The organism is Floridaenema aerugineum BLCC-F46 (assembly GCF_041929345.1).
Taxonomy (GTDB): Bacteria; Cyanobacteriota; Cyanobacteriia; order Cyanobacteriales; family Aerosakkonemataceae; genus Floridanema; species Floridanema aerugineum.
Genome location: NZ_JBHFNQ010000017.1, coordinates 1 through 45421, shown reverse-complemented (window position 1 = coordinate 45421; position 45421 = coordinate 1). Strand labels below are relative to the sequence as shown.

At 41.2% G+C, this 45421-nt stretch carries 36 protein-coding genes, 1 tRNA gene and 2 CRISPR repeat arrays; of the genes, 18 read left to right on the top strand and 19 right to left on the bottom strand.

The annotated features are described in order from the left end of the window. The first annotated feature begins 269 nt into the window (after positions 1-269). Both ACE1CC_RS02310 and ACE1CC_RS02305 read left to right on the top strand, forming a co-directional pair. Positions 270-2450: a CHASE2 domain-containing protein gene (locus tag ACE1CC_RS02310; RefSeq protein WP_413268859.1), complete on the top strand. Its 2181-nt coding sequence runs from the start codon at positions 270-272 to the stop codon at positions 2448-2450. Positions 2451-2688: 238 nt separating this feature from the next. Further along, a complete protein-coding gene (locus ACE1CC_RS02305) occupies positions 2689-2904 on the top strand; it encodes a hypothetical protein (RefSeq protein ID WP_413268858.1) in 216 nt (71 codons plus the stop codon). Between the two features lie 41 nt (positions 2905-2945). Here ACE1CC_RS02305 and mltA read toward each other — a convergent pair whose 3' ends face one another. Both mltA and nadB read right to left on the bottom strand, forming a co-directional pair. After that, positions 2946-4214 (bottom strand): murein transglycosylase A, encoded by a 1269-nt coding sequence (gene mltA / locus ACE1CC_RS02300; RefSeq protein ID WP_413268857.1) that lies wholly within the window; start codon positions 4212-4214, stop codon positions 2946-2948. Between the two features lie 108 nt (positions 4215-4322). Then, entirely contained in the window at positions 4323-5999 is a 1677-nt protein-coding gene (nadB, locus tag ACE1CC_RS02295) for an L-aspartate oxidase (protein ID WP_413268856.1), read from the bottom strand. Between the two features lie 193 nt (positions 6000-6192). On the opposite strand from nadB, the gene ACE1CC_RS02290 reads away from it, so the two are divergent. Continuing rightward, on the top strand, positions 6193-7008 hold the full coding sequence (locus ACE1CC_RS02290) for a carbon-nitrogen hydrolase family protein (protein ID WP_413268861.1): 816 nt from the start codon (positions 6193-6195) through the stop codon (positions 7006-7008). Positions 7009-7176: 168 nt separating this feature from the next. Continuing rightward, a complete protein-coding gene (locus ACE1CC_RS02285) occupies positions 7177-8406 on the top strand; it encodes an AI-2E family transporter (protein ID WP_413268855.1) in 1230 nt (409 codons plus the stop codon). A 146-nt stretch (positions 8407-8552) separates the two neighbouring features. On the opposite strand, the gene fba is transcribed toward ACE1CC_RS02285, so the two are convergent. The 3 genes from fba to ACE1CC_RS02270 all read right to left on the bottom strand — a co-directional run bounded on the left by fba (position 8553) and on the right by ACE1CC_RS02270 (position 10884). Then, positions 8553-9632 (bottom strand): class II fructose-bisphosphate aldolase, encoded by a 1080-nt coding sequence (gene fba, locus ACE1CC_RS02280; RefSeq protein WP_413268854.1) that lies wholly within the window; start codon positions 9630-9632, stop codon positions 8553-8555. Between the two features lie 216 nt (positions 9633-9848). Further along, positions 9849-9920: transfer RNA gene (locus tag ACE1CC_RS02275), tRNA-Lys, on the bottom strand. A gap of 91 nt (positions 9921-10011) precedes the next feature. Then, positions 10012-10884, bottom strand: coding sequence for an aldose epimerase family protein (locus tag ACE1CC_RS02270; RefSeq protein WP_413268853.1), 873 nt, complete (start codon positions 10882-10884; stop codon positions 10012-10014). A 372-nt stretch (positions 10885-11256) separates the two neighbouring features. Between ACE1CC_RS02270 and ACE1CC_RS02265 the strand changes: the two genes are divergently transcribed. After that, positions 11257-11514, top strand: a complete 258-nt coding sequence (locus ACE1CC_RS02265; protein ID WP_413268852.1) for a hypothetical protein — start codon at positions 11257-11259, stop codon at positions 11512-11514. Between the two features lie 826 nt (positions 11515-12340). Next, a complete protein-coding gene (locus ACE1CC_RS02260) occupies positions 12341-12652 on the top strand; it encodes a DUF6679 family protein (RefSeq protein WP_193982428.1) in 312 nt (103 codons plus the stop codon). A gap of 106 nt (positions 12653-12758) precedes the next feature. Here ACE1CC_RS02260 and ACE1CC_RS02255 read toward each other — a convergent pair whose 3' ends face one another. Beyond that, positions 12759-14393, bottom strand: coding sequence for an MBL fold metallo-hydrolase (locus ACE1CC_RS02255; RefSeq protein ID WP_413268860.1), 1635 nt, complete (start codon positions 14391-14393; stop codon positions 12759-12761). Positions 14394-15115: 722 nt separating this feature from the next. Between ACE1CC_RS02255 and mgtE the strand changes: the two genes are divergently transcribed. Next, positions 15116-16474 carry a magnesium transporter gene (gene mgtE, locus ACE1CC_RS02250; protein ID WP_413268851.1) on the top strand — a complete coding sequence of 453 codons (1359 nt, stop codon included), beginning with the start codon at positions 15116-15118 and terminating at the stop codon, positions 16472-16474. A gap of 50 nt (positions 16475-16524) precedes the next feature. Here mgtE and ACE1CC_RS02245 read toward each other — a convergent pair whose 3' ends face one another. Next, entirely contained in the window at positions 16525-17262 is a 738-nt protein-coding gene (locus ACE1CC_RS02245) for a hypothetical protein (protein WP_413268850.1), read from the bottom strand. Further along, positions 17246-21271: a hybrid sensor histidine kinase/response regulator gene (locus ACE1CC_RS02240; protein WP_413268849.1), complete on the bottom strand. Its 4026-nt coding sequence runs from the start codon at positions 21269-21271 to the stop codon at positions 17246-17248. Before ACE1CC_RS02240 ends, ACE1CC_RS02245 begins: the two co-directional genes overlap by 17 nt. Before the next feature lie 271 nt (positions 21272-21542). Between ACE1CC_RS02240 and ACE1CC_RS02235 the strand changes: the two genes are divergently transcribed. Beyond that, positions 21543-22550, top strand: coding sequence for an aspartate carbamoyltransferase catalytic subunit (locus ACE1CC_RS02235; RefSeq protein ID WP_413268848.1), 1008 nt, complete (start codon positions 21543-21545; stop codon positions 22548-22550). Between the two features lie 89 nt (positions 22551-22639). After that, entirely contained in the window at positions 22640-23137 is a 498-nt protein-coding gene (locus ACE1CC_RS02230) for a molybdenum cofactor biosynthesis protein MoaE (protein WP_413268847.1), read from the top strand. Positions 23138-23580: 443 nt separating this feature from the next. Here the strand turns inward: ACE1CC_RS02230 and psb34 are convergent, their stop codons facing one another. Then, complete coding sequence (gene psb34 / locus ACE1CC_RS02225) at positions 23581-23748, bottom strand: photosystem II assembly protein Psb34 (RefSeq protein WP_413268846.1); 168 nt, start codon at positions 23746-23748, stop codon at positions 23581-23583. 134 nt (positions 23749-23882) lie between these two features. Between psb34 and ACE1CC_RS02220 the strand changes: the two genes are divergently transcribed. Next, positions 23883-24128, top strand: coding sequence for a hypothetical protein (locus ACE1CC_RS02220; RefSeq protein ID WP_413268845.1), 246 nt, complete (start codon positions 23883-23885; stop codon positions 24126-24128). 137 nt (positions 24129-24265) lie between these two features. Here the strand turns inward: ACE1CC_RS02220 and ACE1CC_RS02215 are convergent, their stop codons facing one another. The 3 genes from ACE1CC_RS02215 to ACE1CC_RS02205 all read right to left on the bottom strand — a co-directional run bounded on the left by ACE1CC_RS02215 (position 24266) and on the right by ACE1CC_RS02205 (position 28543). Then, complete coding sequence (locus ACE1CC_RS02215; protein ID WP_413268844.1) at positions 24266-25951, bottom strand: RAMP superfamily protein; 1686 nt, start codon at positions 25949-25951, stop codon at positions 24266-24268. A 170-nt stretch (positions 25952-26121) separates the two neighbouring features. After that, a CRISPR array of direct repeats spans positions 26122-26883; the repeat unit is 36 nt; unit sequence GTTTCCAACAAATCCGATTTGACCCAATCGGTAGGG. Positions 26884-27320: 437 nt separating this feature from the next. Further along, entirely contained in the window at positions 27321-27716 is a 396-nt protein-coding gene (locus tag ACE1CC_RS02210) for a hypothetical protein (RefSeq protein WP_413268843.1), read from the bottom strand. Between the two features lie 2 nt (positions 27717-27718). Next, positions 27719-28543 carry an RAMP superfamily CRISPR-associated protein gene (locus ACE1CC_RS02205; protein WP_413268842.1) on the bottom strand — a complete coding sequence of 275 codons (825 nt, stop codon included), beginning with the start codon at positions 28541-28543 and terminating at the stop codon, positions 27719-27721. A gap of 144 nt (positions 28544-28687) precedes the next feature. On the opposite strand from ACE1CC_RS02205, the gene ACE1CC_RS02200 reads away from it, so the two are divergent. Next, positions 28688-28888: a hypothetical protein gene (locus ACE1CC_RS02200; protein ID WP_413268841.1), complete on the top strand. Its 201-nt coding sequence runs from the start codon at positions 28688-28690 to the stop codon at positions 28886-28888. Positions 28889-28970: 82 nt separating this feature from the next. On the opposite strand, the gene ACE1CC_RS02195 is transcribed toward ACE1CC_RS02200, so the two are convergent. After that, positions 28971-29996 carry a type III-B CRISPR module-associated Cmr3 family protein gene (locus ACE1CC_RS02195; RefSeq protein WP_413268840.1) on the bottom strand — a complete coding sequence of 342 codons (1026 nt, stop codon included), beginning with the start codon at positions 29994-29996 and terminating at the stop codon, positions 28971-28973. Continuing rightward, positions 29987-31522, bottom strand: a complete 1536-nt coding sequence (locus ACE1CC_RS02190) for a Cas10/Cmr2 second palm domain-containing protein (RefSeq protein WP_413268839.1) — start codon at positions 31520-31522, stop codon at positions 29987-29989. The genes ACE1CC_RS02195 and ACE1CC_RS02190 overlap by 10 nt, the downstream gene beginning before the upstream one ends. Positions 31523-31869: 347 nt before the next feature. Continuing rightward, positions 31870-32429: a CRISPR direct-repeat array (repeat unit 36 nt; unit sequence CTCCCGGCAACAGGGTCAAGTTGCTTTGTTGGAAAC). Positions 32430-32601: 172 nt separating this feature from the next. Here ACE1CC_RS02190 and ACE1CC_RS02185 point away from each other — a divergent pair. The 3 genes from ACE1CC_RS02185 to csx2 all read left to right on the top strand — a co-directional run bounded on the left by ACE1CC_RS02185 (position 32602) and on the right by csx2 (position 36370). Next, positions 32602-33822, top strand: coding sequence for an RNA-guided endonuclease InsQ/TnpB family protein (locus ACE1CC_RS02185; RefSeq protein ID WP_413268838.1), 1221 nt, complete (start codon positions 32602-32604; stop codon positions 33820-33822). Between the two features lie 103 nt (positions 33823-33925). Next, the gene (locus tag ACE1CC_RS02180; RefSeq protein ID WP_413268837.1) at positions 33926-34450 is read left to right on the top strand and encodes a hypothetical protein; all 525 of its coding nucleotides are present in this window, start codon (positions 33926-33928) and stop codon (positions 34448-34450) included. Positions 34451-35110: 660 nt separating this feature from the next. Next, positions 35111-36370, top strand: coding sequence for a TIGR02221 family CRISPR-associated protein (gene csx2, locus ACE1CC_RS02175; RefSeq protein ID WP_413268836.1), 1260 nt, complete (start codon positions 35111-35113; stop codon positions 36368-36370). A 185-nt stretch (positions 36371-36555) separates the two neighbouring features. On the opposite strand, the gene ACE1CC_RS02170 is transcribed toward csx2, so the two are convergent. Continuing rightward, entirely contained in the window at positions 36556-36831 is a 276-nt protein-coding gene (locus ACE1CC_RS02170; protein ID WP_413268835.1) for an SAVED domain-containing protein, read from the bottom strand. A 64-nt stretch (positions 36832-36895) separates the two neighbouring features. Beyond that, positions 36896-37051, bottom strand: coding sequence for a hypothetical protein (locus tag ACE1CC_RS02165; protein ID WP_413268834.1), 156 nt, complete (start codon positions 37049-37051; stop codon positions 36896-36898). Between the two features lie 70 nt (positions 37052-37121). On the opposite strand from ACE1CC_RS02165, the gene ACE1CC_RS02160 reads away from it, so the two are divergent. Next, positions 37122-37490: a hypothetical protein gene (locus ACE1CC_RS02160; protein ID WP_413268833.1), complete on the top strand. Its 369-nt coding sequence runs from the start codon at positions 37122-37124 to the stop codon at positions 37488-37490. Between the two features lie 111 nt (positions 37491-37601). On the opposite strand, the gene ACE1CC_RS02155 is transcribed toward ACE1CC_RS02160, so the two are convergent. Continuing rightward, on the bottom strand, positions 37602-38870 hold the full coding sequence (locus tag ACE1CC_RS02155; protein ID WP_413268832.1) for an L-lactate MFS transporter: 1269 nt from the start codon (positions 38868-38870) through the stop codon (positions 37602-37604). A 310-nt stretch (positions 38871-39180) separates the two neighbouring features. On the opposite strand from ACE1CC_RS02155, the gene ACE1CC_RS02150 reads away from it, so the two are divergent. Then, positions 39181-40578: a TldD/PmbA family protein gene (locus ACE1CC_RS02150; protein ID WP_413268831.1), complete on the top strand. Its 1398-nt coding sequence runs from the start codon at positions 39181-39183 to the stop codon at positions 40576-40578. Between the two features lie 191 nt (positions 40579-40769). Next, on the top strand, positions 40770-41435 hold the full coding sequence (locus ACE1CC_RS02145) for a Uma2 family endonuclease (RefSeq protein ID WP_413268830.1): 666 nt from the start codon (positions 40770-40772) through the stop codon (positions 41433-41435). Here the strand turns inward: ACE1CC_RS02145 and coaE are convergent. Further along, complete coding sequence (gene coaE, locus ACE1CC_RS02140; RefSeq protein WP_413268829.1) at positions 41424-42011, bottom strand: dephospho-CoA kinase; 588 nt, start codon at positions 42009-42011, stop codon at positions 41424-41426. The two genes, ACE1CC_RS02145 and coaE, sit on opposite strands and share 12 nt — an antisense overlap. A 79-nt stretch (positions 42012-42090) precedes the next feature. Here coaE and ACE1CC_RS02135 point away from each other — a divergent pair, with 79 nt between their 5' ends. Beyond that, on the top strand, positions 42091-42414 hold the full coding sequence (locus ACE1CC_RS02135; protein WP_413268828.1) for a hypothetical protein: 324 nt from the start codon (positions 42091-42093) through the stop codon (positions 42412-42414). A 35-nt stretch (positions 42415-42449) separates the two neighbouring features. Here the strand turns inward: ACE1CC_RS02135 and ACE1CC_RS02130 are convergent, their stop codons facing one another. Beyond that, a complete protein-coding gene (locus ACE1CC_RS02130; RefSeq protein WP_413268827.1) occupies positions 42450-45188 on the bottom strand; it encodes a sensor domain-containing protein in 2739 nt (912 codons plus the stop codon). Positions 45189-45421: the final 233 nt, after the last annotated feature.

Below are 45421 nucleotides of genomic sequence, written 5' to 3'. Positions count from 1 at the left end.
ATGGTACTAGTGGTTGCTTAGAGTCCCGGGACATTTCACCCTGATAACTCAGGTCATTGATTCTTGAGGGTTAAAGTAAAATAATTGTTAACTATTTTAGCTTATAAATGACTACAAATTAAGTGAAGTTTTACAATACCTAATTTTACTTAAGAAAATTTACTGTCTTTACCTTTGCCACATAAAAAGCCTAATTCACTGATTTGCCCGATCATTAGTTATTAATTAAAGATAGGCACTGCGATAACCTTCAAAACTGAGTAACTGGGATGATTAAACAGTTAGGCATTAGCGGCAAAAGGCTCGGGAGAAAAGTCAAGCAACAGCTTTTGAAAGATCAAAGGGTATGGATTAGCGTAAGCATCGTTGCGGCTGGTTTAATTTCCCTGCGACTGATGGGACTGTTGCAGTTTGGGGAATGGGAAGCTTTCGATCAGTTTTTTCGGTTACGTCCACCCCAATTAGTTGATGAACGAATATTAATTGTGGGTATTGAAGAGGGAGACATCCAGCGCCTTGGTAGTTGGCCGATTCCCGATCGCAATATGGCAGAGTTGATCGAAAAAATCAGTTCTCTGCAACCCCGTGCTATTGGTTTAGATATCTACAGAGATTTACCAGTCCAGCCTGGTCATACAGAGTGGTTAAAAGCGGCACAGACAACAACTAACTTAGTTGGCATTGAGCAACTAGGCAACAAAAATAGTCCCGGAGTAGCAGCACCGCCTGTTTTGCAACAGGAAGAGCGAGTAGGTTTCAACAATGTAGTGATCGATCCTGATGGCAAGGTACGTCGCAATTTATTGTATTGGCATATCAACAATAAACCTCGCACTAGTTTTGCTCTTAAGTTGGCTTTTAGGTATCTTCAAGCAGAAGGTATTAAATCGCAGTCTGCTAAAGACGGTAGTGGTTATTTACAGCTAGGTAAAGCTAGATTCGATCGCTTTCAACCCAATGACGGTGGTTACGTGAGGGCTGATGCTGGTGGCTACCAAATTTTAGCTAATTTCCAAGGCCCAGCAGGTAGCTTTCGCACCGTTTCTATGGCACAAATGTTATCTGGGGAAGTACCTCCTGAGTGGGTGCGCGATCGCATCGTCTTAATCGGCTCAACTGCTGAATCCCTGAAAGATTTTTTCTTCTTCCCTTACAGCACTGGTCTTTTTATTAGCGGCGCAAAACCAATTTCCGGCGTAGAATTGCAAGCGAATTTTATTAGCCAAATTCTCAATGCCTCCCAAGGAAAAACAGTTTTATTTCAGGTTTTGCCGGAATCCTTAGAAGCATTATGGATTTTTCTTTGGAGTTGGTTGGGGGGAATTGTTATTTGGCGATCAAACTCTGTAAAACTTTCTATAGTTCTCATATTTTTCGCCACATTCGCCCTATTTATTATTAGCTATTTGGCATTTTTAGCAGGTTGGTGGTTGCCCTTTTTTCCCCCAATGTTAGGACTTTTAGGCTCTGCTACCATCATTACAGCCTTGGTTGCTCACTTAAAAGAAGAATTAAAACGTTCCAAAGAATTCTTACAAAATCTCATTGATGCTATTCCCGATCCAATTTTTGTCAAAGACAAAGAACATCGCTGGATTGTCTTAAACCAAGCCTACTCTAAATTTCTTGGTTATCCTTTAGAAATTCTCCTAGAAAAATCAGATTTTGATTTTTTTCCTAACCATGAAGCCTATAACTTTTGGCAGCAAGATGAATTGGTATTTCAAAGCGGTGACGCAACAGAAAATGAAGAACAATTTACCAACTCTCAAGGCATTACCCATCATATTGCTACTAAAAGGTCATTGCATAAAGATCCCGCAGGTAACATCTTTTTAGTAGGCATAATTCGTGACATTACTGAACGTAAGCAATTAGAAGAACACCTGAAACGTACCGCCGACGAGTTAGCTCGTTACAATACAGAGTTAAAAGTTTCGGAAGACCGTTTGCGCTACTTAGCTTACCACGATACCCTGACTGGCTTACCTAATCGGAAACTTTTTTACGAACGCTTGAGTCAGTCAATCGAATGGGCAAGTCAAAATCATCACTTAGTAGCTTTGCTATTCTTAGATTTGGATGGCTTTAAACTAATTAACGATACCAAAGGACATGATATCGGAGATCTACTCTTGCAAACTGTAGCTGAACGACTCAAACGTTGCTTACGCAGCAGTGATACTGTTTCGCGTTTAGGCGGCGACGAGTTTACTGTTATTCTTCCTGGGATTCCCTCTTTAAATGATATTGCTAGAGTAGCTGACAAAATTCTCACAACGATTAATCAACCTTTTGTTTTGCAAGGTCACAAAATTTACATCTCCACTAGCATCGGGATTAGCGTCTATCCCTTAAATGGTGAGGATATAGAAACTTTGATTAAAAACGCTGATGCTGCTATGTACTCAGCTAAGGAATTAGGAAAAAATAACTACAACTTTTTTTAAGTTTCTTTAATATTTGTTGTAAATCTGTAATATTACTGAGAAATATCCAAAATATATCTTAAGTATATTTACTAATTTAAAATTTTCTGCTGAAATAGAAAGTACAGCAAAGCGATCGCGAAGCTTACTGAACTGGGAAAAATCAGTTTTATTTAGCAATCATAATTTTCCGGGAAATTACCGATTTTTCTTGGTTAAGCATATATACTAGAATTGAGCAGACAAGGTTTGAGGCACTATGAGTACCTTTTTGAGGTTAGTAGGTTTAGGAACACTGATTGCAGGATTACAATTAGTTATTCCTGAAATATCCAGTGCTACTGTTATCAACAATCACCTCGGAAATTTTTCCTCTGGAGCTAGGTCTAAGCCAGTATTCCGGGTGTATAATAATTACACTCCACCAGACAATGGTGAGCCAAATGACGCAAATCAAGGTTCTGGAACGCGGTGAATTTTGGGATTGATTTGCGATCGCACCTACCAAAATCTTGTTTACTGTTTAAGCAACAAATAGTAAAGATATCCATTACTCACAGTCATTCCCGCCCTTTGTTGAGCTACTTTTCCAGTTCCCAGGAAATAGTCTACCCTGCCAGCACCTTTAATTGCTCCCCCTGTATCTTGATCGAGTACGTAGCGCGACACAGTGTTAAATTGGATTTTTTGATTAGCATCGGCGTAGGGAAGAGGTGCGTGGATTAAAGCTAAAGCGCCGGGGGGCATAATTGATTTGTCAGTGGCGATCGATCTATCTGCGGTTAATGGTACGCTAATGCTACCCGTCGCCGGACGACCATAGTTTTCCTGAAAAAATACAAAACTGCGATCGCGTGGTAAATAATTATCTAATTCTTGCGGATTTTGGTGAAAATATTGCCAAATCACAGGCAGAGTCAGATTTTCTAACGGCAACTTCCCATCATCTGCCAAAGCCTTACCAATGCTGCTATAGTTATAAGCTGTATTCCCTGCGTAACCTACAGTGGTAATCGTACCATCGGTTAAGCGCAATTTTGCCGAACCTTGAATGTGAATTAAGTAAGCTTCTAAGCGATCGCGCAACCAAAACAATTCTAATCCCTTTAACTTACCCTTGTCTGCTTGCAAACCATCTTTTCCTTCCAACTGTTTTCTAGTAGGATGAGGTTTCGACCAAGATTTTAAATTAGGTGGCAAACGATAGAGAGGATAGCGATATTCCGAGGTAGGAGTTCGACTAGCATCATAAACAGGTTCATAATAAGCAGTAAACAATACATTTCCCAACCCATCTCTACCGATAGACTGGTAAAAGACAAACTCTTTTTGTACCTCTGACCAAAGTTGTGCAGCGTCACCAGAAGTTCTGACTAATTGGCGAAATCTGGTTAAACTGCGAATTACGCGATCGCGAGTAATTCCCGGAATAGTATACTTTCGGTAATCAGTAATTGCTTGGGGAGAAGAGAGATAACGTAAACTATTGTCGATCGATTTTAACAGGGCAATTTTATCCCCAGCTTGCTGATTTTTCCCCCAAATTTGCTCATCCATTCCCATATAATTAGGTAAAGGAGTTTTCACAGGCGACAAAACTGGTAAACTCTTGGGAGGTTTAGGAAAATCTCTAAGCAAAATTTGCGGATCGGGAAGTTCTGGAATTAAAAAATCTGATGATACCGGATTAATATTTACAGATTGCTGCCAAAAAGCTAACAACCATCCATAAGCAATCATCAATAATCCCGCATTCAAAGTGATCAAGGAGAGAGTCTTTTTCATAGGTGATGAGGGATTGGGGAATTGGATAATTGGAGAAATTAATTAACTCAAAACTTTTTCCTTAACTCAAAACTCAAAACTCAAAACTCAAAACTCAAAACTCAAAACTCAAAACTTTCCCTCCTCCCCATTCCCCACCGGAGAAGATTGCCACCATTGGTTATTTTGAATCAATGTGTGAGCTTGCCATTGGGGGGAAGTTTCGGGAAAATCAGAGCGATAGTGACCGCCACGACTTTCGGTGCGAAAAACAGCGCTTCTGAGGATTAAGTATGCCACATCTAAAAGATTTCGTGTCTCTCCCCAAAGCTTAATTTGTGCTTCAATGTCCGGGAAATTTAACAAAACATTCTGGGGTGGTTGTAAATTTTGTAAGTACTGACTAAACTCCAAAGCAGCAAAGTCTTTTTGCCATAATTCTACTTGATCGATCGCACCTAACAACTCATCCCCTCGTCGCGAAATCCCCGCACACCGCCACATCAAACGCGGTAACTCCTCTCGAATCAACTCAACTAAAGAAGGCAGAAGGCAGAAGGCAGAAGGCAGAAGGGAAATAGTCCCCTTGTCCCCTTGTCCCCTTCTCTCAAGGAGCAAATTACTCATTTGAGCGCCAAACACGATACACTCTAACAAAGAATTACTCGCCAAACGGTTAGCGCCGTGAACTCCCGTACTAGCAGTTTCCCCCACAGCATATAATCCCGGAATTGAAGTTTGATTCATTAAATCAACTAAAATCCCTCCCATCCAATAATGAGCAGCAGGAGAAACAGGAATTGGTTCTGAGAATACATCAATTCCCCAATGCTGACAAACTTGGATAATATTGGGAAATCGATAACTAATTTTTTCTTTGGGAATCGGGCGTAAATCTAGCCAACCATGAGGTTCCCCTGTATGTTGTAAATGGTGAAAAATCGCTCGACTGACAACATCTCTGGGAGCAAGTTCACCTTTTGGGTGATAATCAAAAGCAAAACGGTAGCCTTGAGAATCGATTAAATGAGCACCTTCACCCCTGACAGCTTCGCTAATTAAAAAATGTGGCGCATTTGGTTTCATTAAAGCTGTAGGATGAAATTGGCAGAATTCCAAATCTCGGACGATCGCACCTGCACGATAAGCCAATGCTACCCCATCACCCGTACTAACTGCCGGATTAGTAGTTTGGCAAAAAACTTGTCCCCCACCCCCAGTTGCTAACACCACAGCTTGAGCACTTACCCAGAGTAACTCACCTTGGTAAATTAAACTTACCCCTTGACAATACCCTTCACAGAGCCAAAGATCCAAAACAAAAGCTGGCGAAAGCACCTGAATATTTGCACGTTCCAAAACTTTAGCAGTGAGAGTGCTCACAACAGCCCTTCCGGTAGTATCAGCAGCATGAAGCACGCGAGGACGAGAATGTGCAGCTTCTAAAGTCAAGGCTAAAGTATCGCCTTTGCGATCGAAACCCACCCCCATTTGTACCAAAGAATCAATACAACTGGGAGCTTGTTCCACCAAAAACTTTACCGCCTCCAACTCACAAAGACCAGCCCCAGCTTGCATCGTATCTTCAATATGGAACTCTGGGGAATCACTCGGATCGATAACAGCAGCGATACCCCCCTGAGCCCAATCACTAGCAGATAAAGGTAAGCTATCCTTAGTAATTAAGCCCACTTGTAAAGATTCTGGCAAACAAAGTGCTGTATAGAGACCAGCAGCACCCGCCCCAACTACTAAAACATCGAATCTATTTGCTAAAGAAGTGGAAATAGAAGAGTGCAAATACAACTCCCAGAAAAACTTTATTTAACAGAGTACTCTGGATTGGAAAATTTTTGGTTTCAGATTTTCCTATTCTCCCATTTATTCCTCTAGAGCTATCCCTCTGTTAGCTAAAATACCATTACTTCTATATTTGAGACGATCGAGGATCAACGTCAAACAGAAGCGAAATTGTTACATAATTACTTGATTTTCCATGATGAAGCCTTATCTAGCCGCAGCCATTCAAATGACCAGTGTACCTGATTTAGAAAAAAATCTGATTCAGGCAGAAGAATTAATCGACCTCGCCGTGCGTCGGGGTGCAGAACTGGTAAGCTTACCAGAAAACTTCTCCTTCATGGGCGAAGAAAAAGATAAAATTGCTCAAGCAGAAGCGATCGCGCAAAAGAGCGAAAAATTTCTCAAAACAATGGCGCAACGCTTCCAAATCACCATCTTAGGCGGCGGATTTCCCGTACCCTTAGATAATGGCAGAGTTTACAACACCGCTTTGCTCATCGATCCTAATGGTACAGAACTCGCCTGTTACCAAAAAGTACACCTATTCGACGTAGACTTACCCGACGGTAACACCTATCGCGAATCTAGCACCGTCATGGCGGGAACACGCATTCCCCCAATTTATCCATCCAAAGAACTGGGAAATCTGGGACTTTCCGTATGTTACGACGTGCGCTTCCCGGAACTGTACCGTCACCTATCCCAAATGGGAGCCGAAGTATTGTTTGTTCCTGCCGCCTTCACCGCTTACACTGGTAAAGACCATTGGCAGGTGTTGTTACAAGCCAGAGCGATCGAAAACACCTGTTATGTAATCGCCCCCGCCCAAACAGGGAGACATTATGCCATGAGACAAACGCACGGGCACGCCATGATCGTCGATCCTTGGGGAGTAATTTTAGCCGATGCAGGAGGCGATCGACCAGGAGTAGCCGTAGCAGAAATCGACCCCCAGCGCCTAGAACAAGTCCGCCGTCAAATGCCCTCACTGCAACACCGAGTTTTCATCTAAATTAATGGGTTATCTAGTACGAGATTAATTGGTGAAATCTTTAATTTATAAGCAATCCCAGTCCCCAATCCCCAATCCCCAGTCCCCATACCCTCAAAAGGTTAGTGTGATCTTATCCCCGCCCTACTACACTAATCACTAATACCACTGAAGAATTGAGCTAGTTTCATGGTTAGTTCTCGACCATCCCCACCAAAAAGTAAGTTACTCAACTGGTGGGAAGCCCTAACTCCATTGTCGCGCCTACTAGTAATTGCCCTAGCAGCACCACTTACCGTGTTAAATGCTTGGGCATTTTCGGAAATTTTCGGTTATTTTGAATCCCTGTTTGTGATTCTGCTAGTAGCTTCCCTGTTAGCTTTTCTCCTGAGCTATCCCGTAGACTGGCTAGAACAACGGGGAGTCAACAGAGCTCAAGCAGCAATCTTCGTCTTCTTATCTACAGTGTTGATTTTGGTAGCAGTGGGAGTAACACTAGTGCCACTAGCCTTTACCCAAGCCCAACAGTTAGTAGCAAGATTACCAGAATGGATCGACTCAGGACAACGCCAACTAGTAATGATCAACGAAAGAGTTGACATAGTAGGATTACCCATCAGTTTAGATGGATTAATCGGGCAAATTAACGATCGCTTAAAAGCCAACCTGCAAAACATAGCCGGAAGAACCCTCAATCTCGCCTTAAATCTCACAGTATTAACTGTAGTCAGATTGTTAGATGTCTTATTGACAATAGTAGTAACCTTTTACTTACTGCTTCATAGCAAAGATATTTGGGTTAGCTTAATTCAGTGGCTACCGACACGCATTCAAAAGCCATTCTCTCAGACATTGCGATCGAGCTTTCAAAACTACTTCACCGGACAAATAATCCTAGCCACCTGCATGGCTTCTGGATTAATCTCCGTTTTCCTACTACTAAAAGTACCCTTCGGCTTGCTATTTGGCCTCACCATAGGTTTAATGGCACTCGTACCCTTTGGCGGCTCCGTTGGCATCGGACTAGTAACCTTTCTCGTCGCCTTAAGAGACATTGGATTAGCCTTACAAGTTCTAGCCGCCGCCCTCATTGTCCAACAAATAGTCGAAAATATCATTGCACCCAGAGTATTAGGCAGTGTCACCGGATTAAATCCCTTCTGGGTATTCATCGCCATCCTAACCGGAGCCAGAATCGGCGGACTCTTAGGAGTAGTACTAGCAGTACCCACCGCAGTAGTCATCAAAGAAGCACTAACCTCCATCCGTTCCGTCAGAAAAGCCGACGAAGCCCAACAAAATAATCACACCACCAAAGACAACTCTGCCATCATCAAAGCCAACAACGATAACTCCTCCCTCAATAACACTAAACCCAATCCCACATCAACCGAATCAGTTCTAGAAGTCAAAGAATAAAAAGTCTGTTGTCACGACTTCAGTCGTTTCAAGGCTGGGCAAAACACGACTAAAGTCATCACTACAAACCAACAAAAAAACGGGTAGCCTGAAAAACTACCCGCAATATTCATGTAAATTAGAGGCTAAATTAGCAAAATTGCCATTTAGACCGTCGCAGCAGTCTTAGTCACAACGTTCAATTCGCCCTTAGCATACTTAGCTGCATAATCATCCAAAGTCATTTGCTTGATCTTGCTAGCATTACCAGCAGTGCCGAAAGCTTCATAACGCTCAGCACAAACTTTTTGCATATACTTGATCGAAGGCTTGAGGAAGTGACGCGGGTCAAATTCACTGGGTTTTTTAGCTAGTGCTTCCCGTACCGCAGCAGTAATTGCCAAACGGTTGTCAGTGTCAATATTCACTTTCCGAACACCACTCTTAATACCCTTTTGGATTTCTTCCAAAGGTACACCATAAGTTTCAGGAATTTGACCACCGTACTGGTTAATCAAGTCTAGTAAATCTTGAGGTACAGAGGAGGAACCGTGCATTACCAAGTGAGTGTTAGGTAAGCGGCGATGAATTTCTTCAATCCGGCTGATAGCTAAGATTTCACCAGTTGGCTTCCGGGTAAACTTGTAAGCACCGTGACTGGTACCAATAGCAACTGCCAAAGCATCAACTTGAGTTTGTTCCACAAAGTCAACAGCTTCATCAGGGTCGGTCAACAGTTGGTCATGAGATAATGTGCCTTCAAAACCGTGACCGTCTTCTTTGTCACCCTTTCCAGTTTCCAGAGAACCTAAACAACCCAGTTCACCTTCAACACTTACGCCGATCGAGTGAGCAACTTTCACTACTTCACGAGTAACATTGACATTGTACTCGTAGCTAGCAGGAGTCTTGGCATCAGCTTCTAAAGAGCCGTCCATCATCACGCTAGTAAACCCATTTTTCATGGCTGAGTAGCAAGTAGATGGCGCATTGCCATGATCTTGGTGCATCACAATGGGAATCTCAGGATAGGTTTCCACTGCCGCTAAAATCAAATGGCGAAGAAAATTTTCTCCAGCGTATGAGCGAGCGCCACGAGAAGCCTGCAAAATCACGGGACTATCTGTTTCTTTAGCAGCCAGCATAATCGCTTGGATCTGCTCCATATTGTTAACGTTGTAAGCTGGAATACCGTATCCATTCTCAGCAGCGTGATCCAACAGCAGCCTCATTGGTACAATCGCCATAAGTGGTCCTCCTATATTTGGTTGCTCAGCTAATTGGGTTTGTACAATCTTAAATGATTAGAATAATCTTAAGATATTTTGCGACTCAATGGAATCTCTTCTAGGAATTTTTGCTCAGATTGCTCAGAAAGGGTACTGGATGCCAAGATAAATTATTTAATTATCTCCCCTACTCCGGGCGCACACGCAGGTGCGCCCCTACTATCAATTAAAAAATGGGTCGCCCGGGATTCGAACCCGGAACTAATCGGTTAAAAGCCGAGTACTCTACCGTTGAGTTAGCGACCCGTGTTATTTATGTTTTTCGCAACGTTTATCACTATAGCACAGCTATTCAAAAAAATGGAAGGGGTTGAGGAAAAAATTTTTCCGGTTGCGATCAACTCAGGGTTACGGTGAGAGCAACTACTGTTTCTAGGGAGGCTTCTGGCTCTAGAATAATCAGTTGTTCGCCTGTGTTCATGGCGTTGCGAGGGGCACTCCAAGGTTCTAAGCAATAGAAATCTTTGCCTTTGACAGTCCAAAACACGACTCTAGAGTAGGCATCATCGTAACTCAAATGTAAATGTAGGTTGCGGCTGTTATCGGTAACGCTAGCCCAAACATCGGTTAAATCGCGAAATGCCACATCTATTTCATCGCTTTCAAAGTCGAAACTGCCTGTAAAGGGGTGAATTGTTTTATTTCGCTGGTCTTGGTATTCAGTTGAGGGAATCTGGAACTGGAGTGTGGTTTTATCTACGGTGGCGAAGTAAGGATGCAGTCCTGTAGAAAAGGGCATGGATTCAGCAGATTTGTTGGTGTAACTTTGCCGAATTTCTAAGGTGCTACCTTTGAGTTGGTAGGTGAAGATAACTTGAAAGTCAAAGGGGTAAAGCTGCTTTGTTTGGTCGTTGCTTTCTAAAAGCAGGGTGATGCTGGCGCATTCTTGGGTTTGTTGGTCGATTACTTGCCAAGGTAAGTCACGGGCAAAACCATGTTGTTTCAGTTGGTATTCTTTACCGTGAATGGTGTAGGTGTTGTCAGGTAAGTTGCCGCAGATGGGAAATAAGATGGGTATTCCGCCTCTTACGGTTAAGTCGGGATTGGCAAATCTTTCGGCATCTAAATAGAGAATTTCTTCGTCTTGTAGCTGCCAGCGGGTGATGATTCCGCCTCGTTCTGGTACGACTTCCATGCGGGATTGGGCATGATGGTCGGTGAGAATGTAGGTTTTGTATTGCTGCTGTTGGATTGCGATCGCAAACTCCATAATACTCCCCTGTTCAATCTAATGGATGCTCACCTCACTACTTTACTAACAGATCGATCGCTTTTGCCTTTCGATAATCTTTACCAAGGTTTTTTAATTAACCCTGACTATCTTTACAGTCTCTTAACAGTAGCCCAGATAAGCTATTACCATAGATAAATTTCTCAGTTGCCGTCTTAAACTTCTACTCGGTAGCAAAAACTGTCAGAGCAATATTTGAAATCAGCGATTTAAAAGCCTCAGTGATTCAAATCACACTTTAACAGTGGACTTTATCACAACTTGCTACCGCTCTCAGTCATTTACCTCTAAAAGCAAATGTTTAAGACTAGAATTGACGGTTAACGCATCAAGGATGCTCAGGAAGTAGTTATGATTCGTTCACTAGTTAAGTCAGCTTTTCAAACAGGGTGTTTAAGTGTTGCTTCTGAAGGTCTTATTGGTCAAGTTCTGGCCCATAAAGGCTATCAATCCGCTGACTTAGATGCCCTCTCTTCCTTGTACAATGCAGTAAATTCTGGTCAAATTGAGCGAGAGGCACGCGGGGCAGTCACGCAAACTCTCATAGAGTACGTGCAACCCTGTCTAGAAGATACGCATCAACTAACTTTTCTGGTTGGAGGAGTGTAGTGTATTCATAGATACATCAAACAACTCATAACTGAGATTTAATTACAGGCAAGGACTAACGGCAAAACTCCGAGCAGGCAAATTGCCGTTAGATAGATTAGGTAGTCTGTAAATAGGAAAAAATTGTGCAATTATTTTAAATATTAGAATTTACTCTTGAGATTGCTCTGCGATCGGTTACATATAGTTGACAAGCAAAAAGTAATGCAGCAAAAAGTAAATAAATAATCTGCTTTGCTAAAGGCTTTAGCAGATTTGCTCAGTTTAGCAAGAAAGAAAAAATTATTTTCCCCAGGGCTTCCAGAATGGCAATTGTGAGGGGGCAAGTGCTAACAGCTTAGATGGGGAAAGGGTTTGAGACAGCTACCCAAGGGAAAAATTTCCTCATTTGTACAGTTTGCTGCGGTGATTACTACAAAAATGGTAGTTCTCCCTAGAGTAATAAAACAGAAGTATTGATAGAATAAAAGGTATCTATATAATGGCGTTTCCTCACACGCGATCGAATCTAGTTGAACGCTACTATCCTTAAATGATTACTACCACCGTTACCGAGAAACCAAAGAATTTTTTTCCACCTGCTATCTGTTGCTCAATTCGAGATAAACTTTTTCTAACCTTAGCATCAGATAAACATCAGGATGTTGTCTGCTTCTGCAGCAACAATTTATGCTGAGGTGCCTAGATCTCAATGGTTACACCTCTGAGTATCTGGGTTGAGATGAAATGGCTGGCTAAATGTTAAGAAATTTTCCCGAAGTCAGTCGCCAAAGATAGATTAACAAACTAAGCACTTGAAGAGTTCCCTGTTCAGGAGAAACAATATATGCTACACCGCAAGATATATCAACTCTGTTGCGATGGTCGAGAAGTCTGTGTGTTCTTGCGGGACCAGCAACGTTGGATTGAACGCGCCCGAATCATCGATATTGAGGGTGATTTAGTCACTTTGCGCTATGAGACAGACGAAGATGATGAAGTCTCTTCTTGGGAAGAGATGGTACGCTTAGAAAGTATCGGTGCGGTGAGTCAAAAACTAGCTTCTGTACCGAGAGGCAATGTCGAACCTCTAGTTTCGGATGATTGTCCAGAAGCAGAGCAAATTCGCAATCATTTCCCGGATTCTAATCTAGATTAATTAATAGGTAATGGGTAGTGGGTAGTGGGTAGTGGGTATTGGAATTCCTAGTCCCGAGTACCGATTACCTACTACCAGCCTGAATCTTGTCAACTAGCAAGTTGAGTTAATTAGAATTGTCGCCGTTTTCCCGTTCTGGCTTCAAAGAGGGTTCAAATACAGGACAGTATCCGTCCGGTGTCACTTTAAAATCAAACAGAGGTGATGCTGGATTTCGGCAACGTTGTCCGCGCATATAACGACAGTTGCCGCAGCAAGCTAGGTCAGCGGGTAAGCGATCGCTTCTTTGGGTTAATAACTCTCGTTGAGTTAACCCGCGCAATACCAGTTCCTCACCTTGCCAACGTGCTTCCACTAAACCAGTATCAGCAAAATTTTGCCAGCGGGGGTCGGCAGTAATTGTGTCTGGTAAATTAATGGTGACGATCGTACCTAATTCCGTAAGTTCGCCTTCGTAGTTAGTTTCCGGGGCAGCGGGTTGTAAAAATGTTTCCCCGATCGGCAATTCTACAAGTGTACCAGCGTTGGGGGAATGTAAGTGGTAGCGGTTTTGTAACTCCTCCAAGCTAGTTAAATCTGCTAAATAAGTGGGAGAACCGTGAACAAAAACAACGTGCTGCGGGCGCAAATTATGGATCAGCTGGGTTGTACCGGGGCCATCACAATGTTGCGCTAACAGGTAACTTTCCACGCTGAGAGTCCCTGAGTTTTTGGTGTGAATCTGATAATCTTCGATTGTCGATCGTCCTGGTCTTTGCGGTAATAAAACTACCCAAGCTTCAGCATTAGGATAAAGATACTTACTCAAATCAACAGTTTCATCAGTTAGCACAATGCAGCTAGTTTTTCCTAGCTGGGGGACTTGTTCAGGTTGTAGGCGGCGCACACGGGGGCGCACTCGTTCATCCCAAAATAAAGGTTGGTGACGGGAAAAGTTTTGGACGGAAGCGGGAAGATGAGGTAATAGTTCGAGATAGGCATCACATCCAGAGGCGACTGTGCCATCTACCCAAATATCTAAGTCTCGACCTGTAAATAGGTGATGACTCCGCAACAACATGAGGATTTCTTGACCTAATCCTAATGCTGGGACTGGCATGAGGATGGATTTTCCGGTGCTAATGGCGCGACTAATGCGTTCTGCGAGTTGGTTTTCTTGCTGACGACGGTGGGGATGACGGGCAGTGCCATAAGTGCCTTCAATAATGAGAATATCCGGTTCGATTCCCCGTAAAGCGTCGAGGGGTAAACCTTCGACTAAGCGGGAGTTGGAGAGGAAAAAGTCGCCTGTGTAGAGGAGTGTGTAGCTGCGACTGAGGGCGGTGTAGGTGAGGCGGATTGCAGATGCGCCTGGTAAGTGTCCAGAGGGGAATAGTTCGGCACAAAGTCCGTCGTGAAATTCGATTGGCGATCGCCAAGGTAAAGCTTGACAAAATGACGGGATTTTGCTTGGGTCTGTCTCAGGCCAGTTCAGCGGCAATAATTGAGTAGTAACTTCACTGGCATAAATTGGTAGCTGGGGAAAAGCTTTATGTAATGCTAATAAACCTCTAGCATGATCGGGATGGGCGTGGCTACATAATACTAAATCAGCTGGTGGTATTTTTTTGTTAGGAGCAAACAACGCTGAAATGTCAGCCATGCCACAATCTAAAAGAATGCGATATGGCCCCATCCGTAGTAATAGACAAATCCCTTCACCTGCATGATTGACACTGTAGGGCAAGCATTCTAGATCAATCACGATGCCTTCCGTTACTTTTTCGCTAACCTGAGATGAATAGGACTTACGCACTGACACTAAATATAGTGGAATGGTGCGTTACGTTGGCACTAACGCACCCTACGGAATTAGGCTTTGCGTAAGTCCCGATGGAAGAGTAAAAAGGCAAAGAGCGGTAGGTGCTAGGCACAGGCTCCGCGATCGGGAAAATGCGGTCTATTGATTTTGCCTCTTTACTTTTGGCTAATTATTAATTCTCTAAAATGCTGCTACTAATTAGTCTTTGCATCTGGGTGTCTTTGTTTAGGAGCATCAACTACCTGTAGCCAACTTTAAAGAGAAACAATATTAGTGGGCTGTTCCATTACCATGATAATTGTCTGAATCGTAGAATCCATTTTTGGTGCCGAAGAAGAGACTCGACAGTATAAAAATCACGGTTAGGGCTAAAAGAACGATTTTTACGTCCATTGGAAAATCTCTGTATTAGATAGATTACGGTAGCTGAATTCTAGCATTGACACTCCGTTCTGTAAAACTTACTTAAATCTGATTTGATTGTGAATTAGCAGCTTAAGGGATAGCATATAAATACTGGTACTGTGCCATATCCGTGCTATTTGTATCAGTGTCGAATTCAGTTGTTTAAATTCATGGACAAAAGTCCATTATCGGACAGTATTATCCTCCCCTAAGCTGGTGACGTTTGTCTCCCGGCGCGGGGGAGACTAGGAGGTTGTATGCTGACACAGGAAGGGCGTGTTGCGCTAGAGGATATTGCTGATTTAAATCAGCTGAAGTGGGAACTTAATTCTTTGCCAGCTGTGGATGTTGGCGATTATATTACGGAGTTGCCGAGGAAACGACGAGCGATCGCTTTTCGCTTGTTAAACAAAGCTCAGGCAATTGATGTTTTTGAATATTTACCGCAGGAAGTGCAGGAAGATTTAATTGGTTCGTTGCACGATACTCATGTATGTCAGATTATGGAGGCAATGCGACCGGACGATCGGGCAGAATTATTTGATGAGCTACCAGCGGGAGTGGTAAAAAGATTGGTACAGCAACTCAGTCCTTCGGAACGACAAGCAACGGCGACTATTTTGGGTTATCCAGAAGGTACGGCGGGTCGGGTGATGACGACTGAGTATGTGCGGTTGCGCGAAGGTTTGACGGTTGGCGAAGCTTTAAGCAAAATTCGTTTAAGTGACCAGGATAAGGAAACGATTTATTATGCTTACGTGACTGACGATAACCGCAAGTTGGTGCAGGTGGTGTCGTTGCGGCAGTTGTTGTTTTCGATTCCTAATGCTTTGATCCGCGATGTTGCTAGTAATCGGGTAATTAAAGCTTATACGGAAATGCCTCAAGAAGAGGTGGCGCGATTGATGCAGCGGTATGATTTGCTGGCGTTGCCTGTGGTCGATCGCGAAGACCGTTTGGTGGGTATTATCACGATCGATGATGTAATTGACATTTTAGAGGAAGAAGCTACCGAGGATATCCAAAAGTTAGCTGGGGTAGGTGGTGGTGATGAGGAAGCTTTGTCGCCGCCTTTGGTGACGATTCAGAATCGTTTACCTTGGTTGTTGGGGGTGATGGCGTTGTATATTGGGGCGGCAAGTGCGATCGCGCCTTTTCAAACTGTGATTTCCCAAGTTCCAGTTTTAGCGGTAATTATGCCAATTTTTTCTAATACTGGCGGAACTGTGGCGATTCAAGCTGTAACTGTGACTATTCGCGGTTTAAGTGTCGGAGAAGTTACGCCTTTAGATACGCTGAAAATTTTACGTAAGGAAATTTTAGCGGCTTTGGGAACTGCTTCCGCTTTAGGTTTAACTTTGTTTTTACTCTCTTTTATTTGGACTACTCCGAGTTCAAGATGGGTGGGTATAATCGCTGGGTTAGTAATGGCAATTAATGTGTTTGTTGCTGTGATTTTAGGCACTTTGTTACCAATGGGAATTAAGCGCTTAAAACTCGATCCGGCGATGATGAGTGGGCCGTTATTAACTACTACTTTGGATGCAGTGGGATTTGTAATTTTCCTTTCTTTAATCTCGCTATCTTTAAATGTTTTTGGTTTAAAGGTTCAATGAAGGGGACTGGGGACTGGGGACTGGGGACTGGGGACTGGGGACTGGGAATTTTAGATTTTAGATTCCATTTTTCCCATCTCTCCATCTCTTTCTGCTAATCTGAAGCTAAAGAATAAAATTAAACCGAAAAGTGCGATGCTTTCACCCAATAATTCTGTCAATTCTTCAATTGTATCTTTGACTGAGTTGACGATCGCAGTTGTGGAATTAAGACTAACTGCTATTTGAGAAACATACTGTTTAAAAAATTGAGCGTGAATAACTTCCACTCCCATTCCTCCGATTAAAAACATCACTATTCCCAATACAGTAAAGAATGTGCTTTTAGGATAGGCACGCCAAAGTGCTATTAACTGTCGATAACCTAATATGATAGTTAAGAGGATAATTGGCAAATAAAAAAATACCCATTCTATACCCCCACCTTTAAATTCTGGCATCCAATCGAAGCGATGGATAAGGAGGTGGATTTTCCAGATTTTATCCTGCGATACATAGAGAAATGCTGTGCCGACTGCTAATAGTAACAACCAAGATTTTTTAGGTAATTCATGCCGTCGCCAACAGGATGCTAATGTTAACAAAAAACCGATCGCAAACAGTTTACAGGCAGCAAATAAAACTGGGATTGTCCGGGGTATATTAAAATCAAATTCGCTGAGAGATTTACCAAATAAGATGGTGCTAATTAGATAGATTGATGCTAAGGTTAGATCGATCGCAATCAAATAAATCAAGAGTACCCGCTTGGTAGTTTGTAGAATTTTGAGTTTATCGTTTTGGTTCATTTTCGGTTTTCTTGTTCAACACTGTTTGAATAGAGATTAATAATTCTTCAGTAGTAAAAGGTTTAGAAAGAAAGCCTTTGACTTGCTGACTTGCGGCTTCGGCATTTACAGCATTAATAGTTAGTCCACTCATGGCAATAATTTCCAAATTAGGATTGATTTTTTGCAATTCATTTATGGTGCAAGAACCATCCATATTAGGCATCATTATGTCTAGTAATACTAAACTAATTTTTTCTTTAATTTGCTTGTAAGTAGCGATCGCTTGTTGCCCATCACTAGCAGAAATTACTTTGTAACCATGTGTTTCTAATAAGGTTTTAGTAATATTACGAATGGCAAATTCATCATCTACTACGAGAATCAATTCTCCTAAACCTTTTGCTATTTGGCTTGGTTCTATTTGCTGGTTTTCTTGGGCTTCTAATGCTGGTAAATAAACCTTAAATTCTGTACCTTTTCCGACTTCGCTATAAACATTGATAAAGCCGCCATGACTTTTAATAATTCCCATTACTGTGGATAAGCCAAGTCCTGTACCTTTACCCAGTTCTTTGGTAGTAAAGAATGGTTCAAAAATGCGATCGATAATTTCCGCAGGAATCCCCATTCCTGTATCTGCTATGGTCAGGACAATATATGAGCCAACTTTAGCATCAATGTTTAATTTAGCATAGTGTTCATCAATCCAAATATTTTCTGCACAAATGGTCAAAGTGCCGCCGTTAGGCATAGCATCGCGAGCATTTACACAAAGATTCATTAATACTTGATGTAGTTGTGTGGCATCTCCTAAAACAGTGGAAAGCTCGGCGGATAAATCAATAGATAATTCAATTGATTTTGGGAAAGTTTCTTTGGCGACATGACGAATTTCTGCTATTAAATGTCTGATTTGAACGATAGTGCGATCGCCTTCAATTCCGCGCCCAAAAGATAATACTTGTTTAACTAATTCTGCACCTCGTTTGGCATTATTTTTTAGAATCGGCAATAGTCGCATACTCCGTTCATCTTTTAGTTGTAATTCTAGGAGTTGCACTGCCATTAAAATGGGGGCTAAAATATTATTTAAATCGTGAGCAATGCCACTAGCTAAAGTTCCCAAACTTTCCATGCGTTGAGCACGGAGGAATTGAGCTTCGAGTTGTTTCTTTTCGGTAATGTCTGTGTTGACAACTAAAATTGATTTAGGATTTCCTGCTTCATCATAGACTAATGTCCAGCGACTTTCTACAATGATTTCTTTGCCTGTTTTAGTAAGTTGGCGGAGTTCTCCTTGCCATTCTCCTTTTGCTAAAAGAGTTTGCTGGATTTGTTGGCGATTGATAGGATTTTTATATAAAAAGTCATTGGCATTTTTACCGATCGCTTCCGCTGCTGTCCAACCATAAAGTCGTCGAGCACCTTGATTCCAAAACAGAATTTTACTATTAATATCTTTCACAAAAATTGCATCAGTAGCAATATCTAAAAGTGCTGCTTGTTCCCTGATTTTCTCTTCTGATTCCCTCCTTTCAGTAATATCTTTCATAAAACAATGATGCCCAATAAACTGCTTTTGTTTGTTGTAAGCAGCTACCATAACTACCTGTTTATAGAAATGCGATCGATCTTTCCTAACACCTCTTGCTTCAACTTCTACTTTGCCTTTTAAAAGCATTTCTTGATAAGCATTGTTTAGCTTTTCTAAATCTTCAGGATGTACAGTTTCTTGCCACAACATTCCTAACATTTCTTCTGGTTCATATCCACAAGTATTAGCATAAGCTTTATTAACAGCACGATAGTAACCATCGGTATCTAAGCGAGAAATTCCTTCAACTGCGTTTGCTAGTGCTGTACTCATTTCTCGCAATTCTACTTCGGCTTGTTTGCGCTTAGTAATATCGGTAGCAGTACCCAAAATTTGATAAGGTAAACCTTCAGGAGTTCTGCTAAAAATTACATCTCGACTAATTAACCAACACCATTCACCATTGGCGCGTTGCATCCGATATTCAGTTTCAATTACTTCTCCGTCTCTGGCTTGGGCTAAACGTTTAAAGCTTTCTTGGAGTTTAGGCAAATCTTCTGGATGAACTAGTTTTTTGACTAAACCTTCTATTTGTTGAAGTTCGGAAGGACTATAACCCAAAATTTCGGTAATTTGATGATTTACATAGATATTTCTGTCAGCTTTTAAGTCATAAAGGTAGAGTATTTCTGGTGTAGCATCGGCAATTTTTTGGAATAAACGCTGATTTTCCCAAAGGGCTTGTTTAACTATTTGTTGTTCTGTGATATCCTGATTAACAACTATTGAGCCGATAATTTCTTGCCGCTCATTTCTTAAGGGGATAGCCGAATTCAAAATAGTTTTACGAGTGCGATCGAAACGTTGAATATCAATGCACTGATTGAGAGTAATTTCTCCTTTGGTTATTGCTAAATAAGGTGCCCATTCTGGAGATTGGATCGGTTTACCTGTATCTGTCCACCAAGCTTTAAATTGCTGAGAGTCTGGCGGATTAGGAGAACTTAATCCAAAGCTTAAATTAGCTAAATCAAAATTTTCTTTCTTTACCCCCCAAATTTGACAGGTAGCGGGATTTGCTTGTAATATCTTACCCTGGTTATCGGTAATCCAAACTCCTACAGGAATGGCATTTAAAACTTTTCGCAGTAATTCTTCTTGTTGAGCTAGGGATATTTGACGCTCTTTTAATAATACCTCTGCTTGTTTCCTTTCGGTAATATCTGTATGGGAACCAACCATTCTAATTGGTTTTCCTTGCTCATTCCAAAGTGCTTGACCTCGGTCTAAAATCCATTTATAAGTGCCATTTTTACAGAGCAATCTATGTTCATTTATATAAAAAGGCGTTTTTTTATCTAAATGTTCATTAATGGCTTGCAAGGCTTTAGAAAGATCGTCGGGATGAACGCGAACTATCCATTCATTGACATGATTAGCAATTTCGCTATCTGCATAACCAAGCATTTCTTTCCATCTAGCAGAAAAGAATACTTGATTACTTTCTAAGTTCCAATCCCAAATTCCATCATTGTTACCTCGTAATGCTAATTGCCATCTTTCTTCGCTTTCTTTGAGTGCAAGTTCGCCACGTTTAATTTCTGTAATATCACGAGCAGTGGCATAAATCAAGCCTTCAGAAATTAAGGGAATACTTTTCCAAGAAAGCCATTTATAAGAACCGTTTTGACAAAGGTAACGATTTTCAAAATTAATTACAGGTAAGCCAGCATTTAACTTTTCGATAACAGCAATAGTTTCTGTTTTGTCGTCTGGATGTACAAAATTGAGAAATGGTGTTGCTAATAGTTCGGCTTTGCTGTATCCCAGTGTGTTTTCAAATGCGGGATTTAAGCGTTTAAAATAACCATCAAATCCAGCAATACAGATTAAGTCTAACGAAAGGGTAAAAAAGCGATCGCGTTCTAATGTCGCTTGTTTATAATCAGTGCTGAGTTTGATTAGCGAACTTTCATATTCGCTGTTAGTATACTTCAGCTTGGTAATGGTATCCCGTAATTCCAAAATATTAACTACTTGACGCGCTAGAGCTTGCAATGCTTCAATTTGTTTAGCAGTAATTTCTCTGGGTTTTTGGTCAATTACGCAAAGAGTTCCGATCGCTTCTCCCCCTGATAAAATTAAAGGAATCCCAGCGTAAAATCTGACAAAAGGATAGGATGTGACTAATGGATTATTTTTAGCACCCCGATCATTTAAAGTATCAGCAATAATCACTAAGTCGCGTTCTTGAAGACAAATCGGGCAGAAACCTACATTTGTTGGTACTTCTGTTAGTTCTATTCCTACTTTGGCTTTAAACCATTGTCTGTGATTATCAATCAGGTTAATAATTGCTATTGGTGTATGACAAATTTGTGCGGCTAGATGAACAATGTCATCAAATGCTACTTGAGCATCTGTACTGAGTGTTTCATACTGATGTTGCACTTCTACCTTATTTGTTTGATTGCTAGGTAGTGCAGTTTTCATTTTCACTGTTCCCATAAAAGCGGTGTATTATATAAAACATGATTTTGGAAAAATTTTTACTTTATGCTGCGATCGAGTTGTGAGAAATTAAAGTTGATGAGTGAGATTTTTCGGAGCCGATAATTTACCTGTAACTTGTTTTACCTTATTTCTGGTTGCACTTACCTCAGTGATTATTCTAGAGTTAACCATTGTATTGAACTAATAAAAAATTTTATGATTGCTATAAGTATATACACAGTATGATTTTTCATCTAGGTTATTACATTATATGAGTAGTATTTGGACACGCAAGCACATCATTTCCTTAGCTGATTTCTTACCAGCAGAGTACGATATCGTTTTGCAGACAGCTGCTAGTTTTCAAGAAGTTCTCTCCCGCCGGGTAAAGAAAGTACCGACGCTGCAAGGACAGGTGGTAGCTAATTTGTTTTTTGAATCATCAACGCGGACTCGTAACAGTTTTGAATTAGCAGCTAAGAGACTTTCAGCAGATACACTCAGTTTTGCGCCAGCAACCTCTTCATTAACTAAAGGGGAAACAATTTTAGATACGGCGAAAACTTACCTAGCGATGGGTACCAATATAATGGTAATACGGCATCGGGAAGCTGGGGTACCACAAGCGATCGCAAACGAAATGGATCGATTACAATCACAAGTGAGCGTACTCAATGCTGGCGATGGACAACATGAACATCCCTCACAAGCATTATTGGATCTGTTTACAATTTGTTCGGTGTTAGATGCAAAACAACCGAGAATTGAACTTTTGCAAAATAAAAAAGTGGCAATTGTGGGCGATATTCTGCACTCACGGGTAGCCAGATCTAATATTTGGAGTTTAACAGCAGCCGGAGCAGAAGTCCACTTAGCTGGCCCACCAACTTTGTTACCAAAGCTATTTGCCGATTGGATGCCAGAAAATCAGGAAAATTCGCCAATTCCCGAACGTAAATTATTTTTACATTGGGATGTAGAACCTGCATTAAAAGATGCAGATTTTGTCATGACTTTACGCTTACAAAGGGAAAGAATGACCCAGCATTTGTTACCAAGTTTGCGAGAATATCATCAAAGGTATGGGATTACTCGCAATAGATTAAAGTTATGTAAATCGGAAGTGAGAGTTTTACATCCAGGGCCAGTAAATCGGGGAGTAGAAATTAGTTCGGATTTAATGGACGATCCTGAGTTTAGTTTAATATCTCAGCAAGTGACTAGTGGTGTAGCCATTCGCATGGCTTTGTTATATCTGATTGGTGGGGGTAAGAGTTAAATTCAGATCCCCGACGAAAGCAGAAGTTGTCGGGGATCTAGAAGTTATAATTTGCAAGTGTTGGAATTATTCTTTTCTATCTATTTCCTATGAATTCTACTGTTGTCAGTTCACAAACTTATCCAATTGAATCCCATCCAAATGATAGTTTTGCGATTACTTTTGCCCCTTTATCTTTAGAGGAAGTTTACACTTTAGCAGATGATGCTGGTAATGGTGCGATCGTCGTAATGAGTGGGATGGTTCGCAATCAAACTGATGGGAAAGCGGTGGTTGCATTAGAATATCAAGCATATCAACCGATGGCGTTACAAGTTTTTGCTCAAATTGCCACCCAAATTCGTAATACTTGGTTAGATGTAAATCGGGTAGTGATTCATCATCGAATTGGAAGGTTAGAGATTGGGGAAATTAGTGTTTTGGTAGCTGTAGGTTGTCCCCATAGATCGGAGGCTTTTGCTGCTTGTCAATATGCGATCGACACTCTAAAACACAACGCACCAATTTGGAAAAAAGAACATTGGAGCGATGGTTCTAGCAGTTGGGTGAGTATTGGTGCTTGTGAACAACCAGGAGAAAATTGTTGAAATCCCTGAAATAATCGCTTATGCCAGGGTTTCCACTGGTCAATCCAAATAAACAATTTCGCTGATTAAAGAAAGATTAGCATCAACTACAGACCAAACCATAGAAGCCACATTAACAGCGGGTAGTCCGGTTGTCTTCCTCAACAAAGCAGTTTATCAACTAGGCAAGAGTTTAGCGTTAGCGAATGTTCCGGGTTGGGATAATTGCGGTAATTTCACTGATGAATATGGCACAACTTTAAGTGGAACAAATGCTTTACGAACTGGAGTGACAGCGATTTACGAATTGTTGTCGGAAGTATTTTGTGAATTTTAGGAGGCAGATTTATTTTGACTTTTTAGCTGAAGCAAACAATAGCAAAAACCTCAGTTTTTAGACTGAGGCAGATTGGGAGAATTCTTCTATTAGACGCGATTCACCTTAGTTAAAATCAAATAAATCCTTAGCTAACCCCAAAAGCAGTCAAAACTAACAAGGTAACAAACATAACTGCTACTCCACCTTGAAACAGGTAACGCTGTTGCTGTTCTGGTGAAGGGTACTCAGCAACGTAAACGGTGGGTTCAGCAGCGTAGTTGTTCAAAATGCCTTCTTCGTTAGTGGTGTACATTTGTTTCTCTCTCTCTCGTTTGTTTCCTTATGTAAATTAATGTAACGTTTTATTTACGATATGTCAATAAATTAAATGAGTTATGGTATGAGTCTTGCTGGCTATAGTGATAAGTGGGGGCTATAACCGGAGAAATGGGATCTGCCTGTGCCACGCTGCGCGATCGCAGACGATCATCAAAGATGATGATTACAACCAATGGCAAACCGCCTACATGGTTGTGGTTTTTATTCCTTGTTTTTGGCTCTAGCTTGGGAATCTGGCTGCAATGGAAGAAGCACCAAGCGATGTGCAATGCGATCGATCGGGAAATTTACGAAGAAGCTACCGATAGTTTTTTGCTCGATGAGTTTAAAAGGACTGTTGATTTATTAGTTTGAATTAAAGGGAAAAATTAATAATTTTAGTATTTTTTATAAAACTACTTGATTTTTTCCCTATTTTGTAGCATTACGGTGCGTCAAATTATAAATCTACTCGACAGCATCAAGGTTTTAATTCCTGACGCACCCTACAACTATGCTAAAGGCCAAAGTTTTTGAAACAATTTTTGCTCAGATGCCAAAAAGTCTAAAAATTCATCTGAATGCTCAGAATCATCAGGGAAAAAAGTTAGTAACTCAAAGAATTGATTAGTATTTCTAAGAATTGGTTTACTTGGTTCATCGGGATTTTTTTTCAGTCCAATTACTGGATACATTCGATGCCACAATCTGCCAATATTGCCAAGTTCACCTGTTACCGAAGTCCGATAAATCGAACCTTCAGTAATTCTCGCTTTAGGCAAAGCTTCCCGGTAAGGGCCATGTAGCCAACGCACAGCTTCGCAATCTTCTGCACCTTCTTTTGTTTGTCTTCCCCAAATTTCGACGGTTTCAGGATGCCAGGTTTCCCGCCAGTTGGCTTTTTGTTGAGGATTAGGGGTGATTCCTTGGAGTTCTAGCCAATCTTGGGCTACTTGGCGCACTTCCTCAATAAATTCACCGACTTTTTCTAATTTGCGAACTTTGACATCTTTAATTAAAGAACGTTCTCCATTCCATTGCCAATGACAACCAATTAGCGGTTTTGGTGTTTCAGTATCATAATATTCGGGATAAAATAATCGATGATCTGCTCTGCGCCAAGATTTACCAAAACCACCTAACAACATGGCGAATTGAGTTAAAGATTTAATCAATTTCTGCAAAGTTTCTCGCTCAGTTTCCGGGATGTTTTGGGTTAATAACCAGCTTAATTGTCCTTCTACTTTATAAGTTGGCACGGCATAAGAACCGACTCCAAAATCATTTAATTCTAAAGCGGTTTCTCGAAAGGTTATCCCTAATAATCCGACCGTTCCTTCGTCTTGGACTCCACCAAATAAAGTTTGAACTACGCTATCAGCTGTTTTGCTATTTGTTAACCCGCCAAAAATGCGTAAAGCATGACCTCTCACGGCAGCTTTAAACATATTGGGGCGAAATTCTCCGGTTTTATCTAATAATTTGGCGGCTGCACCTTGTCCTTGTAATTGGACTCGGTGAAGTACTTCGCCTGTGAGTTTTTTCGGTTGTCCGTAGCCAGCACTAACTCGGCAACCAATTCCTGTGGCAAAGGCTTTTTCCCAAATCTGCCAGATGGTTTCCCATTCGGTTTCAGTTAATGGGATATTGCTGGAAATTCCGAATTTTAATTTGGGTTTAAACAGGGAGATTTGTACAAAAGCACCTGCTGGTTTTTGGTCGGTTTTGACTTGCCAATCTTGTTGGGGATGGACGATATCAATTAGCTTTTGTTGCCAGTTTTCATCTACAGGATAACCACCATGAAAGCGGAGAATTCCTGGGGCGAAATCTCCTCCGTTTAAGGGTTTTCCACAGTAGCGTTCTGCTTGTTCTGGAGTGCAAGCATTGCGGAAAATTCCTTTCATGCTGCTACCTGGATAAAAGGGCCAACCATAAGCACCGATGACTGGGCGAACTATGCCATCGTCTTGTCCAGCATTGGTGACAAAACGCCAATTAATTGTATAAGTTCGAGTTTCTACTTCTGTGCCAAAATCGGGGGATTTGGGATAGGCTTTTTCTACCCATTCGGAAGCCCATTTTTCGGCATCTTGTTGGGTTACATCTTTTTTGAGATATTGCAGTTGGCATCTTCCAGCGGTTTGGGCTTGGAACATTAATGGTACTTTTTTGGCTGCGTCGGGTATGTTTGCCATTTTGGGTAATTTTTTGGGTGAAATTATTGGTTTTGTTTTGATTAGGTAGGGTGACTAATGAGCATTTTTCTTTGCTATTGTCACCCGTTTTTTAGTGTTTTTGGTTGGTTTGATCTGAATGCGATCGGTAGGGAAACTGCCACCTTCCAAGCGTGCATCTATCTAGTAGGGTTTCCAACAAATCCGATTTGACCCAATCGGTAGGGGTGAAGGTTGGAACAACGATCTCTATCGTCTCTAACTTGTTTCCAACAAATCCGATTTGACCCAATCGGTAGGGAGCGTACGATATGAAGGGTCAGCCAGTATTTGACCAGACCGTTTCCAACAAATCCGATTTGACCCAATCGGTAGGGCAGGACTTGGGCTTTTCTTTGCACCACCATGCAAGTTTCCAACAAATCCGATTTGACCCAATCGGTAGGGACAGCTGCAACTCTGGCGGTTTACGGAACTGTTCCGTGTTTCCAACAAATCCGATTTGACCCAATCGGTAGGGACATATTCGATGAATCAATTAAAAGAGTAGCTTGTGGTTTCCAACAAATCCGATTTGACCCAATCGGTAGGGTCACACTGCATATCAAAAGAAAATAATAGATGTGTTTCCAACAAATCCGATTTGACCCAATCGGTAGGGTTAATCAAAGCAGCAGGGGCGCAAACTCCACAGCGGTTTCCAACAAATCCGATTTGACCCAATCGGTAGGGGTTTTGCTGGAAATATGCAGGCAAAAGCTCAGTAGTTTCCAACAAATCCGATTTGACCCAATCGGTAGGGATAAAACCACACCTGAGAAAAATTGTGAAATTAAGGAGGTTTCCAACAAATCCGATTTGACCCAATCGGTAGGGACAGATTCCTGCTCTAACTAATTCTCCTTTCTCCTAACCAGGTTTCCAACAAATCCGATTTGACCCAATCGGTAGGGAGTTCGTCGCAGAGGCTATAACCAGAGAGAGTTTCAGCCATCAAATCGACGCACCTGTTAAATGGATTGTAAACCAGCATCAAAAGTGGAGTCAACAACATAGCTCAAACCTAGTTCTGGTAAAGCATCGACGTAGATTAACGAAAATCAAAGGTTGTGGCATTTAGCCCAGGTGCATCGATTAGTCGGGTGGAGGTTCCCTAATTGTGCAAAAGCTAGATTACAAGGGAAGTTTGGCAGTTTTTCGGGGAAATGATGTTTCCTCTGCAAAGGTATCGACGCACCTTAAACAGGAATCTTGTACTTGTCGTTTCAGCCCACCTGCGAATCAATTCGCAGGCTAATAGCGAAAGTCCATTTTAATGGACTGGGAAATTCCATAGGGTGCGTCAGATCCCCCAGATCCCCGACTTCTTCAAGAAGTCGGGGATCTAGCATCATCCTTTATATCGCTGTGTCCACCATACTAAACAATCGCATAATTCTGTTAATATTGCCATTGCAATTCGTTGGTCATTTAATGTTAAATTCCACAATTTTTCGCTCATTTTTTGGATTGCTTGTGTGTTGTCGGGGGTGACGGAATCATTGGGTAAGTCAACTCCGGCTGTTTTCATTACTTTGACTAAAGTATCCCAGGTGGCTTTCCAATAGGCTGATTTGTCGGGTTCTTTTTTCTGTAGGCGCAAGTGTTCGCCCCAAAATCTTTCTAATCCATAAGCTACTGCCATTCGCATTTTATATCCTTGGTTTAAGCTGTCTTTGTTGCGAGTTTTGGCAGCTAATACTAATTTTTGTGCTTCTCGGTCTAAGCCGTAAGTGTTCCAACCCATAATTAATATTCTCCTCCTAGTGTGACGCGACAACGACCAAATCCGATCGACTCCAAACCCCCAAAATAAAGTTGTGCTGTTTTGGCATCACCAAACGGTTGCCAACCTGTGTTTTTTAAGGCTATGGGAAATGCTAAAATACTGCCTTCTGGTAAAGCTTCTACATTAAAAAATGCTCCTGTGTCTACTTTTTTTACTGTGTCGGACAATTTCACTCGACTTTGGCGATAAAGTGCCATGTCATGCAGCATGGCAATATCGTTATCTCCGACGACGACTAAGTTAGATTCGGGAATGTTGTTTACACCTGGGGGAATCCAAGCTGATAAATCTTGTTCGTTTTCGATTTCTAAAAAGCCTAAGTTGAAAAATAGTATCTTGCGATTTACGCCGACTTGTCGCCCTTGTAATGTTTTTGGGGCGGTGTAGGCTGGGGGGATTTTTTCACTAATGTTGGTGATTAATTGGTAGCGTTTTAATAGTCTGGGACAGCTGATCCACACTACTGGTTGACCGGGACAAAAAACGGGCAACCATACTAAGGAAGCATATTCAAATTTTACTATTGCTTCGGTTGTTCCGCCATCTTTTGATTTCTCTTTTTCGTCAGTTATTGCTTCGTGACCATACCAATATTGCGCTTTTTCTGGTTGCTTACTTCGCATATCGGCGCGAAAACGTCCGCGAATTGAACTACCGGGAATTAATCCGGTTTGGGTGAATTGATCTCGGAAAATTAAGTTTAAGTTTCCGGTTTCTTCTCCGGCACTTGCACCTACATGAAGGGGTGCTAATGTTTCAATAATTCCAAAGGCTTGTTTGTACATTAGTTAATCTCCATTTTATAAGTTTGTAGTTTATTTGTAGGGTGCGTTAGTGATAACGTAACGCACCATTTCACAACAAATTTTGTAGATTTTGTCGGGTGTGTTAGTGATAACGTAACGCACCATTTTGCAGCATCTTGGGGGATGGTTTTTGGGAGTAAGAACGATCGCACTGCTATCATTTACCCAAGAGTTAGTGGTGCGTTACGCTGCGCTAACACACCCTACGGTGGTAGAACGATCGCACTGCTATTATTTACCCAAGAGTTAGTGGTGCGTTACGCTGCGCTAACACACCCTACGGTGGTAGAACGATCGCACTGCTATCATTTACCCAAGAGTTAGTGGTGCGTTACGCTGCGCTAACACACCCTACGGGGGTAGCAAGAGTTAGCGGTGGTGGTGCGTTACGCTGCGCTAACGCACCCTACGGGGGGAGGGGGAGGGCTAGGGCGCTACCCCAGCGTTTTAGGGAGTAGCCTTCGGTGGGGAACCAGGTTTCTGACCATTGGTGCCAGGGTTGGGTTAGGGGTTCTTTTAAGAGGTAAACTGTTCCGGGGGGGACTGCGTAACGTCCGCGTGATAGGCGTTTGGTTTTGCCTGTTCCTCCTAAGCGGTAGCGAAATGGGGTGGCGCGTTCTGTGAGTAGGGTTTCTATTTGCCATGCTGTTGACCAGTTGTTGTTTTGATAAATCATTGGTTCTCGGTATGATAGGCGGTTGGAACCCCAAATGGCTGGGGTGATAATGGCAAATTTTTTACCTACGGGTTGGTTGAGTAATTCTAGTGTCTTACTATCGGTTTTGATACATTTGATATTTACTATGTGCCCTTCGCCGCCAAAGCGATACCAGCCTGGGGGTAGTTCGAGGTTACTCAGGTAAATTAAGCTGGTGTCTGGGTTTAATTGTACGGCATTTTCTAAGAATAAACTTCCCCGATCGCTCTCCGCAAAAACTTTCCGCTGGTCGGATTCTAAGCGGGGATGGAGATGCGGTAAATTTTCCCAAGGGTCGGTTTCTACTGTTTGCGGTTGTTGCCATTCTTTAATGGGAATCCAACTGCCTTTTTTGTCGAATTTACCTATGGGTGAATTACCTGTTTCGGTTTGCCATTCTTCTGTTTCTGGATGCCATGTTAGCTGATGTTTTATTTTACCATTGCTGACTAGGAAATTGAAAGGGGTTGGTAGATAAAAGTTTTGCAAATCGTGATTTTTTGCCCAAAATGGGCCTGCTATTTTTAAGGGTTTGAGTTTTTCTTTGAGTTTTTCGCTGTCGGTTTCGCTTTCGGCATAGTTAGCAGCAAATAAGCCGGATACTGTAGCAGCTGATGGGGGGAAACTTGTCCCGGAACGTCCGACTAGGTTTTCTGGGGAAAGGAATCTTCCGGCGCTACCGTAAAGTAATCCTAATGGTTCGATAATTATCAGATAATCGAATGTTAGTGACATAGATGAAACCCTACTTTGGCGAGGTTAATTATCCAGTTATTTAAGGCGGTGTTTGTGTTGGCGGGTTCGGTTTCTTCTTTGCCCAAAATTCCCGCTTTTTCGTCTACGTTCCAGAGATGTTTTAATAGTTGGTCTTTGAGTTGTTCCCCAAAGTAAACTGTAAATAAGCCTAATGCTACTTCTGATTGGTTTCCTTCAAAGGCATGGCGGGATTGTAAGACGGCGACATCATTATATATATGTGTCCAGTTTTTGCCGTTTTCTCGATCGCCATATCCCCCCAACACTTCCGGTAAAAACCACCAAGGACAAACCCATTCTAAATAGTTGCCTCCATTAAATAATACTCGCAAGGCAAGGCGATCGCGTCCATGATTCTTGGCAGATTTTTCCGCCTCTCGACAATGTTGTAAAACATCTCTTTGGGGTACGCCGCCTCCCGCCCAAACAAAACCGACGCTGACTGTTAGTTCTCGTCCATGTTTTTCCCAGACTTTCGGGAATTCATAAAACCAATTTAAGCATTCTTGGGGTTTGAGTTCCGCTTTGTCCCGGAAAAATACACCGAGAAAATCATCTCCTCCAGCATATATTACCTTCCCACTCTTTTGTTTAACTGAGGGAATTAAAGCTTTTTCTCCCCAGTCGAGCATTGATTGACTAAAATCATGGAGTATTTGGGCTTCGTTAGCAGATTCAGAGATTTGGATCAGGTATTTTCCGATGCTGTCGCCATCTCCTTGAAACCATCCTGTCCAGCGTTTTTCGCTGAGGCGATTTAAGTCGCGGAAGGTTTGGGGAATTTCCACACTCGGTAGTTCGTTTGGTTTCAGATTGATTTGAGTGGCGATGACATCATAAGTGATTAGTCGTTTAATTAATTCTGGAATACTTAACTGTTCACTTTCATCGATAAAGGCTTCTCCTAATGGTTTGAGTTGTCTAAGTTGGGTGTAAAATTGGCTAATTTGTGACTTTTCTTGGGTGTAGTTGTAATCTTTTGGGTTGGTGGGGCTTCCCATGTTAGGATAGGCGATCGCATCTGCACCTGATAAAGTGGAACTTTCACCTTGCCAGTTGATACCCGTCCAACTTCGTTTTCCTTTGATTTTGTTCAGTTTGCGTCGCGCCTCGCTGATAGTTTGACCATTTGCCCAAAAAAATTCCCAAGCGTGTTTTGTCCACATTTCCCAATCTTTTCGCCAGTTATATTTCCCTGGTATTTGCTTTTCTATCCACTGGCGACAAGTCCAAGTTAAGGTGTCCCAAGCTTGGTGAAACACTGCTAAGGCTTGACTTTCCTCAAAGTTTCCTTGAATAATGATTTGGTTGGGTGTTCCCCGCACTACATCAATTATGGCTGGGGAAATTACTTTGAGTTCTTGTTTCTCTGCTGCTTCGCAGAGGGTGCGGGAAAGGTAGGACAAGATAAAGGAACTACCATATAAATCTCGCAGTTTGCGGGATTTTTCGATAAATCCTTGGACTGGGGCGAAGGTAATAGCGGTGTAGGTGGTGTCTGGCATGAAGTTGATTTTTTTCTGGTTTGCTATTTTGATTTTTTAGTTGTTGCTACTTTAACAGTGGTCTGGAAGAGGGGTTTTCCTCTAAAAACTTCGGTGGACAAGGGTAGTCTTGTCTATTTCTAGGGTTCCCTTTGATACTCTAAAAATTGATATCGGGTAAAAATTTTTGGCGAGGGGGTGAGAAAATCACGGAAAGTACGATTCTTTCGTTGAGGCGGTCGCTGGCTTGTCTGGTAAGGGTTTGAGCGATTTTTTCTCGGCGTTTTCGTTAATTTGTGGTCACAAATTTTGGGGGGTTCGCAAATCGGTTTTCAATGGTATGCTGGGTAAGGGTTTTATTGGTAGCTCTCCCGGCAACAGGGTCAAGTTGCTTTGTTGGAAACTTGGGTTCAATTCGCCGACTCCACTCATCGTTGGTGTCTCCCGGCAACAGGGTCAAGTTGCTTTGTTGGAAACTTGTGATACCAACGAGTAAAAGTGTGGTATACGGTCTGGTGGAACTCCCGGCAACAGGGTCAAGTTGCTTTGTTGGAAACGACTAACGCTTAATCTTTCCAATCTTGCAATTAATCCTCTCCCGGCAACAGGGTCAAGTTGCTTTGTTGGAAACTATCAAAAGCGTTGCTACTGCCAAACAAGCAACCGACTCCCGGCAACAGGGTCAAGTTGCTTTGTTGGAAACTCTATTCCATATTCAGCAAGATCGTTTCTTACTATAACTCCCGGCAACAGGGTCAAGTTGCTTTGTTGGAAACCACATTAACTCGTGATATTTGCGAGTTAATTCTTGTATTGTACTCCCGGCAACAGGGTCAAGTTGCTTTGTTGGAAACGCCACCCAGAAAAACACTGCCAACCAGTAGGTTGGAACCTCCCGGCAACAGGGTCAAGTTGCTTTGTTGACAACTAAATCGGACTGAGTGTGCCTATTAAACGCTTAGCTAAAAAGCGTCATTGATTAGCAGGATGATTTGGTGTAACAATCAAGGAATTGTCACACCAAATCATTCCTGTATTAGGATGCTTTACAATGATTCTCTGACAACCAAATAAATTTGAATGCAGGAGATTCAACCAAATTGCTAAAAGGCTTTAAGACAAAACTAAACCTCAATAACCAGCAGAAAACATTAGCTGCTAAACACGCTGGTGTAGCTAGACACGCTTGGAATTGGGGATTAGAAATTTGCCTAAAAGCTTTAGAAAATAAAGAAAAATTGCCAACTGCTATTGATTTGCATAAGCGATTAGTAGCCGAAGTTAAATCAGTTAACCCTTGGTATTACGAAGTATCTAAATGGTCTCCTCAAGAATCCTTAAGAAATTTAGATAAAGCATTCAAACGTCTTTTTAAAGTACCAGGAACGGGTAGACCAAAATTTAAGAAGAAAAATACGAAAGATAGTTTTTATTTAGCAGGTGATATTAAAATATCGGGCGATAAAATTAAAATACCTAATTTTGGCTGGGTTAAATGTCATGAAATATTACCTACAGTTCAACCGAAAAGTGTCACGATTACCAAAAGAGCAAATGACTGGTACATTGCGTTTAAATACGAGTTAGAGCCTAAACAAACTCCTAAAATCCGGCAACGAATAGGAGTTGATATTGGAATAAGTGCCTTAGCTACTTGTTCAGATGGTGTTGTTTTTCCTAATCGGAAAGCTTATCCCCTAGCTAAAAGAAAGTTAGCTCATCTGCAACGTTCAGTTAGCCGCAAGCAAAAAGGATCTAAAAATCGAGCTAAGGCTAATTTAAAAGTAGCTAGATTGCATAGAAAAATCTCTAATATCAGAAATGACGCATTGCACAAACTAACAACTTGGCTAGCTAAGAACCACAGCGAAATTGTCATAGAGAATTTAAATGTCTCTGGAATGCTAAGGAATCATAGATTAGCTAGTGCAATTGCTGATTGTGGATTTTATGAGTTTAAAAGACAACTGCAATACAAATCTAGTTGCTATGGTGCAACAATAATTATAGTCGATCGGTTTTATCCGAGTTCTCAGCTTTGTAGTTGTTGCCATCATCGTCAGAAAATGCCACTATCCAAACGAGTATTTAAGTGTGGTAATTGTGGTATAGAAATAGGTAGAGATCTGAATGCCAGCATTAATTTAGAACATTGGCATCCAGATATTGATTATCCAAAAACCATTAGCTCAATGGGGTTAGCCTGTGGAGAGTCAAACCAACTTAATGGCGCTGCTGTTAAGGATTCAATGAAGCAGGAAGAAAACATTAAACTTTCTTGGTTTCAACTTTCGTTGTTTGACTTGAGTAAGTTTAAGTAAGTTTTTCGGAGCGGTGAAGTCGTTTTGTTGGAAAAATACCGTCTACTGGCGTTCGTTTCCTTTCGACTTACTGAAGATCGATGACTACGTATAATCTACATATATGGATAAAAAACCTTTTCGCAGCCCGACTATGCTTATTGAAGCGTCAGCTAGTGTTTACGGTGATGAATTAATCACAGCAACAGAATTGAATCAGCAACCGGGACAAGTTCTAGATAAAGCTTGGGAACGTCCTGTCACCATCACTCGCAACGAGCAACACTTTGCCTTGCTGCGACGCGATCGGATAACCTACATGGTAAAAGCTGCTAAGATGAGCCAAGTTGTGATTGAGCTAATTGATGTTGCTTATCGATCGCGTTTAGGAGAGCAAATCAGTTCCGAACATCCATTAGAATGGGTAAAAGCTTTTGATAATGACGAACTGCGCGAACTAATTGCAGAAGTAGAGAATGCCTACCGCCTTGTAGGTTCAGACCCTCAAGCATGGGATAATCTCGAAGCACTGATTCATGAATGGCAGGAAAGTGCTATAGCAATTAATAGCAAAGAACTAGCAGCAGCTTTTAGCGATAGATTAAGTGTTACTAAACTCCCGACGACTCGGTTAAGTTATCATCCGTAGGGTGCGTCAGAACTAAAAATTACTGTTACTTGCCCAAATTTTTCTGTCTGACGCACAGGACAAACTGTTTGTCTCCCGGCAACAGGGTAAAGTTGCTTTGTTGGAAACTCATAGTAAAAAATCCGCCTGCGAATCAATTCGCAGGCTAATAGCTAAACTCCTCCTAAGAGACAAATATGTAGGGACACGGCATCCGAGATATTTTGGACTAGAAAATAAAGTTAATTATGCCGTGTCCCTACACAACCTAAGAGACAAATATGTAGGGACACGGCATCCGAGATATTTTGGACTAGAAAATAAAGTTAATTATGCCGTGTCCCTACACAACCTTATGCCTGCGTACCAAACAATTGTTTCTTTCATCTATAACGGGCATTCCCGCCCGTGAACCGCTCTAAAGAGGACTAAATATTTAAGAATTCTTCTGCTTTCAGTCCATTAAAATGGACTTGAGCTATTAGCCCGGAAATTGATTTCCGGGCGGGCTAACAGCACAAATGCAAGATCTCAGTCCAGAAAGAAGTTTCTTCTAACGACTGGATTAAATCAACTCAAAAGACTTGGCAATCTAACTTTTCCAACCACAGGAAAAACCCAGATTAGCCAAGTCAAAAACTCTCAAACATCCACCAAAAAAACGAAATTCTAGGACAACCAATGGCTAAAATTCTAATCTCACCGCTAGGAAGTGGCTCACTGGATAGAAACAACTCAGCCACCCGAAAATACAGAACCGCTAAATATCAAATCGATGGCAAAGATTACGAAAAAAGCTTTATCGCCTCAGTACTTTACGAACACTTAAACCTAGACGGAATCATCTTTATTGGCACAGTCAAATCAATGTGGGAAGAAGTTTATGAGACATTTTGCCAAGAAAAAAATGTCAACTGTGATGAAAATTACTATTGCCAACTAGCCGATAAAATCGCCCAACTAGATTATCGCAGTCCCCTTGATTCATTAGACTTATCCTTAATCGAATCAGTATTAGGAGCAAAATCCCGCTGTATCTTGATCAAATATGGAATAGATCAAGCAGAGTTGTGGGAAAACTTCGATAAAACGATTCAAGTAATAGATTCCCTAGAAAAAGGAGATGAACTTTACCTTGATATTACCCATTCCTTTCGTTCCTTATCAGTTTTCCAATTTCTCACCGTGACATTTATCCAAGAACTGCTGTCAGAAAAACAAATAAAAATATCGGGAGTTTTTTATGGAATGCTCGACGTAACAGCGGAACTAAAATATACCCCAGTAGTAGACTTAAATCCCTTATTTGAAATCACCGCTTGGATTAAAGGAGCATATAGCTTAAAAAACTATGGCAATGGCGATTTAATTGCCGAACTTCTGGAGAAACAGGGAGAAACTACCCTAGCTCAACAAATATCTCAAGTATCCCAATCTATTAATATGAATTATGTCAACGCCATCAAACAAAATAGTACCACATTAAAATCTTCTCTAGCCAAACCTTCGCCCAGCAAACCCTTTAATTATCTGCGAGGAATCTTAGAAAAATTCGCGGAAAAATTTGCCCAAAAATCTACCCGCAGTGCCATTCCCGAAGCGGAATATCAATTAGAATTAGCAGGTTGGTACTTTGAAAATCAACGCTATGCCACAGGCTATATTACCCTTGCCGAAGCTATCATTACTTATCTTTGTGAACTAGAAGGAAAAAATCCGGGTTCAGAAAACGATCGCAACACCATGAAAGAATTCTTACATCATCCTAATAATAGAAATCGAGAACTAGCGCAACTTTACTTTCAAGTAAATCCGATTCGGACAGCGATCGCTCATGCTTTAATAGATAAAAAAAGGGCAGGGGTGGGGAGTGCGATCGACAATGCCGAGCAATATTATCAAAAAGCCAAACAAATCTTCAAAACCAAAACTTTCCTCTAAAGCAACTCCTCAAATATGTATCAATTCTATTTATAAGTAGAGTGCAAATAAAAAGGATGGTGCAGGCAGGATGCCTACCCTACAAGAGTTGAATGAAGTTGTAGTTGTAGGGTGCGTCAGACCATAAATCTGTTTGACAGTATCAAGGTTTGAATTTCTGACGCACCCTACTAATTGTTATCAATTCACCCCTGATAAATAATTTCATTCATTTTGATTAAATCTGCATAAGTTTCCGTTTTTGGGTCGTAATTAGTTAATTTAACATTCCAAAAATGTTGAATCGTCATGCCAACTGCGATCGCTAAACTTACAGGCATGGAATAAACCAACTTAATCTCTGTATAATGTTGCTGTGCTTCATGCAAAACTTTGAAAATTTCTCGACAGTACTGAGTCGGTGTCTTCTTCGTAGCTGATAGTATTTCCTCTCTGATTTTGTAAAGCAATAATATCTCCATAATTAGTAATGCTAGGGTCGTTTAGTTTAGTTTTGTGCGCTGCTGTATCGAGCGCAACAGAAACTCAACAAAAACCAGATTTTTCCGGTGAGTAAAATCCTGAAAAACCTGGTTTCTGCCTGATATTTCCTGCAATACTAGGGTAGGTAACGGGCTCTGCACCATATTGGTTATCACTGCGCTGCCACAAAACTGCTTTTACTTCTGGATTTATATACATAGACTGATGAAATATCTGGACTGAAACTATTAAGATTCTAATTAATTATTAACTATCATTAGGTGCAGTTATGAAATATAGATGGTTAATTTTAGTATTAGCAGCGCTCTCTAGTTTAAGTGCTGTAAATGTCTTGGCTCAGACAACTAATTCCTCGAATCAACAACAGTATGGTAGTGGGAATTGGCTTAATTATCCATACGGAGCGCGTGTTTATGGAAATGGAATGATTTCTACGCCTAGTGGCATCATATCTCCTACTGTTGCTGTTCCTCGCTCAGATGGATCTACAACTTACTACTATCGTAATGGCACTCAAATCACTATTGATAGAAACAACACCAATAACCCAGCGGGAACACCTCTTTATCCAGGTATTAATGGTGGGATAAGAGATAATACACTCACCAATCCCAACAATTCTCCACAGAATCAATAGTTTTTGACCAAAGGCTAAAAACCGGGAGGTGAGCCAATAACTAAACCTGAAAGCCTAGATTTTTCGTTCATAAACCCGGTTTTTCAAGTCTTGTTGAGAATGGTGCCAGATCTACATCCGATCGCTAAACATGGCGTTAGCCGGATCGCGCTTTAATGTGGTAGTCGCTACCAGTATTCCGATTACAGCGAGAAAAGCGGTTGGATAAAAAGCGTAGGTGTAGGTTCCAAACAGATCGCGAATTCTCCCGGCAACCACAGTTCCCAAAAGTGCGCCCACACCGTAGGCTGTAAAGACAATTCCGTAATTTTTGGCATAATTTTCTGGTTTAAATAAAGTCAAAGTTGCTGTGGGTGCGAGTGCTAACCATCCGCCTAAACAGAACCAAAATAAACAGAATGCAATTAAATATGTGGCGACTTGTCCAGAGCGAGCATTGATCATCAAAATGGAAGCAATGATAATCAAAACGTAGGTTGCTGTTGCTACATATTTGGGTGGAAAGCGATCGGTTAACCAGCCAAACAAAGGACGACTTAAACCATTGAAAACCGCAAATAGGGAAACACTACTAGCAGCTAAAACCGGATCGATTTCGATAATTTCCTGTGCTACTGGGCTGGAAATGCCGATCGCGCTTAACCCAACTAAAGCACCAATCATGTAACAAACCCACAACCCGTAAAACGAGCGAGTTTGTAACATATTGGGACGATTAATTGGCGCTGAAATTTGCTTAGTTTGAGAAACGTTTCTCCCCTTTGGGCTCCATCCTTGAGGTGGTAGTTTCAGAGCCAGGGAAATTAATAAAATAGCGATCGTAAAAACAATCCCCAGAATCAACAAAGTTTGTCTAATTCCATAAGCATCAATCAAACTCTTCGCTAAGGGAGCCGTTACCAGCGGAGATAACCCAAAACCAACAATAGTCAAACCAACAGCTAGACCTTTTTGATCGGGAAACCAACGAGCCGAAACTACCATTGGTACTCCATAAGCAATGCCAACGCCACTTCCAGCAATCACCCCATAAGTAAAAGCCAGCACGGAGATGTTGGTGGCGAAACTAGAAAGAATGTATCCGACTCCAGCAATTAAACCACCGAGAGCAGTAATTTTTCGGGTGCCAATGCGATCGATATAAAAACCCGTTATTGGCATCAATGTTGCATAAAAAACCAACGCAACAGTGTAAGGTAACAAACTTTCAGTTGCGCCAATATTGAGTAACGTTTCTAGCGGCTTTCTAAAAATGCTCCAGGAATAAACTGTCCCCAAGCAAAGCAAAACGATCATTCCCAAAGGAATTAATAACCATCTGCCCCGCTCTGCTGGGAGCCCAAACAATGTCAATTTTTGGCTCTGATTTTCTAAATTCATACTTTACGAGATTTTTCTCCAAATAGTAGATGCTTCAGCAACTTATATTTATAACTTGCCCAAATTAACTGTAAAATTTAATACTTACAGTTGAGTGATTTTTTGGGGGTTGATATTGGCTCTAACTAGTGCCAGCACAGCAGAAATGATTGAGCAGTTGAAAACTTCTTCAAAGCTGAAGATAAAAGTATTCTTGCCTTGCAGCCTTAGAGCCTTCTTGCACTAGCTAACGCTACCCATTAAATTGCAGAATAGATCGAATTAGCTCACATTTCGGTTAACTTAAACTTTTATTCAAGAGTTGCCTGTCATGCAGACTTTACTGATCAATGGGAAAAACCTGCTTTCTGATTTGATTGCTCGTTATCGATCGCAAGTTGACTATTTGGCGATTCGCCTGGAAGAATCGGAAGGGACTGAGATTTTACTGCGAGCGGATAAGATAGAAACCCTTTCCCAAGGGATCTCGCTTGGTGGACAGGTGCGGGCTTGTTACAAGGGGGGTTGGGGTTTTGCTAGCTTTAATAAACTTTCAACGCTCAAAGAACGGGTGGAGGAAGCGATCGCAGCTGCCAGAATGGTAGGAGAAGAAGAAACGATTCTGGCACCGATTCAAGCAGTGCAGGATGTTTGCAGTTTACCTTTAACTGGCACCGATCCGCGCCAAATTTCTTTAGCCCAAAAGAAAGAGTTGTGCGATCGCTACACAGAAATTCTCCGTAGCCTAGATAAACGGATTACTACTACTTCAGTCCGTTATGGTGACAATGCCCAACGAGTGATTCTCGCCACTTCCGAAGGCACCATGCTAGAACAATCTTGGGTGGATATGGAAATGCGCTTTGCTGCTACTGCCAGAAATGGAGACACCGTACAAACTGGTAGGGAAACTACAGGATCGCGCAAAGCTTATGAAGATTTAATTGGTTTAGATTCCCAAGTTAAAAGTGCTGCCCAACGCGCCGTTGATGCCTTAGCTTTACCTCCAGTTAAAGGTAACACTTACAAGGTGGTGATTGACCCAATTTTAAGTGGGTTGTTTGTTCATGAAGCTTTTGGTCATCTTTCGGAAGCAGATATGGCTTATGAAAATCCTGATTTGTTGGAAGTAATGACGATCGGACGCAGATTTGGGCCAAAAGAATTGCAAATTTTTGATGGTGCAGCCCCAGAAGGACATCGAGGTAGCTATTTTTACGATGATGAAGGTACGCCAGCAACTACCACTCGATTAATTAAAGATGGCGTTTTAGTCGGTAGATTGCATTCTCGTGAAACAGCAGGCAAATTGGGCGAAACTGCTACAGGAAATGCCCGGTGTTTAAATTATCATTATCCCCCATTAGTGCGGATGACTAATACTTGGATTGAACCGGGAAAAACACCTGTTAAGGATTTATTTGCTGATATCAAAGAAGGGGTTTATGCACGTAATTGGTTGGGGGGAATGACGAATGGCGAAATGTTTACTTTTAGTGCTGGGGAAGCTTGGATGATCCGCAATGGAGAAATTGCTGAACCTGTGCGCGATGTGACTCTTTCAGGAAATGTGTTTAGTACTTTGGCTGATATTGAAGCGATCGGCGATGATTTTTACTGGGATGAGTCCGGTGGTTGTGGTAAAGGTGGACAAAGTGGTTTACCTGTAGGTTGCGGTGGCCCTTCTTTGCGAATTAAAAATGTAATTGTCGGGGGAGAAGCAGCTTAAACTCAGATCTTGCAGCAATGGAGGTAGAACCTCCATTCACCTCATTCCCAGGTTGAACCTGGGAACGAGAAAACCGGGTTGAGCATGAAGTTTGTTGTGACGACTTTAGTCGTTTCTTTGTCAGATAGAAGGACTAAAGTCCTCACAACGAACCTGGTTGATTAGTATTTCTTTTAATTGGAGGTTGAATTATGACTGAAATAATGGCGAAAATTTTGCCTTTGGAAAATGGCGATCGTCTAACTCGTGCTGAATTTGAACGGCGCTACCAAACAATGCCTAATTTGAAAAAAGCGGAATTAATTGAAGGAGTAGTTTATATGGGATCGCCAGTTCGGGTAACTCACGGTCAACCTCATGCTCATATTATGGGATGGTTGTTTTCTTATCAGATTGCTACACCGGGAGTTGGATTATTTGATAATACTACAGTTCGTCTTGATGCTGATAATGAACCTCAACCTGATGCACTATTAAGAATTGAGAATGGTGGACAAACAATTATTAGTGAAGATGATTATTTAGAAGGAGCGCCAGAATTCATTGCTGAAATAGCTGCGAGTAGCGCTTCTTATGATTTACGAGATAAATTAAGAGTTTATCGTCGCAACCAAGTGCAAGAATATTTAGTATGGCAAGTGAACGAGCAAAAAATTGATTGGTTTCGGTTAAGGGAAGGAGAATATATTGTTTTACCAAGGGATGCAACCGGAACAATTAAAAGTGAAGTTTTTCCCGGTTTATGGTTAGCAGTTCCGGCTTTAATAGCTGGCAATTTGGTTGAGGTTCAGTCGGTGTTACAAATGGGTTTAGCAACACCTGAACATCAAATTTTTGTCGAAAGGTTAAGAGGTTAATGCAGCATCTATTTGTTGATAAAGGTATGACAAGCTGCCAGAATTATCTAAAATAACATCAGCTTTTTGGCATTTTTGTGCGAGTGACATTTGACTGCTAATTCTCGCTTTCGCTTGTTCTAATGTTAAATTATTTCGCTGCATTAATCGTTCTATTTGTTGTTGTTCATCAACAAATACTACCCAAATTTCTGTAACTAACCCTGTTAATTTTGCTTCAAATAGTAGAGGAATGACTAAGACAACTGTGCTGTTTGATGGTAATTGATTCATTGCTTCTGCAAAGCGTTGTCTGACGTAAGGATGTATTTGTTGTTCTAACCAAATGCGTTCTTCATTGTCACGGAAAACTATTTCTCCTAATTTTTGCCGATTTAATGCACCATCAGGTAAAAGGATTTCGGTTCCGTAACGTTGAGCAATTTTATTTAAAATTGGGGAACCAATTTGTACGGCTTCACGAGCATAAATATCTGCATCTAAAATTGGTAATTGATAAGTGTTAGCTAAATAATTTGAAACTGTTGTTTTGCCAGTACTAATACCGCCAGTTAAACCAATTTTACGCTGAGTCATGATAGTAATAAACCTGGTTCGTTGTGAGGACTTTAGTCTTTTTATTTAAGAATATACGACTAAAGTCGCTACTAAGTAGGTGCCAATAAATAAAGTAAAAATAGTTATCTATCAATGGGGCAGGCAGGATGCCTACCCCACAAGAAAGCTGAAAATTTTGTGGGGCAGGCAGGATGCCTACCCTACAAGAAAGCTGAAAATTTTGTGGGGCAGGCAGGATGCCTACCCTACAAGAAAGCTGAAAATTTTGTGGGGCAGGCAGGATGCCTACCCCACAAGAAAGCTGAAAATTTTGTGGGGCAGGCAGGATGCCTACCCCACAAGAAAGCTGAAAATCTTGTGGGGTGGGCATCTTGCCCGCCTTTGTTTTACTTTATTTAGATCTACCTACTTACAAACTTAATTACAATTATGATAGTTAGGAAGATAAATATTTGCTCATTGTTGATTATTTGGATTTTCCCAGACAAAGTGACCGTTAGAAGAGATTAATCTTTCTGCTGTTTGGCGATCGACAGGTCGTGAAAACAAGAAACCTTGACTATATTCACATTCTAAAGATTGCAATTGCAGGAGTTGTTCGGTGGTTTCTACTCCTTCGGCAATCACATCCATGTTTAAAATGTGAGCTAAAGAAATGATGGTGCGGACAATTTCTAAGCTTTCGCTATCAAAAGCCATTTGATTGACAAAGGATCGATCGATTTTCAAAGTATCAATTGGTAGTTGATGCAACCTTGCTAAAGAAGAGTAGCCTGTACCAAAGTCATCTATTGAAAGCTGAATTCCCAAAGTTTTTAATTGTTGTAACATGGCTGTCTCGGAAGCACAGTTTCCCGTCAAGCTACTTTCTGTAATTTCTATTTTCAAACTTTCTCGGTTAATTCCAGTTTCTTGTAAAATTTGGTCGATGCGTTCTATTAATCCCAATTGTGCTAATTGAGCAGCGGAGAGATTGACACTAATTGTTAAGGGGAATTGTTGCGGAAATTTCTCTTTCCAAGTCACCATTTGGCAACAAGCTTCTTTTAGTACATACCGATCGATTAAACTAATTAATCCGGTTTCTTCGGCTAGGGGAATAAATTCTACTGGTGAAACCCAACCTCTGCTGGGGTGATACCAACGGACTAAGGCTTCAAAACCAATTAATTTGCCATTTTTAATTGAGACTATTGGTTGATAGTAAACTTGGAATTCTTGACGTTCGATCGCGCGTCTTAAATCTGTTTCTAACTGCAAGCGTTCTACAGCTTGAGTTTGCCATCCCGGTTCAAAAACTGCATAACGAGTTTTACTTAATTGTTTAGTTTGGTGCATGGCTGTATCAGCAGCACGCAGGTAATCTTCTGGTTGTTCATAACCGACATAACTGAATGCAATGCCAATACTAGTAGTAATAAAAACTTCCTGTCCGTCAAGATCGAAAGGATAGCTGAGTGCTTGGTAAATTTGTTCAGCAAGTTGAGTCGCGTTGCTAGTTTCTCCCAAGTTTGTTAACAAGATAGCAAACTCATCTAATCCTACTTGTCCTACCATTGCTTTTCTTGATTTCTGGGGATTCTTGGAAGTATTATTTATCGCGAAAGTTGGCTTCTGTGAGGTTTGGTTATCCCGGATTAAATTTGATTCTAAATCAACATCAAAAAATGAGAAGTTTCTATTTTGTAAACAATTTTGAATTCGTTGAGCAGCAGTGATCAGCAAGCGATCGGCTAAATGATGCCCCAAACTAAATTTAACCATTTGAAAGCGGTCTAAGTTCAAAAATAATACAGCAAATAAACTGTCTTCGTGATGTTTTGCTAAGTGAATAGTTTCTTTAAGTTGTTTGAGAAATAAAGTGCGGTTTGGTAATCCAGTAATTAGATCGTAATAAGCATAACGTTGCAATTTTTCTTCTGCTTGTTTGCGTTCGCTGACATCTTGTACCATTGTCATATAGTTAACAATCTGATTATTGGCATCTTTTAACGGTGTGTTATGCCACTCGCAAGTAATTGTCCGACCATCTTTAGTAATGTTTTCCATTAAGCTATGATCGGTAATTTCTCCGGCTGCTAACTGCTGGTGAATTTGTTGCACAAAACCTCTAGCGTCAGGGGAAGTAATTAAGTGTTCCAGGTATTTACCTAATACTTCTTGTTTGGGATAACCAAATATTTTTTCTGCGGCGGGATTCCAATCTATAATCCGAAAGTCTCGATCTCTAAGAATACAGCCAATAGGCATTCGATCGATTTGCAGTTGCAACCGTTCTTGTAATTGTTTAGTTTCCTCATAAAGTTGAGCATTAATAATTGCCATTGCACAGCGTTCGGCGGTAATTTCTAATAGATGAAGTTCCCGATCGCTAAAGGGATGATTATTAAACCAATCTACGTGCAGCACTCCCACTAAATTCCCATTCCTTTTTAAAGGTACACCCATCATTGTGTGAATATTCAGTTGTGTTAAAATTGGGCTAATTATCAGCGGATTTGCTTGGACATTTTCTATATACAGTGGTTGATGAGTAGCGGCAATAGTACCAGCAAAACCTTGACCGATCGCTACACTAAATCCCGCTCGCAGTTCTTCTTCAATCCCAATGGTAGCCCTCACCCAGAGGCGATCGCCTTCTTTGAGCAAAATTACGCCTGTATCTGCTTTAATTACTTCTACAATTCGCTGAAGCAATACATTTAGTAATTCCCCTAAATTTAATGTACTAACTGCATTAGCTGTCACTCTACTCAGAGCAGTTAAATCTTCACTTTCTTGGCTTAATTTTCTCAGTAATGCTAAACGTTCTTTTTCTGCTTTTTTGCGCTCTGTAATGTCCCGTGATATTCCAATTAAACCAATAATTTCTCCTTGAGAATTTCGACAGACATTTTTTGTTGCCAGATATACCTGCGTGTTGTTGTTAATAGAAATAATTTCCTCTACCGTTTCCGACTTACCGTTGCTGATAATTCGGCGGTCATTTTCCATGATTATTCTCGCTGTTTCTAAGGCAAAAAGTTCTCTATCATCCTTGCCAATAATTTCTCCGGCTGACTTCCCTAAAATTCTGGCAGTTTCCGAATTTACAAATAAATATTTGCCTTGAATATCTTTAATAAAAAGAGCATCCGTAGTGCCTTCTATTAATGCCCTAAGAATGTTGTTCCTATCTGACAAGCTAATTTCCATTGCTTTGCGATCGCTAATATCTTTATCATAACCCTTACTGATTAATAATAATTATTTTTGCTTTACTCAGCAATAACCCGTTTATTAATCACCCATCTCAATGGAGCAAGGGGACTCCCGTTACACCCGATAGGGTTAGCGGGAGGGGAATTGCGACCAGCTAACTCAGATTGAGCGCAGCGAATCATCTTTTCATGTTGCATAGTTGTACCCATCATTTCGATGAATGTGCT

Excerpts from the sequence above, each read along its gene's own strand:
- ACE1CC_RS02195 (WP_413268840.1), bottom strand. The coding sequence starts at position 29,996 with ATGTCACTAACATTCGATTATCTGATAATTATCGAACCATTAGGATTA.
- mltA (WP_413268857.1), bottom strand. The coding sequence starts at position 4,214 with ATGAAAAAGACTCTCTCCTTGATCACTTTGAATGCGGGATTATTGATG.
- ACE1CC_RS02190 (WP_413268839.1), bottom strand. The coding sequence starts at position 31,522 with ATGCCAGACACCACCTACACCGCTATTACCTTCGCCCCAGTCCAAGGA.
- ACE1CC_RS02220 (WP_413268845.1), top strand. The coding sequence starts at position 23,883 with ATGGGATCTGCCTGTGCCACGCTGCGCGATCGCAGACGATCATCAAAG.
- ACE1CC_RS02180 (WP_413268837.1), top strand. The coding sequence starts at position 33,926 with ATGGATAAAAAACCTTTTCGCAGCCCGACTATGCTTATTGAAGCGTCA.
- fba (WP_413268854.1), bottom strand. The coding sequence starts at position 9,632 with ATGGCGATTGTACCAATGAGGCTGCTGTTGGATCACGCTGCTGAGAAT.
- ACE1CC_RS02260 (WP_193982428.1), top strand. The coding sequence starts at position 12,341 with ATGCTACACCGCAAGATATATCAACTCTGTTGCGATGGTCGAGAAGTC.
- ACE1CC_RS02265 (WP_413268852.1), top strand. The coding sequence starts at position 11,257 with ATGATTCGTTCACTAGTTAAGTCAGCTTTTCAAACAGGGTGTTTAAGT.
- ACE1CC_RS02235 (WP_413268848.1), top strand. The coding sequence starts at position 21,543 with ATGAGTAGTATTTGGACACGCAAGCACATCATTTCCTTAGCTGATTTC.
- ACE1CC_RS02155 (WP_413268832.1), bottom strand. The coding sequence starts at position 38,870 with ATGAATTTAGAAAATCAGAGCCAAAAATTGACATTGTTTGGGCTCCCA.
- ACE1CC_RS02305 (WP_413268858.1), top strand. The coding sequence starts at position 2,689 with ATGAGTACCTTTTTGAGGTTAGTAGGTTTAGGAACACTGATTGCAGGA.
- ACE1CC_RS02170 (WP_413268835.1), bottom strand. The coding sequence starts at position 36,831 with ATGGAGATATTATTGCTTTACAAAATCAGAGAGGAAATACTATCAGCT.
- mgtE (WP_413268851.1), top strand. The coding sequence starts at position 15,116 with ATGCTGACACAGGAAGGGCGTGTTGCGCTAGAGGATATTGCTGATTTA.
- ACE1CC_RS02240 (WP_413268849.1), bottom strand. The coding sequence starts at position 21,271 with ATGAAAACTGCACTACCTAGCAATCAAACAAATAAGGTAGAAGTGCAA.
- ACE1CC_RS02130 (WP_413268827.1), bottom strand. The coding sequence starts at position 45,188 with ATGGAAATTAGCTTGTCAGATAGGAACAACATTCTTAGGGCATTAATA.
- ACE1CC_RS02165 (WP_413268834.1), bottom strand. The coding sequence starts at position 37,051 with ATGTATATAAATCCAGAAGTAAAAGCAGTTTTGTGGCAGCGCAGTGAT.
- ACE1CC_RS02245 (WP_413268850.1), bottom strand. The coding sequence starts at position 17,262 with ATGAACCAAAACGATAAACTCAAAATTCTACAAACTACCAAGCGGGTA.
- ACE1CC_RS02150 (WP_413268831.1), top strand. The coding sequence starts at position 39,181 with ATGCAGACTTTACTGATCAATGGGAAAAACCTGCTTTCTGATTTGATT.
- ACE1CC_RS02160 (WP_413268833.1), top strand. The coding sequence starts at position 37,122 with ATGAAATATAGATGGTTAATTTTAGTATTAGCAGCGCTCTCTAGTTTA.
- psb34 (WP_413268846.1), bottom strand. The coding sequence starts at position 23,748 with ATGTACACCACTAACGAAGAAGGCATTTTGAACAACTACGCTGCTGAA.
- ACE1CC_RS02290 (WP_413268861.1), top strand. The coding sequence starts at position 6,193 with ATGAAGCCTTATCTAGCCGCAGCCATTCAAATGACCAGTGTACCTGAT.
- ACE1CC_RS02310 (WP_413268859.1), top strand. The coding sequence starts at position 270 with ATGATTAAACAGTTAGGCATTAGCGGCAAAAGGCTCGGGAGAAAAGTC.
- ACE1CC_RS02285 (WP_413268855.1), top strand. The coding sequence starts at position 7,177 with ATGGTTAGTTCTCGACCATCCCCACCAAAAAGTAAGTTACTCAACTGG.
- ACE1CC_RS02215 (WP_413268844.1), bottom strand. The coding sequence starts at position 25,951 with ATGGCAAACATACCCGACGCAGCCAAAAAAGTACCATTAATGTTCCAA.
- ACE1CC_RS02205 (WP_413268842.1), bottom strand. The coding sequence starts at position 28,543 with ATGTACAAACAAGCCTTTGGAATTATTGAAACATTAGCACCCCTTCAT.
- coaE (WP_413268829.1), bottom strand. The coding sequence starts at position 42,011 with ATGACTCAGCGTAAAATTGGTTTAACTGGCGGTATTAGTACTGGCAAA.
- csx2 (WP_413268836.1), top strand. The coding sequence starts at position 35,111 with ATGGCTAAAATTCTAATCTCACCGCTAGGAAGTGGCTCACTGGATAGA.
- ACE1CC_RS02145 (WP_413268830.1), top strand. The coding sequence starts at position 40,770 with ATGACTGAAATAATGGCGAAAATTTTGCCTTTGGAAAATGGCGATCGT.
- ACE1CC_RS02230 (WP_413268847.1), top strand. The coding sequence starts at position 22,640 with ATGAATTCTACTGTTGTCAGTTCACAAACTTATCCAATTGAATCCCAT.
- ACE1CC_RS02210 (WP_413268843.1), bottom strand. The coding sequence starts at position 27,716 with ATGGGTTGGAACACTTACGGCTTAGACCGAGAAGCACAAAAATTAGTA.
- ACE1CC_RS02200 (WP_413268841.1), top strand. The coding sequence starts at position 28,688 with ATGGTTTTTGGGAGTAAGAACGATCGCACTGCTATCATTTACCCAAGA.
- ACE1CC_RS02270 (WP_413268853.1), bottom strand. The coding sequence starts at position 10,884 with ATGGAGTTTGCGATCGCAATCCAACAGCAGCAATACAAAACCTACATT.